The sequence below is a fragment of the Actinomyces sp. oral taxon 849 str. F0330 genome, assembly GCF_000239715.1.
GTDB classification, from domain to species: domain Bacteria; phylum Actinomycetota; class Actinomycetes; order Actinomycetales; family Actinomycetaceae; genus Actinomyces; species Actinomyces johnsonii.
The window spans coordinates 297821-338706 of record NZ_JH470348.1; the positions used below are offsets into that span (position 1 = coordinate 297821).

At 61.8% G+C, this 40886-nt stretch carries 38 protein-coding genes, 2 tRNA genes and 3 pseudogenes; 14 read left to right on the forward strand and 29 right to left on the reverse strand.

Annotation, left to right across the window (positions count from 1 at the left end; genetic code table 11):
• Together HMPREF0975_RS16510 and HMPREF0975_RS17240 are read left to right on the forward strand one after the other, a co-directional pair.
• A pseudogene (locus tag HMPREF0975_RS16510) lies at window positions 1–277 on the forward strand (transposase); the annotation flags it as partial.
• A 212-nt stretch (window positions 278–489) separates the two neighbouring features.
• Window positions 490–714 (forward strand): annotated as a pseudogene (locus HMPREF0975_RS17240) (IS1634 family transposase); the annotation flags it as partial.
• Window positions 715–799: 85 nt separating this feature from the next.
• Here HMPREF0975_RS17240 and HMPREF0975_RS01235 read toward each other — a convergent pair.
• From HMPREF0975_RS01235 to HMPREF0975_RS14520, 8 genes are all read right to left on the reverse strand, one after another.
• A complete protein-coding gene (locus HMPREF0975_RS01235) occupies window positions 800–1123 on the reverse strand; it encodes a hypothetical protein (protein ID WP_198009124.1) in 324 nt (107 codons plus the stop codon).
• A gap of 117 nt (window positions 1124–1240) precedes the next feature.
• Entirely contained in the window at window positions 1241–2173 is a 933-nt protein-coding gene (locus HMPREF0975_RS14490; RefSeq protein WP_009232273.1) for an NAD-dependent epimerase/dehydratase family protein, read from the reverse strand.
• Between the two features lie 373 nt (window positions 2174–2546).
• On the reverse strand, window positions 2547–3779 hold the full coding sequence (locus tag HMPREF0975_RS14495) for a glycosyltransferase family 4 protein (protein ID WP_009232274.1): 1233 nt from the start codon (window positions 3777–3779) through the stop codon (window positions 2547–2549).
• Between the two features lie 142 nt (window positions 3780–3921).
• Window positions 3922–5151 (reverse strand): glycosyltransferase family 4 protein, encoded by a 1230-nt coding sequence (locus HMPREF0975_RS14500; RefSeq protein WP_009232275.1) that lies wholly within the window; start codon window positions 5149–5151, stop codon window positions 3922–3924.
• A 93-nt stretch (window positions 5152–5244) separates the two neighbouring features.
• Window positions 5245–5979 (reverse strand): NTP transferase domain-containing protein, encoded by a 735-nt coding sequence (locus HMPREF0975_RS17245; protein ID WP_083840659.1) that lies wholly within the window; start codon window positions 5977–5979, stop codon window positions 5245–5247.
• A gap of 3 nt (window positions 5980–5982) precedes the next feature.
• Entirely contained in the window at window positions 5983–6615 is a 633-nt protein-coding gene (locus tag HMPREF0975_RS14510) for an HAD family hydrolase (protein WP_009232277.1), read from the reverse strand.
• A 16-nt stretch (window positions 6616–6631) separates the two neighbouring features.
• Window positions 6632–7792 (reverse strand): 2-phospho-L-lactate transferase CofD family protein, encoded by a 1161-nt coding sequence (locus HMPREF0975_RS14515; RefSeq protein WP_009232278.1) that lies wholly within the window; start codon window positions 7790–7792, stop codon window positions 6632–6634.
• Window positions 7793–7809: 17 nt separating this feature from the next.
• Window positions 7810–8547 carry a glycosyltransferase family 2 protein gene (locus tag HMPREF0975_RS14520; protein ID WP_009232279.1) on the reverse strand — a complete coding sequence of 246 codons (738 nt, stop codon included), beginning with the start codon at window positions 8545–8547 and terminating at the stop codon, window positions 7810–7812.
• A 1070-nt stretch (window positions 8548–9617) separates the two neighbouring features.
• Between HMPREF0975_RS14520 and HMPREF0975_RS17250 the strand changes: the two are divergent.
• A pseudogene (locus HMPREF0975_RS17250) lies at window positions 9618–9863 on the forward strand (hypothetical protein); the annotation flags it as partial.
• Between the two features lie 4 nt (window positions 9864–9867).
• On the opposite strand, the gene HMPREF0975_RS01245 reads toward HMPREF0975_RS17250, so the two are convergent.
• The 6 genes from HMPREF0975_RS01245 to HMPREF0975_RS01270 all read right to left on the reverse strand — a co-directional run bounded on the left by HMPREF0975_RS01245 (window position 9868) and on the right by HMPREF0975_RS01270 (window position 17180).
• The gene (locus tag HMPREF0975_RS01245; RefSeq protein ID WP_232212426.1) at window positions 9868–10833 is read right to left on the reverse strand and encodes a hypothetical protein; all 966 of its coding nucleotides are present in this window, start codon (window positions 10831–10833) and stop codon (window positions 9868–9870) included.
• Between the two features lie 101 nt (window positions 10834–10934).
• Window positions 10935–11948, reverse strand: a complete 1014-nt coding sequence (locus tag HMPREF0975_RS01250) for a LacI family DNA-binding transcriptional regulator (protein ID WP_009232283.1) — start codon at window positions 11946–11948, stop codon at window positions 10935–10937.
• Window positions 11929–13695, reverse strand: coding sequence for a glycoside hydrolase family 13 protein (locus HMPREF0975_RS01255; RefSeq protein ID WP_009232284.1), 1767 nt, complete (start codon window positions 13693–13695; stop codon window positions 11929–11931). Before HMPREF0975_RS01255 ends, HMPREF0975_RS01250 begins: the two co-directional genes overlap by 20 nt.
• A 201-nt stretch (window positions 13696–13896) precedes the next feature.
• Window positions 13897–14760: a carbohydrate ABC transporter permease gene (locus HMPREF0975_RS01260; RefSeq protein WP_009232285.1), complete on the reverse strand. Its 864-nt coding sequence runs from the start codon at window positions 14758–14760 to the stop codon at window positions 13897–13899.
• Window positions 14757–15794, reverse strand: a complete 1038-nt coding sequence (locus HMPREF0975_RS01265) for a carbohydrate ABC transporter permease (protein WP_009232286.1) — start codon at window positions 15792–15794, stop codon at window positions 14757–14759. The genes HMPREF0975_RS01260 and HMPREF0975_RS01265 overlap by 4 nt, the downstream gene beginning before the upstream one ends.
• 93 nt (window positions 15795–15887) lie before the next feature.
• Entirely contained in the window at window positions 15888–17180 is a 1293-nt protein-coding gene (locus HMPREF0975_RS01270) for an ABC transporter substrate-binding protein (protein WP_009232287.1), read from the reverse strand.
• 308 nt (window positions 17181–17488) lie between these two features.
• On the opposite strand from HMPREF0975_RS01270, the gene HMPREF0975_RS01275 reads away from it, so the two are divergent.
• Window positions 17489–19381 carry an AMP-dependent synthetase/ligase gene (locus tag HMPREF0975_RS01275; protein WP_049939309.1) on the forward strand — a complete coding sequence of 631 codons (1893 nt, stop codon included), beginning with the start codon at window positions 17489–17491 and terminating at the stop codon, window positions 19379–19381.
• A gap of 37 nt (window positions 19382–19418) precedes the next feature.
• The gene (locus HMPREF0975_RS01280; protein ID WP_009232289.1) at window positions 19419–21320 is read left to right on the forward strand and encodes an AMP-dependent synthetase/ligase; all 1902 of its coding nucleotides are present in this window, start codon (window positions 19419–19421) and stop codon (window positions 21318–21320) included.
• Window positions 21321–21824: 504 nt separating this feature from the next.
• On the opposite strand, the gene HMPREF0975_RS01285 is transcribed toward HMPREF0975_RS01280, so the two are convergent.
• From HMPREF0975_RS01285 to HMPREF0975_RS01320, 8 genes are all read right to left on the reverse strand, one after another.
• Entirely contained in the window at window positions 21825–22181 is a 357-nt protein-coding gene (locus HMPREF0975_RS01285) for a chorismate mutase (protein ID WP_009232290.1), read from the reverse strand.
• On the reverse strand, window positions 22178–23479 hold the full coding sequence (gene clpX, locus HMPREF0975_RS01290; protein ID WP_034474470.1) for an ATP-dependent Clp protease ATP-binding subunit ClpX: 1302 nt from the start codon (window positions 23477–23479) through the stop codon (window positions 22178–22180). Before clpX ends, HMPREF0975_RS01285 begins: the two co-directional genes overlap by 4 nt.
• 219 nt (window positions 23480–23698) lie before the next feature.
• Window positions 23699–24373, reverse strand: a complete 675-nt coding sequence (locus HMPREF0975_RS01295; protein ID WP_009232292.1) for an ATP-dependent Clp protease proteolytic subunit — start codon at window positions 24371–24373, stop codon at window positions 23699–23701.
• Window position 24374: 1 nt separating this feature from the next.
• Window positions 24375–25013, reverse strand: a complete 639-nt coding sequence (locus tag HMPREF0975_RS01300; RefSeq protein WP_009232293.1) for an ATP-dependent Clp protease proteolytic subunit — start codon at window positions 25011–25013, stop codon at window positions 24375–24377.
• A gap of 129 nt (window positions 25014–25142) precedes the next feature.
• Window positions 25143–25865, reverse strand: a complete 723-nt coding sequence (locus HMPREF0975_RS01305) for a hypothetical protein (protein WP_009232294.1) — start codon at window positions 25863–25865, stop codon at window positions 25143–25145.
• Window positions 25862–26593: a fluoroquinolone export ABC transporter permease subunit gene (locus HMPREF0975_RS01310; RefSeq protein WP_009232295.1), complete on the reverse strand. Its 732-nt coding sequence runs from the start codon at window positions 26591–26593 to the stop codon at window positions 25862–25864. The genes HMPREF0975_RS01305 and HMPREF0975_RS01310 overlap by 4 nt, the downstream gene beginning before the upstream one ends.
• On the reverse strand, window positions 26590–27441 hold the full coding sequence (locus tag HMPREF0975_RS01315) for an ABC transporter ATP-binding protein (protein WP_232212427.1): 852 nt from the start codon (window positions 27439–27441) through the stop codon (window positions 26590–26592). The genes HMPREF0975_RS01310 and HMPREF0975_RS01315 overlap by 4 nt, the downstream gene beginning before the upstream one ends.
• Entirely contained in the window at window positions 27434–28123 is a 690-nt protein-coding gene (locus HMPREF0975_RS01320; protein ID WP_009232297.1) for a TetR/AcrR family transcriptional regulator, read from the reverse strand. Before HMPREF0975_RS01320 ends, HMPREF0975_RS01315 begins: the two co-directional genes overlap by 8 nt.
• Before the next feature lie 357 nt (window positions 28124–28480).
• Here HMPREF0975_RS01320 and HMPREF0975_RS17255 point away from each other — a divergent pair, with 357 nt between their 5' ends.
• From HMPREF0975_RS17255 to HMPREF0975_RS01350, 6 genes are all read left to right on the forward strand, one after another.
• On the forward strand, window positions 28481–28804 hold the full coding sequence (locus HMPREF0975_RS17255; RefSeq protein WP_009232298.1) for a hypothetical protein: 324 nt from the start codon (window positions 28481–28483) through the stop codon (window positions 28802–28804).
• On the forward strand, window positions 28801–29475 hold the full coding sequence (locus HMPREF0975_RS01330) for an ATP-binding cassette domain-containing protein (RefSeq protein ID WP_009232299.1): 675 nt from the start codon (window positions 28801–28803) through the stop codon (window positions 29473–29475). The genes HMPREF0975_RS17255 and HMPREF0975_RS01330 overlap by 4 nt, the downstream gene beginning before the upstream one ends.
• Before the next feature lie 303 nt (window positions 29476–29778).
• Complete coding sequence (locus HMPREF0975_RS01335; RefSeq protein ID WP_332248268.1) at window positions 29779–30651, forward strand: ABC transporter substrate-binding protein; 873 nt, start codon at window positions 29779–29781, stop codon at window positions 30649–30651.
• The gene (locus HMPREF0975_RS01340; RefSeq protein ID WP_009232301.1) at window positions 30648–31421 is read left to right on the forward strand and encodes an ABC transporter permease; all 774 of its coding nucleotides are present in this window, start codon (window positions 30648–30650) and stop codon (window positions 31419–31421) included. Before HMPREF0975_RS01335 ends, HMPREF0975_RS01340 begins: the two co-directional genes overlap by 4 nt.
• Before the next feature lie 49 nt (window positions 31422–31470).
• Window positions 31471–31839: a cupin domain-containing protein gene (locus tag HMPREF0975_RS01345; protein WP_009232302.1), complete on the forward strand. Its 369-nt coding sequence runs from the start codon at window positions 31471–31473 to the stop codon at window positions 31837–31839.
• Window positions 31840–32421: 582 nt separating this feature from the next.
• On the forward strand, window positions 32422–33555 hold the full coding sequence (locus tag HMPREF0975_RS01350; protein WP_009232303.1) for a glycosyltransferase family 2 protein: 1134 nt from the start codon (window positions 32422–32424) through the stop codon (window positions 33553–33555).
• A gap of 126 nt (window positions 33556–33681) precedes the next feature.
• Here HMPREF0975_RS01350 and tig read toward each other — a convergent pair whose 3' ends face one another.
• The 5 genes from tig to rpmF all read right to left on the reverse strand — a co-directional run bounded on the left by tig (window position 33682) and on the right by rpmF (window position 35988).
• On the reverse strand, window positions 33682–35058 hold the full coding sequence (gene tig / locus HMPREF0975_RS01355) for a trigger factor (protein ID WP_009232304.1): 1377 nt from the start codon (window positions 35056–35058) through the stop codon (window positions 33682–33684).
• 172 nt (window positions 35059–35230) lie between these two features.
• Window positions 35231–35527 (reverse strand): hypothetical protein, encoded by a 297-nt coding sequence (locus HMPREF0975_RS01360; RefSeq protein WP_009232305.1) that lies wholly within the window; start codon window positions 35525–35527, stop codon window positions 35231–35233.
• Between the two features lie 68 nt (window positions 35528–35595).
• Window positions 35596–35669, reverse strand: a tRNA-Pro gene (locus tag HMPREF0975_RS01365).
• Window positions 35670–35718: 49 nt separating this feature from the next.
• Window positions 35719–35789, reverse strand: a tRNA-Gly gene (locus tag HMPREF0975_RS01370).
• Between the two features lie 34 nt (window positions 35790–35823).
• Window positions 35824–35988 carry a 50S ribosomal protein L32 gene (gene rpmF, locus HMPREF0975_RS01375; RefSeq protein WP_009232306.1) on the reverse strand — a complete coding sequence of 55 codons (165 nt, stop codon included), beginning with the start codon at window positions 35986–35988 and terminating at the stop codon, window positions 35824–35826.
• 155 nt (window positions 35989–36143) lie between these two features.
• Here rpmF and HMPREF0975_RS01380 point away from each other — a divergent pair, with 155 nt between their 5' ends.
• From HMPREF0975_RS01380 to epsC, 3 genes are all read left to right on the forward strand, one after another.
• Window positions 36144–36911 (forward strand): IMPACT family protein, encoded by a 768-nt coding sequence (locus HMPREF0975_RS01380; protein ID WP_009232307.1) that lies wholly within the window; start codon window positions 36144–36146, stop codon window positions 36909–36911.
• A 526-nt stretch (window positions 36912–37437) separates the two neighbouring features.
• Entirely contained in the window at window positions 37438–38367 is a 930-nt protein-coding gene (cysK, locus tag HMPREF0975_RS01385; protein ID WP_009232308.1) for a cysteine synthase A, read from the forward strand.
• A 128-nt stretch (window positions 38368–38495) separates the two neighbouring features.
• Window positions 38496–39071 (forward strand): serine O-acetyltransferase EpsC, encoded by a 576-nt coding sequence (gene epsC, locus HMPREF0975_RS01390; protein WP_009232309.1) that lies wholly within the window; start codon window positions 38496–38498, stop codon window positions 39069–39071.
• Between the two features lie 63 nt (window positions 39072–39134).
• Here epsC and HMPREF0975_RS01395 read toward each other — a convergent pair whose 3' ends face one another.
• Together HMPREF0975_RS01395 and HMPREF0975_RS01400 are read right to left on the reverse strand one after the other, a co-directional pair.
• On the reverse strand, window positions 39135–40433 hold the full coding sequence (locus HMPREF0975_RS01395; protein WP_009232310.1) for an alpha/beta fold hydrolase: 1299 nt from the start codon (window positions 40431–40433) through the stop codon (window positions 39135–39137).
• A gap of 80 nt (window positions 40434–40513) precedes the next feature.
• On the reverse strand, window positions 40514–40886 hold a 373-nt coding region (locus HMPREF0975_RS01400), incomplete at its 5' end, for a zinc finger domain-containing protein (RefSeq protein WP_009232311.1).

Sequence of the window (40886 nt, forward strand, 5' to 3'; positions counted from 1 at the left end):
GCTCGCCGTCACCGCCGGAGGCAACCCCGGACGCATCCACAACGAAGCCGCCTTCGCCCCCATTCCCGCATCCAGCGGTAAAACCACCCGTCATCGCCTCAACCCAGGCGGCGACAGACGAGCCAACGCCGCCCTGCACCGCATCGCCCTGGTACGCCTACGCCACGACCCCACCACCAAGAACTACGCCAACCGACGCACCCAAGAAGGCAAAACCACCAAAGAAATCATCCGCTGCCTCAAACGAGCCATCGCCCGCGAGGTCTACCGCGCCCTGACCCAACCCCCACCAACCGACACCACCAGCACCCTGGCAGCACACCGCAAACGGCACCACCTGACCCAAACCGACGTAGCCCACGCACTGAACACCTACCCCGCCAGAATCTCCGACATCGAAAACCACCGACGCCCACTACCCCAACTCACGCACCGCTACCACCAATACCTCACCACCCTTGACACACAATAGAAGCATCAGGCCTGGCGTCTTTTCGCATGAGCAAGCACGATCTGAGAGCCAGGCCGGCTTTCCACCACACCCGCGACGCCACCTGGGCCCACCTGACCGTGGTCATAACCGCCCTGGTCGTAGTTCGCTACCTCCAGGACGCCACCGGGATCAGCATCGCCAAGATCGTACGCGAGCTATGCGGCCTGCAGGAGGTCACCACCAACCCTAACGGCCACCAAATCACCGCCGCTGGCCCCCTGCCCCCCAAACTGAAGAATTCCTCACCACCCTCAACATCCCAACAGGGCACCAAAAAAGTGCAACTCAGGCCACACCGCAACATCCTCAGGCTAAGCGTCGGTCATGGGCAGCGAGCAGATCAGGTAGGCCACTTTCAACAATCGTGTTCTTGGTGCCACCGTCGCTGTTCTTGCGATTCCTGGTGGTTCGAGTGCGTCGGATCTGAACCACTTGAGCCGCTCCGGGGAAATCCACCCACTCGGAGGCCTCGACAGCCTTAACGGTGCGCCGCACCCGCTGCCCATGAAAGGTAGTCGAGAAGGTGGACAGGACGTTCTTCCTGAACACGGCCTTGAGCGTCTTGCGCAGAGTCTTCTGGGTGCCTTTGACCGTCAGAACGTAGCAGCTGCCCCGACTCATAACGCTCAAATACTTATTCTACTCCAGAACAACATCCCGCTCCTCTGACGTCACATCAAAAATCACACACAATTTATATCGAGTTTCCCAAAAGCCGGACATCGCACCCCAAGAATGCAACTTCTTTTAATGGCGGTCACATGAACAACAAATGTCGAACCACGTTTGCTTGATTCCTTCATGGAGAGAAGTATATGAAAAAGGACCGAACTCACGATTAAGCCGACTTACATCAAGTGCCACATGATCTATATACGTAGGTGGTACAGGAACATGATTAATGGATAGACTTCTTTCGGTTACTACTGCAATAGAATCACATATTGCATTAATTGAAGTCTGTTGCCCGGACCCAATGTTATAAATCTCCTGAGTTGCGTTTTGCGTTATCATGCAAGCAATGATATCCGCAAGATCATTAACAAAGATATAGTCTCGAGTCATACTCCCATCCCCCATAATATTCAGAGGAAGTCTATCATACACACGTCGCAAAAAAATTGGGATGACGCCTTGAGTCTTAAAAGGATTCTGTCTCGCACCATACGGATTAGATATCCGTAAGGCAGTCGACATTAGACTGCTTGTGCGACTAAAATAGCGAAGATAACTCTCAACGGTCAGCTTTCCTATAGCATACGGCGAAATAGGAAAAGTAGGAGAGTTTTCTCTCAAAATGCAGTCCGCCTGATCTCCGTAAATAGTCCCTCCCGAAGACGCGAAATACAGATGTTCCACACCCATCTCAACGCAAATCTCACACAATTTAATCGAAGGTATAACACTATCCCTCAACTCAGACGCCGGATCATCATCTGGTCTAGACGCATCTAAAACAGAGAGTAAAAATACAACAATATCATTCCCATCCACCGCTGCGCGCACATCATTCTCGTCGAAAAAATCACCATTATACACGACAGCGCCCGGCTCAGACCACCGAGGAGGAGATACTGAAAACAAATCAAACGCAGTGACCGTATGTCCTGCGCGAAGAAGAGAATCCACCGTGTGCGTTCCGATGAATCCATTTCCACCAAGAACAAGAACGTTTGCCATAAATTCACCTCAAAACGATCATTGATCACAGTAAACAGGGCGAAATTAATTATACTGTTTATCAAACAAGCCAAATGATTCTATTTGATTCAACTATCTCAAACTCGACAAACAAAATTAATCCCCACACGTCAAGTATATCGCAAGCGTGTCAGCTGCAAACGCCTGCGCAGAGCCGCAAACCACCCGCCTCGTCTCATGAAGTAAGCCTCACAATTCAGTAGAAGCCTCCTTTCGAGCATTATCTCTATAAAAACATAACAAATCGTTACATACGCTGAGGCACATTCTCATAATCAGAAAAGTCGTCCACACCACAGCCAGACACCGGTTTACCAACCCACCGATAGACTACGATAACAACATCGTAACTTTACTTTTGGCGCGCGAGAGCTGTATACCTGGCGAACAGGCTATTTGCAGTGTTATCCCACGTAAAATGAGCAGCATGTCGTTCTGCAGCGATACCCATCTGCGATCTAAGTCTATCATCATTCAAAAGACTTAGAACGTTGTCTGCAATTGCCTCCGCGGTAACGCTGGTCGTCACCGCTACTGGAGCACCGCTATCGCTTGAGCGAATAGCTTCACAAAATCCATCGCCAAGAATAACCGCTTTACCTAAAGACATCGCTTCGACAGCCACCAAGCCAAACGGTTCAAATTTTGATGGAAAAACACAAATATCTGACTCGCTATACACATCTCTCAAAACAGATTCGCTCATAAAAGAATCAATAATTCTTACGCGATTGCGAGCAACCGATCTCGATATAATTTCGGCTACATTCTTTATATCTCCCTCGCCAATCATGACAAGATAAACCATTGTGTTACGCCTAGCAACAATATCGAACGCTTCTGCCAGCTCAAATACACCCTTAGCGGCTTCGATTCTGCCAGCAAATACAATTAACGGCGACTTCTGCGGTATTCCCAATAACTGTCGAATTTGATATGATCTATCAGCACTATTATCCGTAATGTCCGGCAAATCATCGAAGGGGTTTCCTAATTCCAATACTTCCAATCGATCTGCTGGCCATCCTCTTCGACAGACGCGACGTTCAAGTTCCTTGCTAGGCAAAAAAATACAAGAACATCGACGAACAAATAGACGTTCTAAAATCGAGAGCAATCGAAGTTTATCATGCGCTGTACCTTCCGTCTCCATCGTGTACTCTACCGTCATGACATGAAGAACCATCGGAACGTCCATCACCCAACTGACGATAACACCGGCTAATGCGTTCGTCGTGTCATGAACAGCAATTATATCGACTGGATCTTTACGATGCAAAGAGATGAGTCTAATTGCATGAACAAAATTGCTAATTACTGCATTTAATGCGAGAAAGAAAAAGCCAACCAACGTGGTGCGCTTAAAACGTCTACGACCGAAAATAAATCGTTGTATTTTATTCGTGGGGCGCAGCACCTTAATTCCCGCCGAGGATGTTTCCTTCGGCAGATCACCAGGATTAAGTGAGAACACGGAAAGTCGACATCCTAGTTTGACTAGTCTGGATGATACGGCTTCTACATATCTACCGAGGCCTGATGTTATGTACGGAGGAAACTGATTTACTATATATGCAACGTGCATGATTACTCGTTTCGTTCTAACACAGTACGACTAGCGACTAAACGCAGCCGCAACTAAGAGGGTAGATTGATCGCCTACATCGTTACATCGAAATTGTCATATTCGGATAGGCGTAGGTTCCTCACCTAACAATTTTGCCATTCTAATCATCAATCTTGCCTGCATTCCCAACCTTATGATATAAACCAAGTGTCTGAACTCCGGTAAGTTTCCAGTTTCTTTTATCGGCAACGAACTCTTTTGCCTTCTGCGACATTTCCGGCATATAGTTCTTATCCAAAGCTAACTCAAGCCCCTCCGCCAAGTGACGAGGGACGCTATCGGTGACTCGAATACATGTACCGGCATCCGAGGCTACTACGTCTGGGGAATAACCCGGACCAACAAGCACTCTACAACCAACAGCCATCGCTTCAAGAGCGCCAAATCCGAATCCCTCGTGCTTCGAAGGAAACGCACAAACGTCTGCCACCGCCATATACTGAATCATGACGTCCGTTTGTAAAAAACATCCCGTAAAATGGACCGTATCGCCGAGGTCCAAACTAACTGCATGCTTCTTCAATTTAGAATCCATCGACGCGTCCGGCAGCCCGCATCCTACGATAATTAGATACAAATCAAGACTATTGTCGCGCAGTATTCGTATCGCTTCTAATAACTCCAGTATTCCCTTATGATGCGCCAATCTACCAATATAAAGAACGATCGGACGATTTTCCTTAAGAAAGCACTCACTATACACCCTATTTTTCGAGCTCATATAGTCCACTGCAGCAGAGTCGATAATCATTCCGGCCTTTCCCGCCCCGTGAGGAATTACATGCACTCCTCTCCGTTTTCTTATCGGAGGTACCAGAGATACCGTCCTTGTAGTCGGAACCACTATGGCAGATGCTGCCCAACACATTATTCGGTTAAGACCTCTACCGATTAGAGACACAATGCCTTGTCGTCCACCTTCAAGGTATATTTCCGCAGAGTGAATATGATACACGGTTGGCTTGCCGAGCAAGCGCAGCATAAACCCCGCTGGCGAACACATCCAGTCATGCACCGCGACAACATCCGCCTGCCGACCGGGCTTCAGAGCCTCGCGCATACCTGCACCATTCAAGCGCAAATACTCCCAAGCCAAGCCAACTAATCGGCGAACTGTTCCCGCATTATTCCACGGACGCGAAGAGAGAACTCGATGAATCTTTACGTTTCCAATAAGCGACATGGAAGGAAGTTTTCTATCACGAGATGTGCCGACTACGTGAATATCCGCGTCCACGTCGGACAAAGCGTCAATCAGTCCTTCCAGGTACGTACCTAACCCACCATTTGGGTTCGGTGGAACATCAGGACAAACAATCACAATCTTCACTGCTACTCCTTCCTATGCAGTCATCAAACAGACTACTCTAAAAATGAGATGAATGATTTAAATTCTCAGCAAGCGTGCAAGATGTCATGCGACTCAATAAACCTCCAAGTTTTGTCGGACAAAGGCGAGGTCTGCACTAGTATTGATTCCTCGAGCTTCTTTACTGTTCGGTACTTTGAAACTCTGGAATCGCCATCCGTTCTTGGTCAAGTACAACAGGAACGGCAGAAAGTTAAGTTCGCCGGTTAAGTTCCCACGGCAACAGACCTTGTTGAAATTATTCCATGCGTCATATAAACCATTCGTACTGACGATGAAAAGACCTACATCAGAAATTCCCGACTTTCTACATTTGTCCCCTTCTCTAGACTGCCTAATGGATTGGAGGTTCCCACTGTTTGGCGAAATAATGTAATCTACATATGGCGATACTACACGAGTAAGAGGGACAGTAGCTTGCCGCGATAAAGAACTCTGATGCATTCTGATCGCGTGCTGCACTGTTTGCTCTGATAGTAGGGCCTGATCGCCCCATACTATGGCTATCGCGTCAGCAGCGTTCATCCATCCTTCCCGTGCGCAGAACACGGCATCACCCATGCCCTGCGCTCTTCTTTGCACATAGATGGACTCATTGCTACGAAGATCAAGTAGTGATCGAGCTTCTGGAGCAGTTATGAGATGGGTATGAGTAACGTACGGTTCGAATCGTCGTCTTAGTAAATCTAAAGTTGTGATGTTCCTCTTTATCGGTACTAGAAACTTCGGTATACCCATGCCCAGTCTGCTCCCCTTGCCAGCCGCAGGTATTACACCATGTATAATCATTCGCTATAGCACCTCTATGATAGAGTCAAAGCTGTCTATCGGAATAGTTCCTGGAAGAAAAGAATCATAATGTACATGCACAACAGGAAGTTGTGCATTTTGAGCCGCATATACTCCCGCGAGCGAGTCTTCTACCGCCACAACGGGCTGAGTTATTCTTTTTGATAGTGCATACCGATAAAGATCCGGAGCAGGCTTGCCTTGTTTGACATCGTCCGTTGTAACCAAATCAGTTATCATAGGGCGGATTCCGAGGTAATCCAAAGCTAGTGTCGCAGACGCACGACTAGAACCAGTTACGATAGAAACCGTACGTCCAGTGTTGACAAGTGTTTCGAGAAGTTCTGTAGCACCTGGAAATATCGAAATTTTACCTAACGTGACGTATTTTCTATAATATTCTTGCTTTATTTTAATCATTGTTTCCAATGTGTAATCACGAAAACCTAAACTTATAAACACCTCTTCCGTAGACCATCCTTTATAGTCATCATATCGGAAATCGCTTATGATTTGTCGTGTGCGATTGTTAAGCGTTTCGTGATATGCTAGCCTATGTGCGTAGCTTGAATCTACGAGAGTTCCATCTAAGTCAAATAGCCAAGTTTTGTACTTATTAAAGTCATGACATGTCATTGGCGTTCCTCTTGATTTAGAATTGCGAGTCTAATATAGAGCGGAGAGTTGTCACTATTTTTGTCCCATCGTGAGTTCCAGGTGTCTGAATGCTATCGAAGTCATCTTGAATGAGTTCTGAACTCTCGGTCCATATATCGCTAGATGTTAAATTGCTTGAGCATCTAACTCCTTTGTCAACAAGAACGTGTGAAGGTGCCGACGAGCTATCTAAATACATGGCTAAACGACGGGTTATGTTTTCCGCCGTCCATCCTTGGATGTCAAAGTCCTGGCGTAGGTTGATAATTTGAACAATCGGTACATTCACTTCGCCCATTGTATGTCTAAGTGTTCCATCGCAAATAAAAGAAGGAAGTATTGAACTATTCTGTGTACCTGGACCAACGACAATTAAGTCCGATTGTTTTATCGCATCGATGACTTTTTTGTTAGTTTCCGGTAGAACGGCAAGTTTTTTTAGAAACGTGCGCTTATATTCAATTTTTTTATTTTCTAGATTGTTCTTTAAAAGTGCTAAAGATTTCGGCTTTATTAGAAATAGATCAGTTATAGGCGCTCTAGATTGAGGGGCAACTATACTAGCTTCATCGGCAATAATTTCACCATTTTTCTTCAGTGCAATGAGAAATAGATTTGTTCCATCGTTGACGTTATACAGATCGAATTTGGGCTTGAAAACATCTGAGTATTTGTCAATCATATCGTTGAAATTGTTAGCTAGTCGAATATATCCGCCTGCCATAAACAAATTCCCAATTGAGCATTCAGAAAGTACCTCAGAAGTAATTATTTCACTGCTATTAATAATTTCTAGATCCTTTATGACATTTTGTAGTTCATTAACGCTAGAATGAGAGCATTTTTCTAGTTGTTCAAGCTTAGCAAAGACTGCTGCAAGTTGACTCTCTGGACTACTTGAACAAAGACGCTTCCCAAATAATTTTAGTAACTCTTTACGTGTTGTATTGTTAGGTTCCGTATGTGTTACATAATTTTTCCGGAAATCTGAGGGTCCCAGTAGACCGGGAATACTACTTCTAAGCTTACCAGTCGATAGACCATTATCATACCCGTTGACGACAAGAGTTAAAGAAATTTCGGGATAGCAAAGGCATGCATTTATTATGCTAGCCGCTCCCCGTCCTCCGCAGAATATAACCACAGACAACTTCATTTGAAATATTCGCCTTTCTATGATATAGGTCGAAGGATTTGTTTGTTAAAAAGAAGTTTTCGTAACGCCATGTAACCAACAAATGCGGCGCGTTTTGTTGCCTCCGATTTAAACTGCCAACTAGGCTTACCGAAACTACGGGAATGGTGCAGAATAGGGACTTCAATCCAATTTTTGTCTGCTTCGATTACCCTAAGTGAAAGTTCGACGGAAAAGTTCAGTCCAGTGGATTCCAGTATCAGCGCGCGGGCAAGATCACCGTTAACTAGTTTGAAAATTGAACTTACATCTCGATAGCAAGTTTTGTAACTCCAGTTCACTACTTTTGTAGTGACCACCGCACCAACTCTGCGCATAAACTTGTCTTTTTTATGTTGTCGAACTCCACTAAACGCATATGCTGACTTGTAGGTACATGCAGCCGAGATAAGTGCCCTTATGTTAATCGCAGGAAATTGATCGTCGGCGTCTGTAAACATTATCCAACTATATTTGGTTCTTTGGAGCGCACGGCGAATCGAAATGCTGGCGCCTAGATTACTTTTGTTGTGAAATGCCATTATTCTGGCATCCTGAGATGCCAAATTGTCTATTATGGATCCAGTATCATCTCGGCTGCCGTCATCACAAACTACTATCTCCCACTTCTTTATGCTTTCATCCTCTTCTAGTACCGCAACCCATTCTTTAATAACTTTTCCAACTCCTTCTTCTTCGTTATATGCCGACATTACGACAGATACTTCTTCGATCATTATTTCCTCACTTCCATTTGCTATTTTTCTTGTCCGACTAGTCGATCTATCCAACGATCGATAGGAAGGTAGATTATTATAAGCAATAATGGAATATGCGCCACGGTAAACCATATCATTTCGGCGAAGGTCACGGGCCTCCCGACAATGGCGACGATGTGAGAAGGTTCGAATGTTGTCGCTCTCGACTGAACTGGATTAATAGTGTGCCACATAACATCCAAGTATCCAGAAAATAGAATGATTATTCCAGACCACATTATTTTTAATGCCCGACCGCTGCTTCCGCCACCAAGTCTCCAAGTGAATCCGATCGTAGACACTATGGCGGGATATGTAAATAAATATAGATGCGTGTAGAATGATTCGGCGTCGACTCGACTAGTATCCATATAATAGAACCAACTGATTCGCGGAAAAATGAATCCGGCATAAACTAGATAACAAGCAATAATCGTAATCCATGGTATTTTACGCGGTAATGTTGCAATAGCTATTGTCACAAATAGGTAAGCCGTCAATCGAATAACATAATGCAACAGTACAGGATCATTTTTTTGCGACATTACAAAAATCACGAAGACGGAGGCGACGGCGCCAAGTAACGCAGATATCAAACTCAGACACGTTCGTGTAACCTTCAACGGTGCAGCATGTTGTTCGGTCATGCAACTAGTTTACTCGATGAGTCGCTCCGACGGAGCTGATTTAGCCTCGGGTTTTCAATGTTGGGGTGCTGGAGTGCCTTTCTGCCGGAATAATGCGGGTTACTGAGCTCCAAGAATGTTAAAGGAAGGGCACTCTCGTGGACGGGAGAGACACCAGGTCGTGCCCGACTGTGGGTTTGGAGTGCCCCTTGGTTCTCCACACCACCCGCAGCCTCATCCGCACCGGACGTCTCAAAAACCTCCTCGCAGCAATCACCTAAACCCGCCAATCGTCCCCACTTATCACATCCCCAGACGCCAAACCCACATTGCCGCTGAAACAGTTCATCAGCAGACTGCGTCGCCCGGGAGGCGCGCCGTGGAACCACGATTGCTCAGCACTGCGGCATGAGCGTGCGGTACGCGGCAGGGGCCGACGCCGAGCTGGTCGCCCGCGCCGGAGCCGCCTTGGCGGCGCTGCGCAAGGTGAAGTCGGAGGCCAAGACGAGCCAGAAGACGCCGATCCTCTCGGTGACGCTGGCCGTCGCCGCAGACCGGCCCGAGTAGGCCCAGGCAGTTGACTCTGAGTCGGCCGACGGAGCCGCATCGGTGACTGTCACGGCCGCCGAGCTCGGTGAGGCCCCGGCCAAGCCGGCCAAGAAGAAGTGAGCCGCTAGCAGCCTGCCTTCTGACGAACGGTGGCGCCGCCCCGTCCTGGGGTGGGGCCACCGTCGTCGTTCTGGAACGCACTGGGTAGGCTCACGCGATTGGTTCTCGCCTCGAGGCTCAGCAGGATCCGGTACTCGATGAGGACGATGACGATCGCGGTCAGCAATGCTGCAAGGACGTCGATCCGGCTCTGCACGACGCAGTCGTGGGAGAAGTACCCGAACTCAAGCGTGGCGAAGCGCTCCCGCATGCACAACACCGATCCGGCGCCGAACTCGTCCTCGACCTCGGCGTTGTCGACGGTGAACATCCAGGCGAGCCCGATCGCCAACGCGAACGCGCAACCGAACCTGAACCAGGGGAACACGCGGGGTATCAAGGACATGTGGGGTGTGCGGCCGCGCTTCCACCAGGACAGGGCCATCGCCGCCAGGGCGATCGCACCGAACGCAGCGGTGACCGCCCGCGCGACGTGCGCCCTGTCCGGAGGGCTCCCCGTCAGCTCGGGCTCGATGATGACATCCTGTACCACCTTGTAGCCGGCTCCGTCACTACCGGTGAGAGTCAGAACATGCGGGACCACCTCTGTAGTCACGACATCGGAGGAGTCTCCATAGATCATGCTCGTCGTGACCTTCGTAGTAGCGCGCACAGTCCCATTGTCATGGAATGCCGCCTTGACGAGTCTCACTTCGCTCTTGACGTCCCTCCACCGAATTCCCATCTGGGCGAGCCGATCACGCTCGGTACGGATGGTCTCTTCGGCTCGCATCGGTGGGGAGGCCCCGGTGGAGGCTTCGGGATCGGTCCGCTCGGCGTCGATCACCGCCTGATGCTCTTTGACCGCCGCCAGAACCCGGTCGGAGTTGGGTTTGTCCCGCACCGCCTCCTGAATCCTGGGGACCAGCCACGGAAGGACGGTCAGACCGACCACGGCCACGGTCAGGAGGCCGATCAGAGTGTTGACCACGCGGGTTCTACTCGGCGCCATCCCATCATCCCTCAGCAACATCGACTCACCGCTGAGTCTGGCACATCGTGCAACTATGCGGGTGGTTTCGTGTCTGCTCCTCAGCTCCGGCAGCGCACCGTGGATCCGCGGTTCCTGAGGAAGACGGGCATGAGCGTGCGATGCTCTGCCGGCTCTGGTTCTCCCCTCAAGCGGGCTATCAGGAGCGAGCCCGCGGCGGCTCCCATCGCCTCGCGGTCCACGCTGAACTCGCTGAAGGCCTCTCCCTGCCGCCCGTGGCACTCCGTGATCCCGAGGGTGAGTACGGACAGGTCGGCGGGAATGGACAGCCCGTGGGCCTGCGCCGCACAGGCGAGCCCCACCAGGGCGGCAGGGTTGTTGGAGACGACGGCGCTGCGCCCCTCCACCAGTCCGTCCGCTCCCACAATCGCGCTTCCGGCCAGCGCCAGCTCCGGAACCTGGCGCACCAGGACATCCACCCCCAGGTCGACCGCGGCACGCAGAAGCTCCTGGGCCTGGTCCTGGCGCGCATGGGCGTCGTCGGCGCTGGTCTCCCGCATGAGTGCGACGATGCGCCGGTGCCCGAGCCCGGCCAGGTGCTTCACGGCTTCGTGCGCCATCTGGGCGAAGTCGGTGTCGACGCCCGGCGCCCCGACGGTGCAGCCAGAGGATCCGATGAGAACAGTGGGGATCTTCTCCTCCAGGAGCATCGCCTCACGCTCATCGTCCTGAGACACATCCATGAGGATGGCACCGCCCAGCGATCCCGAGCGCACGAGTGAGCGCAGCTCGATCAGCGGCGCCGAGGATGTCATGACCGGGATGACGACCTGGAGTCCGCTGGGTTCCAAGGCCCGGCGAATGCCGTCGACGTAGTCGAGGTCATTGGCTTCAATGGTCGAGCGCTGACGTCGGAACAGTACCCCCACGGTGCGCAGCACCGGCGAGGCCAGAGAACGGGCGGCGGTGTTGGGGTGGTAGTCGAGCTCGCGCACGGCCCGCATGACCCGCTCCCGGGTGCTCGAGCGCGTCGAGCGCTGTCCGGACAGGACATAGGTGACGGTCGAGGGCGACACCCCCGCCGCTCGGGCTACGTCAGCGCGGGTCGCCGCCATCAGGTCCTCCTTGCGGAAGATCCAGCCAACAGGCGCCATTGGGCGGCAGGACGACGGTTTCCGTAGCATCTGCCCCGCCCCGATCGGCAGAATGCCAAGAGATGATGAGAGGCCTGCCGGTGTCCTCGATCGTCACCGGATGCTCAGTGGTGTTGAGGACGACGCCGGTTACTCCGTTGCGCAGGAAAAGGACTCCGGGCTCTGACGCCAGCCACTCCACAGCCCCGCGCCCAAGCCGGCGCTCGCGCCGCAGAGCGATGGCCCGCCGGTACAGGGCGAGGGTGGAGTCCTCGAGCCCCTCCTGGGCCTCAGGCGAGTAGTCGCCCCACCTTTCGGGCTGGGGCAGCCAGGTACGACCGGTGGTGTTGTACCCGTAGGAAACCCCGTCCCGAGTCCAGGGCAGGGGGACGCGGCAGCCGTCGCGCCCCGGCACGAGGTGGTTGGTGCGCTCCCACAAGGGGTCCTGGCGGACCTCGTCCTCCATGGTGGTGTGCTCGGGCAGTCCCAGCTCCTCGCCCTGGTAGAGGTAGGCGCTGCCGGGCAGCCCCAGCATGAACAGGGTCGCGGCGCGCGCCCGGGCCAGGCCGAGCTCGGCGTCGGGCTGGGGGTCGTTCGATCCGATCCCGGGGTTGGTGTCCATGTCGGCGGGGTAGGCCAGGCGGGAGGCGTGGCGTACGACGTCGTGGTTGGACAGCACCCAGGTGGCCGGAGCCCCGACGGCACCGTACTCGGCCAGGGAGACGTCGATGACGCGGCGCAGCTCAGCGGCGTCCCACCCGGCGGTCAGGAAGGGGAAGTTGAAGGCCTGGCTCATCTCGTCTGCGCGCACGTACAGGGCGGCATCCGCCTCGGTGGGTACCCAGGCTTCGGCGACCATGAGAATGTCCGTGCCGACCTCGTTCAGGACACTGCGCCACTCGCGGTAGATGTCGTGGACCCCGGGCTGGTTGAAGGCGGGGCCGACGTCGGGCAGCTTCTCACGGGCGGCGGCAGCATCCTCGTCTTCTGCGGCGACGACGTTCCACCGATCCGGGCCGAGGTCGTCATCGGGCAGACCCTCGGCCTTGACCAGTCCGTGAGCGACGTCGACACGGAACCCGTCGATGCCCCGCTCCACCCAGAAGCGCAGGAAGGTGCGGAAGTGCTCGTGGACGTCCTCGTTGGACCAGTTGAAGTCGGGCTGCTCGGCGGCGAACAGGTGGAGGTAGTACCAACCGCGGTCCCGGCTGCGGCCGGTGAGCGGCTCGACCGGCTGCCAGGCGGAGCCCCCGAACAGCGAGCCCCAGTTGTTCGGGGTGCTGTCGTCGCTGTGGCGGAAGATGTAGCGGTCGCGCTCGGGGGAGCCCGGGCCTGCGGCCAGGGCGGAGCGGAACCATTCGTGCTGGTCGGAGGAGTGGTTGGGCACCAGGTCGATGACCACGCGGATGCTGGCTTCGTGGAGATCGGCGATGAGGGCGTCGAGGTCTTCCAGGGATCCGTACTCGGGGGCCAGGTCGAAGTAGTCGGAGACGTCGTAGCCGGCGTCGACCTGGGGCGAGGGGTAGAACGGCGAAAGCCACACGGCATCGATACCGAGCGCGGCCAGGTGGTCGACGTGCTTCCGGATGCCCTGGATGTCGCCAATCCCGTCACCATTGGCATCGGCAAAGGAACGGGGATAGATCTGGTAGATGACGGCGTCGCGCCACCAGGCATCGGTGTCTGTGCGCGGCGCGAGGCCCTGAGAGCAGGAGCTGGTCGAGGTCATGGGCGGGTCCTGGTCGGGCCGCAGCACTGCGGCGAGGTGAGAGATAAGGAGAAGAGAGACATGGAGACAAGGAAGTAGCTGGCAAGAGTCAGCGAGAGTCATAGACGTCCTCTGCGGGACGGCGGCGCGGTGCTGCCGCCCCGCAGAGAGAGCCTGTGACGGACGGACCCTACAGCGATCCGGGTTCTGGGAACGCTGGCACTACTGCTTAAGTCCGCCTGCGGCCAGACCCGCCACGATGCGGCGCTGGAAGAAGAGCACCATGAGCACCAGCGGCAGCGTCATGATGACGCCGGCCGCCATCTGGGACCCGAAGGGCGTGTTGAACTGGGAGTCCCCGGTGAACTTCGACAGCAGCACCGTGGCCGGCTGCATCGAAGGGTTGATGATCATCGTGACGGCCACGAGGAACTCGTTCCAAGCACCGATGAAGATGATGATGGCGGTGGTGAAGATGCCCGGAGCGGCCAACGGGAGGATGACCTTGCGGAAGGCTTGACCGGGGGTGCATCCATCGACCATGGCGGACTGCTCGAGCTCCTGGGGCATCTGCCGGAAGAAGCTCGTCAGGTTCCACACGGCCAAGGGCAGGGAGAAGGACAAGTCCGGGACAATCATCGCCTGGTAGGTGTCCGTCCAGCCCCAGGCGGCGAAGTTCTTCAGCAGGGGCACAATGATGGCCACGAGCGGGAACATCGAGGTGGCGATGATGAGGAGCATCAGCAGGCCCTTGCCCCGGAAGTCGAGGCGCGCCAGGGCGTAGGCGGTGAAGGTCGCCACAGCCAGTGCCACAATCGTCACGACGATGGAGACGATGAGGGAGTTGATGAGACCGTTGGCGAAGTCGTTCTTCGAGGAGAAGACCGCCTTGTAGTTCTCGAAGGAGACATGCCGCGGCCACCAGCTGTTCTCGAAGATCTCGCTGTCGGGGCGCAGCGATGAGACCAGCATCCAGTAGAAGGGCGCCAGGCAGTATATGACGATGAGGACGATACCGGCGTAGGAGAAGAGGCTTCCCCAGTCCCTCTTGGTCTTGCGAACCGGTGCAGCGGTGGAGGTACTCATGCCTGCTGGCTCCTTTCAGTAGCCGTCTGGGAGGCCGGGGTCGAGGAGCCGGAGCGCTTGAAGAAGGCGCTGACCGGCAGCTTGCGCTCATTGCGCTTGCGCCGAGCCTCGTCGTTACCGCTGAGGTCGGTGTTGGTGATCTTCAGGAAGGCGATGGCGAAGACGAAGACGTAAAGGAACAGGATGAGGGCGTATGCCGCTGCGCTGCCAAAGCGGGAGTTGGAGCTCTCGTCCTGGACCAGCATGGAGAGGGTCTCCACGCTGCTCTTCCTAGGACCGATGAGAATATAGGGCAGGTCGAACATGCGCAGGGCGTCCAGGGCCCGGAAGACCACGGCCACAACGAGCGCAGGCTTGACCAGCGGCAGGGTGATGGAGGTGAAACGCTTCCAGGCGCTCGCACCGTCGATCTTGGCAGCCTCATAGACCTCGTCGGGGATGAGCTGGAGCCCAGCCAGGGTGAGCAACCCGATGTAAGGGGCCGTCTTCCACACGTCGGCGATGATGATGGCCATCTTGGCGCTCAGATCCCCCGAGGCCCACATGACGTGCTGGCCCAGGATCGCGTTGGCGACACCGTTCTGGTTGAAGATCCAGCCCCACAGGATGGCGGAAACGGCGGTGGGGATCGCCCAGGGAACGAGGATGGAGGCACGCACGATGCCGCGCCCCTTCATCGCCTTGTGCATGATCAGCGCCATGGCCACACCGAGGATGGTCTCCAGGACCACGGTGACCACACCGAAGAGGGTGGTGTTGTAGAAGGCCACCCAGAACCGTTCGCCTGCACTGGAGAAGATGTCGGTGTAGTTCTTCAGGCCCACGAAGGGCTCAGTGGTGGAGAAGAAACCGTCATCCTCCAGCCGAGGCCGCCCGAAGAGCGACTGGTAGAGGGACTGGGCGATGGGAATAAGAATGACGATAGTCAGCACCAGCACCGTGGGTGAGATGAGCAACCAGGCCAGACGGGCCTGGGCCTTGGAGCTCTTGGACTGGTGATTGACGACTTGTTCGGAGTGCGTCGTTGTACTCATGACTGTCCTTTGACCGTCCTTATTGACTGTCCTAGCTGACATGACCGGTTTGTCTCAGGGGCGCCACTCGCGGCGGCGGCCGTTGCCGTGGCCTTACCCCTCCAGCTTCTTCAGGTCGTTGCTCAGGCTGGTGATGACGTCCTTGGCCGCCTTACTCCCCGGCTGCTGGATCGCGGGGTAGGTGTTGTCCTGGATCTTCGCGGTAACGTCGCCGTAGTAGACGGCCTGAGGACGGCTCTTGGCGTTCTCAAGACTCTTCCTGAGGATCGGCAGGTAGGGGAACTTCTGCAGCAGATCGGCGTCCTCGTAGAGCGACCCGAGAATCGGTGCGAGTGTCTGAGTTTCCAGTTGATAGCGTTCGGAGTCCTCGCTGATCCACCACTTGACGAACTTCAAGGCGGTGGCCTTGTTCTTCGATCCCTTGGTAATGGCGCAGTTGTGCCCGCCCAGGGTCGGCACGAAGTCCTTGCCGTCGATACTCGGAAGGGCGGCGACGTCAAACTTCTCCGTCCCCAGTGCCTCAAGGTTGTTGGCGTACTGGTAGGGCCACTGGCGGTAGAAGAGAAGGTTGCCCGCCTCAAAGGCATTGCGGCCGTCCTCCTCCTTCCACTCCAGGGACTCCTTGGGGATGTAGTTCTGGGAGAAGCCGTCGATGAGCCACTGCAAACCGGTGACCGATTCGGCGGAGTCGACGATCACTTGGTTGTCCGAGTCGTAGAAGCCCCCGCCGGCAGTGTGGATGAACTCCGAGGCGCAGCAGGTCAGGCCCTCGTACTTGGCGAACTGACCTCCGAAGCCGCCGATGTTCTCGTGACCGGGCAGGGCCCGCACCGCGTCGATGGCGGCCTTGACCTCGTCCCAGGTCGTGGGAACCGCGACGCCGGCCTCAGCCAGGAAGTCCTTGCGGTAGAACATCACCGGAGCATCCGTGTGGAACGGAACGGCGAAGAACTTGTCCTTATAGACGCCCGTCTGCCAGACGGGCTCAAGGATGTCGTCGTTCTTGAGTTCGTCCTCGGGCAGCTCGACCACCCACCGGTTGGCGGCAAACTCGGAGACCCAGACGTTGTCCAGGGAGACGACGTCGTAGGCGTTGGAGTTGATCCTGGCGGCATTGACCAATGCCGTGCGCTGCTGGTCGGCCTCCGCGGAGAGCTCGATGAGCTTGACCTCCTCGCCGGGGTTGGTCTTGTTCCACTCATCGATCCTGGCCTGCACCTTGCCGGCGGAGTTGTCCTTGCCCTGGACCCAGGTGATCGGTCCGGTGCCTTCAAAGGTGACGGGGCCGTCGTCGTTCCCGCTGGAGGTGGAGCAGGCCGCCATTGAGGCCAGCGCCGCCGCCAAGGCAGAGCCCTGGATGAACTGACGACGGGGTAGGGGTGTCATGCGTGTTTCCTCCTTGAAACTGTTCCGGAGCCCACCGGCTCCGTTCCGGAAGGACCCACAGTGTCGACGCGCGTCGACTTGGGCATGAGACTCACGTTACACATATGTGACCGGCCGGTCAATCCGTTTCATCTTCGTTCCCTCCGCGCTTCAGAGGAACTCTCATCCCGAAGCACCCCACCGGACGTCACCGCCCCACGATCCCCGCAAGGCCGTCAGGCCTCGCCTGTGAAAACCTCCACAGCCGCCCCCTCCTTCTCTCACCTCAACGAAACGCCGCCTCTCAACCGGCCTGACACAATGAGCACGTGAGCTCTCGTGCCCCTTCGTCCCACAGCAACAGCACCAGGTCCCCGAGATACCCCGGCCACATGGCCGGCGGGGTCTCCGGTACCGAGATCCCCTTTCAGCCCGAGGCGCATTGGTCGGTTCCGTGGCTGCTGGCCGATCGCATCGCCCGCAGCGGCGACAAGCCGCTCGTGGCCCGCAAGTCGCCTCTGTCAGGCGACTGGCAGGAGGTCTCGGCCCGTACCTTCGGCGAGGAGGTGGCCCATGTGGCCGCCGGCCTCATCGGCATGGGGCTGGAAGCGGGCAGCGCCGTCGGCATCATGGCGCATACCTCCTACGACTGGTTCCTACTGGACATGGCCATCGCCCGCGCCGGCCTGATCTCGGTCCCCATCTACGAGACGAGCTCGGCCGAGCAGGTCGAGTGGATCGTCTCCGACTCCGACGTGTGCCTGGTCATCACCGAGAGCGGCACCCTGGCCGAGCTCGTGCGCGGCGCCGTCGCCGGCATCGGGCACACGGTGGAGGTCCTCGCCCTGGATTCCGACGCCATCACGACGATCGTCCAGGCCGGCTCGGGCGTCAGCCCCTCGCAGGTGGACCAGCGCTCCAACGCCCTCAGGGTCGACGACGTCTACTCCATCATCTACACCTCCGGCACGACCGGCCGCCCCAAGGGCGTGGAGCTCACCCACCGCAACGCCGTCGGCATTCCCTACCACGGGGTGCGCTACCTACCCGGCGTCCTGTGGGGCACCCATGTGCGCCTCCTGCTGTTCCTGCCGCTGGCCCACGTCTACGCGCGCTGCCTCCAACTGCTGTCCCTGGCCGGGGAGGGGGTGCTGGGGCACACCCCCGATGTCAAGACCCTTCTGCCGGACTTGCAGTCCTTCGCCCCCTCCTACGTCCTGGCCGTCCCTCGCGTCCTGGAGAAGATCTACAACGCCGCGGACGCCAAGGCCGGCAGCGGCGCCAGGCTCAAACTGTTCCGCTGGGCCGCCAAGGTCGCCATCTCTTACTCCCGCGCCCTGGACACCCCCACCGGGCCCTCCCCCGCGCTACGCCGGGCCCACGCGGTCGCCGACCGCCTGGTTTTCCGCAAGATCCGAGCCCTCATGGGCCCCAACGCCCGTTTCATCATCTCCGGTGGAGGACCACTGGGTCAGCGCCTGGGGCACTTCTACCGCGGACTGGGGCTGGTCATCCTGGAGGGCTACGGCCTGACCGAGACGATCGGTCCGGTCAGTGTCAACACCGACTGGCTCAACAAAATCGGCACTGTCGGCCCACCCGTGTGCGGCAATGAGATCCGCATCGGCGAGGACGACGAGATCCAGGTACGGGGCCTGGGCGTCTTCTCCACCTACCACAACAACCCCAAGGCGACTGCCGAGTCCTTCACGGCCGACGGATGGTTCCGCACCGGCGACATCGGCGCTCTCGACGAAGACGGCTACCTGCGCATCACCGGGCGCAAGAAGGAGCTCATCGTCACCGCCGGTGGTAAGAACGTCGCCCCCGCCCAGCTGGAGGACCGGCTGCGCGGTCATCCGCTCATCAGCCAGGTGCTCGTCGTCGGGGACGAGGAGCCCTTCATCGCCGCGCTCATCACGCTGGACAAGGAGATGCTCCCCCAGTGGCTACGCAACCACGGACTGCCGGCCATGGACGTCGTCGAGGCCTCCACTCACCCGCAGGTGCTCGCCGCCCTGGACCGGGCCGTGGCGCGCACGAACCGCGCGGTCTCCCGGGCCGAGTCGATTCGCGCCTTCAGGGTGCTGACGACCGACTTCACCGAGGCCAATGGCCTGCTCACGCCGTCGCTGAAGGTCAAGCGCGGTCCGGTGATGGAAGCTCACGCCGAAGTCATCGCGGACATCTACAGCTCCACGCGCAAAGGACCGCAGGAGTAGACGCCTCCGGCTGTCCGGGCCGGGCATACTTGCCACCATGACCGACGCCTCCACCTCCCCGGCCGATGCCGTCTCCTCCGACCCGTCCGGCGAGCACGCCACCGAGCTGCTGATCCCGGTCCACGACGGCATGACGACGCCCTGGGCACTGGCCGAGCGTGTGCGCCGCAATCCCGACGGCGGGCTCATCGCCCGCAAATCCCCGTTAGGGCGGCGCTGGCGCGAGATGAGTGCCAGCGCCTTCCGCACCCAAGTGCGCGAGGTCGCCGCGGGATTGGTGGCCGAGGGGCTCAAACCAGGCGACGCCGTGGGCATCATGTCTCACACCTCGTACGAGTGGACGCTGCTGGACTTCGCCGCCTGGGAGGCGGGGCTCGTCGTGGTCCCCGTCTACGAGACCTCATCGGCCGATCAGGCCCAGTGGATCCTCACCGACGCCGGGGTGAAGCTCATGGTCGTGGAGAACGAGGCCATGGCCGCGATGATCGGCGCTCTGACCTCCACCGTGCCCGAGCTGGCGGACCTGCGCGTCCTGTGCGTGGAGCGCCAAGACGTCCTGGGGCTCATCGAGGCCGGTCGGGGTATGGAGCCCGCCGAGCTCGACCAGCGCAGCGCGGCCCTGACCTCGCAGTCCCTGGCGACGATCGTCTACACGTCGGGCACCACGGGCCGTCCCAAGGGCGTCGAGCTCAGCCACGGCAACCTGGTGCACCTGTGCGTCAACGTCTGCCCCCATGTGCCCGAGGTCCTGGGCGGGGCGGAGGTCCGATTCCTGCTGTTCCTGCCACTGGCCCATGTGCTCGGCCGGTTCGTAGAAATCGCGATCGTCTGCTCGCGCTCGGGTGTCCTGGGCCATGTGCCCGATGTGCGCAACCTGGTGGCGGACCTGGGCTCTTTCCAACCCACCGCGGTTCTAGCCGTGCCTCGCGTCTTCGAGAAAATCTACAACGCCGCGGACGCCAAGGCGACCGGCGCCAGGCAGAAGGTCTTCCGTCTGGCGGCTAAGACCGCGATCGCCTACTCACGGGCCCTGGACACCCCCGAGGGACCGTCGCGCAGGCTGAAGGCCCAGCGCGCGGCTTTCGACCGGATCGTCTTCTCCACCCTGCGCTCCGTCCTGGGCGGGCAGGTCACCCATGTGATCTCAGGGGGCGGGCCGCTGGGCGAGCGCCTGGGGCACTTCTACCGCGGCGCGGGGGTCACCGTCCTAGAGGGCTACGGCCTGACCGAGACCATGGGGCCCTGCGCCGTGAACCTGCCAGGCGCCACCCGGATCGGTACCGTCGGCACGCCGCTTCCCGGCTGTGCGGTCCGCCTCGACGGGGACGGGGAGATCCTGGTTCGGGGCATCGGCACCTTCACCGGCTACCACAACAATCCCGAGGCCACGGCCGAAGCCTTCACCGCCGACGGCTGGCTACGCACCGGTGACATCGGGTCCTTCGAGGGCGCCGAGGGGTTCCTGCGGATCACGGGGCGCAAGAAGGAGCTCATCGTGACCGCCGGGGGTAAGAACGTCGCCCCGGCTCCCCTGGAGGACCGGCTGCGGGGCCACCCGCTGGTCAGTCAGGTGCTCGTCGTGGGTGAGAACCGGCCGTGCGTCGGGGCTCTCGTCACGCTGGACGCGGAGATGCTGCCGCTGTGGCTGTCGTCCCACGGCCTGGAGGAGATGACCGTGGTCGACGCCGCCCAGGACCCGAGGGTGCGCGCCGCGCTGGAGCGGGCAGTGGCCAGAGCCAATGAGGCGGTCTCACGGGCAGAGTCGATTCGAACCTTCAAGGTGCTTCCCACGGACTTCACGGTGGCCAACGGCCTGCTCACGCCCTCTCTCAAAGTGCGCCGTGCCGAGGCGGAGAAGCGTTTCGCGGCGGAGATCGACGCGCTCTACACGCGCACGCCACTCGTCCCCAGCGCCGCTGCCTCGCCGTCGCAGGAATAGGGGCAGTTGTGCGAGTCTGTTGGGCTCGGCTGCCCCGGGTCGCCCCGGGGCTTGCGGACGCTTCCGCGACGCCGCGTCGGTAGGCGGCGCGAGACGACGGACACCGCACCAGCCCCGACCCCCACTAGTCGGCACTGGCCCGCCTCAACAGCGGCCCGGAACGGGCGGCCGCCCATCGAGAACTGCGTTTCCCATCCAGAACGTACCCATCCCGCAAACCACTGGCATCCGCCCCCAGTCGTCTGCGGGACAACGCAGTCCCCGATCACGAAGCACGTTCCCGATCAAGGCCCGCGCAGCACAGGCGGCTCCCCGGCCTGCCCCTCCCGACACCCACAAGCCGCAACCCCGCGCAAAGGGACGCCTCCCCAACCGCCCATTTACGACCGAACCGCCCAGCGGCATCGACATCCACTGGTATAGAGCCTGCTAAGCGACCCACCGCCCCTCCTTCCGCAACCCGCTCCCAATGGCGGGCGTCGAGGCGAGTTACCGGGAGCGCGCCTAGACGGCTGCGTCCGTCGGTGCCTCCAGTCCCGCCTGCCGGGCGCGCTCGGCCCCACGGCCGTCGCGGATCTCCTCGTGGTGCTGGATGACTTCGGCGACGATGAAGGCGAAGAACTTCTCAGCGAAGACCGGGTCGAGGCCGGCCTCCTCGGCCAGCGCCCGCAAGCGCGCCACCTGCTGGCGCTCGCGTCCGGGGTCGGCCGGCGGCAGGTCCAGGCGGGCCTTGAGCAGGCCCACCTGCTGAGTGCAGCGGAAGCGCTCAGCCAGGAGATGAACGAGGGCGGCGTCGAGGTTGTCGATGGTGGCGCGGTAGACGGCCAGCTGCGGGGGAACGCCGTCCTGTCCCCTGCTCATGCGGTTCGGCTCCGCTCCCCCGCTTTGGCAGCCGATCGAAGTGTGCCCGATCCTGCCTGGTAGCTGGGCTTTCCTGTTCCCCGCACGGCATCGGCGTCGACGACGACGCGCCCGACCTCGGGCAGGGAGGGGACCTCGAACATGGCCTGCCCCAGAACTTCCTCCACGATGGAGGTCAGTCCTCGGGCGCCGGTCTTGCGCTCCAGGGCGAGGGAGGCCACCGCTTCGATGGCGGCGTCGGTCAGCTCTAGCTCGACGCCGTCGAGGCTGAAGAGATACTGGTACTGGGAGACCAGGGCGTTCTTGGGCTCGGTCATGACGCGCACGAGCTCGCGCACACCCAGGTCCTGAACGGTGGCGATAACGGGCAGACGGCCGATGAACTCCGGGATGAGGCCGAACTTGTGAAGATCCTCAGGGCGCACCGGGGAGGTGAAGACGTCCTTGGACCCCGTGCCACCGACCAGCTGGGCGCCGAAGCCCACCATCTGGGCGCCGGACTCCTTGCGCTGGCGTTGGCGCACGATCTCCTCGATCCCGGCGAAGGCTCCGGCGGCGATGAAGAGGATGTTGGTGGTATCGATCTCCAGGAACTCCTGGTGAGGGTGTTTGCGCCCGCCCCCCGGGGGCACCGACGCCGTAGTGCCCTCGATGATCTTGAGCAGCGCCTGCTGGACGCCCTCGCCGGAGACGTCTCGAGTGATGGAGGGGTTCTCCGCCTTACGACCGATCTTGTCGATCTCGTCGATGTAGATGATGCCCTTCTCGGCGCGCTTGACGTCGCCGTCGGCGGCCTGGATGAGCTTGAGAAGGATGTTTTCAACGTCCTCGCCCACGTAACCCGCTTCGGTCAGCGCCGTGGCGTCAACGATGGCGAAGGGGACGTCGAGGAGGCGGGCCAGGGTGCGGGCCAGGTGGGTCTTGCCGGTTCCGGTGGGCCCTAGCAGGAGGATGTTGGACTTGCCCAGTTCCAGGCCGTCCCCCTCGGCCACGGAGCGCTCCTTGACCTGGACGCGCTTGTAGTGGTTGTAGACCGCCACGCTCATCGCGCGTTTGGCGGATTCCTGCCCGATGACGTACTGATTGAGGAAGTCGAAGATCTCCTGGGGCTTGGGCAGCTCGAGGGGGACGCCAGCACCGGACTCGCCCAGCTCCTCATCGACGATCTCGTTGCACAACTCGATGCATTCGTCGCAGATGTAGACACCAGGCCCGGCGATGAGCTTCTTGACCTGCTTCTGGCTCTTGCCGCAGAAGGAGCACTTCAGCAGATCCACACTCTCAGCGTTACGTGCCACAGTTTCCTCCAGATTCGTCATCGGTCCCCCTGCCCGGGTGACCCTGCGTCAGCCTACGGGCTGAGCCGGCAGGTGCATCGAGGACATGGCGGCGTGTCCAGTCCGCAATATGCCACGTTGGGCACCATGCTGCCAGCGTTTGCGCGTTTCATTTTCACCGGCTGCTCGGTCGGTGCTCCCGCCAGGGCCGGCGGGAGCACCGTACGCAGCGACGACGCCTCAGGAGGAATGCGGGGAGGCGGGCGCCTTGCGGGAGGTGAGCACCTGGTCCACGATCCCGTAGTCCTTGGCGGCCGTGGCCGTAAGGATCTTGTCCCGTTCAAGATCGGTGTGGATCTTCTCGCGGTCCTGGCCGGTGTGCGCGGCCAGGGTGTCCTCGAGCCAGGAGCGCATGCGGTCGATCTCGTCGGCGACGATCTCGATGTCGCTGGCCTGGCCCTGCATCCCCTCCATGGCGGGCTGGTGGATGAGGACGCGCGCGTTGGGTAGGGCAAGGCGCTTGCCCGGGCTCCCGGCGGCCAACAGGACGGCGGCGGCGGAGGCGGCCTGTCCCAGGCAGACGGTCTGCACCTGCGGCTTGATGTACTGCATGGTGTCGTAGATGGCCGTCAGTGCCGTGAAGGATCCGCCGGGGCTGTTGATGTACATGGTGATGAGGCCGTCGGGGTCCTGAGACTCCAGGACCAGCAGCTGGGCCATGATGTCGTCGGCCGAGGCGTCGTCGACCTGAACACCCATGAAGACGATGCGGTCCTCGAAGAGCTTGGCGTAGGGGTCCTGACGCTTGAAGCCGTAGGCGGTGCGCTCCTCGAACTGGGGCAGTACGTAGCGGGCCTGCGGCATGGCGCCGGCCTGGCAGGCGACGGCCTCGAAGTAGGGACGGGTCGAGGACATGTCAGTTGTCTCCGTTCTGCTTGCCGATCTCCCGGCTGGAGCGCACGATGTGGTCGACGAAGCCGTACTCGAGGGCCTCCTGGGCCGAGAACCAATGATCCCGGTCAGAGTCGGCGATGATCTCCTCCACCGTATGCCCGGTGTTGGCCGCCGTGATCTCCGCGAGCTCCTGCTTCATCTTGATGATGAGGTCGGCGTTGATGCGGATGTCCGTGGCCGAACCCCCGGCGCCGCCCGAGGGCTGGTGCATGAGCACGCGGGCGTGCGGGGTGAGGTAGCGCTTGCCCTTGGCGCCTGCCGACAGCAGGTGCTGCCCCATGGAGGCGGCCAGGCCCGTGGCCACGGTGGCGACGTCGGGCTGGACGTACTGCATCGTGTCGTAGATGGCCATACCGGCGGTGACCGAGCCGCCGGGGCTGTTGATGTAGAGGTAGATGTCCCGCTCAGGATCCTCGGCGGCCAGCAGCAGCATCTGGGCGCAAATGGCGTTGGCGTTGTCGTCACGCACCTCGGAGCCGAGCCAGATAATGCGCTCCTTGAGGAGGCGGTTGTAGATGGAGTCGGTCAGCCCCAAGCCTGCACCGTTGACGTCGGCTGCCTGGGGCGGGGCGACCGCAGCGGGTGTATAGAGCTCGCTCACGTCAGTCCTCTCATGTTCGGTATCGCCAACGCTAACGCGACGCCCCCGTCCGCTATGCCCGCCATGACGCCCTTTTCGCCCACGGCGCAGGCTCCCGCCCGCAGGTCGACGGCCCGGCCGCGCCGCAGCTCACGGCGCGACCCGGCGCCACCCGAGCGCCACGACCGCAAGGTTGACCGCGATGGCCCCCAACAACCATGCCGGCCACCAGGTCCCCTTGTCGATCAGATCCCAGTAAGCCCGCACCGGCCACCAGCTCGGGATCGCGGCGAGCGGCCACTGCCACGCCCCTGCACCGCGGGGCGCTACGGCGGGCAGAACGAGGACGATCAGGGTCAGTTTGACAGCGGCGAATCCCTGGATCGTGTCCGTCGCCCAGGCGGCCAGCCCCAGGGCGACGGCGCCAGCCAGGGGAGCGCCGGTGGCGGCGAGGATAGCGGTGCGCGCCGCCCCCAGATCGTCCAGGTCGGCGAGCCGCACGCATACCCCGCAAGCGACTGCCGCGACGATCACCGCGCCGGTGGCTCTCCAGATCAGGTAGCCGCGCAGGGACGCCGGCGTGACAGCGAGGACCGACCAGACCCCGTCCTCCTTTTCCCCCAGCAGCATGAAGCCCACGACCGTCCCGACCAGCACCGGTACGACGATGGCGAAGGCGGTCACGTCGATGCGGGCGGTCCACTCCCGGGCTCCTGCCCCGCCCGGACCGACGGACCCCAGGAGCGCTGGCACACCGAGCCGCGCGGCCAGGGCCATGGCGAGGGGCACAGCGGGCATCCATACCAGCAGTTCGTCACGGGCCAGACGGCGCAGATCGGCGGGCAACAGCCCCAGCACGGCGCGGAATCTCATGACGTCGCGCCCCTCGGGATGACGGCGCGCACCAGCCTCGCCCGGGCGGCCAGGGCGAGGAGTGCGCACCAGATGGTCCCGAGCAGCGCGCAGGGCGCGGCGGCCCAGACCGGGCGCATCCCGAAGGAGATCTCGATGAGGACGACGGCGGGCTGGAGCGGGTGGCACCACAGCCACCACCCGTCCGGGACTCCGAGGAGGGGCAGTAGGGGGACGCCCAGGACGAGGGTCCACAACCCCGAGGGCAGCAGAAAGGCCCCTATGGTCTCGTAATCGGCAACGACGATGACGCCGTAGAGGACGTAGAGGCAGGAGACGAGGGCCACGCCGATGGCCAGGACCGGCCAGAGCACCGCCGCGCCGTGGGCCGCGAGAACCAACGCACCGACCTCGGCGAGGGCGAGCAGGCACAGGGAGCCGGCGAGCGCAACCAGGTACTCCCCCGGCCCGATCGGGGTGACGGCCTGGGCGGCGAGGATGCCCTCACCCCGCTCGCGCAGGATCTGCACGGCGGCGAAGTAGAACGAGGTGATGGACAGCTCGGACAGGACCACGAGCGGCCACCAGCGGAGCGGGTCCCCGACGAGCGCGAGTAGGACGGCGCCGACCGTCAGCCCCGCGAGCAGGGCTACGAACCAATACCCCGCCGCGGCCTGCCGCCGCAAGTCGAGTACAAGAGTGGCGGCAGTGCGCCTCGCGGTGGCACGCCTCGCCCCGGTCCCGGTCATGACAGCTCCCGACCGGTGACGGACGCGAAGACCTCGGCCAGGTCGGCCTCTTGCGAGTGGAGCGTGCGCACCGTCCGGGTGCGCAGCACCTCGTAGAAGGAGGCATCATCGGCGAGACCGTCCAGGGGGTAGACGCCACCACCCCCGTCCCAGGTGACGCGGACCTCCCGCTTGCCGTGGTGCCGGCACAGCTCCCCCGGGATGCCGATCTCGACGAGATGCCCGTCGACGACGAATCCGACCCGGTCGCAGACACGATGAGCGAGGGTCATATCGTGGGTGGTGACGACGATGGTGCGCCCCCTGTCACGTTCAACGGCGATGAGCTTCTCCATCCTCTGCACCCCCACCGGGTCGAGGCCGGCGGTGGGCTCGTCGAGGAATACCAGCTCGGGTTCGTGCAGGAGGGCACGGGCAACGTTGAAGCGCACGCCCATGCCCTTGCTCATGTGCGCAGCGAGCAGATCCGCGTCGTCGGCGAGGCCGACGGCGGCCAGTACCCCCTCCGGATCCCGGACGGATCCGCGATATAGGCGGGCGACGTAGGCGAGGTTCTCGCGCAGGGTGAGGTGTCTGAAGGAGACGGGCGTCTCGAAGGCGACCCCGATGCGCTCGTAGACCTCGCGCCCCCAGTCACGGATCTCGCGGCCGAGCACTCGCACCGAGCCCCGGTACCCGGTGAGCAGACCGGTCAGGATCCTCTGAAGGGTGGACTTGCCCGCACCGCTGGGCCCCAGTAGCCCGAGAATCTCGCCCTCGGCGACGCACAGACCGACGCCGTCCAGCGCGGGATGAGCCGAGCCCTGGTAGGTGAAGGAGAGCCCGCGGACCGCAATCGTCTCAGGCACGGTCCTCGCCCCCGTAGCCGCCATTCCGGTCCTCGCGGACGCACGGCGCCTTGAGGGCGGAGACCAGCAAAGCGACGACGTCATCGGCCACCCGGTCGATCTCGGGCCGGTCGAAGGCGCTGCTGTCGGCGGCGACGCGCTCGGGGTCCACGTTGAAACGGCTCATGACGTAGTGGGGCGTTCCAAGCAGCACGCGCTCGATCATCCAGGCGGCGGTCTCGGCATCAATGTCCTCGCGCAGCTCACCGGACGTCTGCCCGGCGGCGATGGCGGCGACCGCCCATCGGTGGACGCTGCCGGAGACGGACTGGTCGGACTCGAGCATCGGCGGAGCGTCGTCGGCCAGGGTGCGCGCGAGCACGGCCCATCCCAGCGGGTCGCGCAGGTGGAAGTCGCGGCTGTCCCGCACGATGCCGGCGAGCACCTCCTCGAAGGGGGCCTCGGACACGGCGGCCCCCGCCAGATCGACGCTCGCGCTCACGAGTTCGCGCACCAGGTGGGCGTAGGCGTCCTCCTTGTTGTCGAAGTACTGGTAGAAGCTGCCCTTGGACACGCCGGCGGCACCGATGACGCGGTCGACCGACGCCCGGACGTAGGGGCGGGCGGCGAATTCGACCTTGAGGGCCTCGACGACGCGGGCGCGCTTGTCCTCGGGAAGGTTGAAGAAGGTGGAACGGGGCACGAGAACCTCCTATGACTCTCCAGTCATATGACTACTGAGTCACAGATTAAGCACCTCCATCCGCGCCGTCAACGGCGTCCCGACCCGCACCCGCGGCAGCGCGTCCCGATCGACGGAGCAGGCCAAGACGGTCAAGACGGCAAGGACAAGGGCCGGGAAGACCCCAGAACCACGGCACCCCGCAACGACCGGCCACCGCCGCGCCAAGCGCCCCTTCCAAACAGTCCGGATACCGCAGCGACGCGACTCACGACACACGAACTCGTCAGGATGAACAAATAGGATAAGGTGTCATTACGTATTTACGTGGATGTGATCCGCACGCCCCGAAGGCAGCCGGACCGAGGAGGACGAACCGTGAGCGCGCACCAGCCCTCGAAATCCGAGACCACGCCTCCCACCGGGCCGACGTCGGCCGACCACGTCGTCGGCGAGGCGACACTGACGATCCAGTCCGACAACCACAAGCGCGAAATCCTCGTAGAAGCGGCACGCGTCCTGACCCCGGGCGGGCGCTACGCGATGCGGCAGAGCTTCCGGCTTCAGAGCGAGGCTCTTCATGGCATTGGCACGGTCGCACGAAAACCGGACTCCCCCGCCGAGAACGCCAGAGCGGTTCAGGAGCCTGATGCCGCCGAAGATGCCGGCGGCGCCTCTGACCGAGAGGCTCCGGCCTCATGACGGATGTTGCGACCAGTTCCTCGAACGTGACGGGCCAGCCGACTCAACGGCATGGGGACCGCGGCGAGCTCAGGCTGGATCAAGTCACGATGATCCGCCGGGGCCTGACCCTGGTGGAGGATCTGTCCGTAACGGTTATTCCTGGACGGACCCTGGCGGTCACCGGGGCCTCCGGAGCCGGCAAGACCACACTGCTGCGGGCGATCTCGGGCCTGTCGGACACCGACGCCGGCTCCGTCTCCCGCCCGACAGGGCGCCTGGCCCAGGTGTTCCAGGAGCCGCGGCTCATGCCCTGGTACTCGGCCCACCGCAACATCTCCCTGGTGGTCGGCGGCCCGATGCCGGATCTGACGGCCGCCCAATGGCTGGAAAGGGTGGGGCTCGCCTCTGCCGGACACCTCCCGCCGGCCCGGCTCTCCGGAGGTATGCGTCAGCGGGTGTCCATCGCCCGGGCGCTGTCGACCGGGCCGAGTCTGCTCCTGGTCGATGAGCCCTTCTCCGCCCTGGACCGTCCCCTGGCCAAGGCGCTGAGGGCCGATCTCACCGACCTGCTCGCCGACCAGGACGTCATCACCGTCTGGGTCACGCACGACCCCGACGAGGCCGAGGAGGTCTCTCACCTCCACCTCCACCTCGATGGCCCTCCGGGAACCTGGCACTTGTCCGGCTGAGGAGCGGAGCCGACGGCACCCCCACACTCCACGCCCTCCTTTCATACCTCTGCATTCCCCGACGACGAAGGACAACGAAGCACCATGGGCAACCACACGAACTCACACACTTCACGCGCAGGCACCCCTCGTAGGCCAGGAGCACCGATCAGGCGCCGCTCACTCATCACCCTGGCCGGTCTCGGCGCCCTTTCCCCGGCGATCCTGTCAGCCTGTTCATCGCGTTCGAGCAAGGCCTCATCCAGCGGGACCGGCGGTCACATCGACACCCTGCGCGTCCACGTTCCCACAACTCTAGCCTACATGGCGCCGATGACGCTCTTCGGCGGCCAGGGCAAGCTGGCCCCGACGATTGGCAAGGCCACGGTGGAGAACTGGTCGAGCATCGACGCGATGAAGACGCTGCTCATGCAGAAGCAGACCGACCTGGCCGCCACGCCCTCCTACGCGGCAGCGAACCTGTTCAACAAGGGCGTCCCACTGCGCCTGGTCGCGATGCAGGTGTGGGGCATGCTCTACATCATCGGTCCCGAGGGAACCTCGGAGCAGGGCCTTGAGGCCCTGCGCGGCAAGACGGTGGCCGTGCCCATGCCGAACAACATGCCGGACCTCGTCTTCCGCTACCTGCTGGGCCAGAAGGGCTGGGACACGAGCAAGGACCTGACGATCCAGAGCTACACCGATGGCCAGGAGGCGTTGTCCAACCTCCTGGCGGGCAACGCCGAGTTCGCAGTCCTTCCCGAGCACCCCGCCAGCGTCAGCCTGACCAAGGCCAAGCAGCAGGGCAAAATCCTGGAGCGCACGGCCGACCTCCAGCAGATCTGGGCGGAGGTGACCGGCGGGGAGGCGAAGTTCCCCATGGCCGGACTGGTCATGCCGCAGGAGATCGCGGACTCCAACCCTCAGGCGGTCGGGGCAGTCCTCAATGAGGTGGAGGCCTGCATCGCGGCCACCAAAGCGAAATCCGAGGATACTATCAATGCCATCTCCCAGAAGACCGAGGTCCCCGCACCGATCGTCACCGAGGTGATCCCCCGCCTCCAGCTGAACTTGGTCCCGGCGGCCCGGGCCAAGGACCAGCTGGTCGACTTCTATACCCGTCTGTCCACCATCAGCCCGGACATCGTCGGCGGCAAGATGCCCGCCGACGACTTCTACCTGAAAGACCCCCGGTGACCCCGGACCTGCCATCGCCCCTCGTTCGCTGGCGCGCACGTCTTCTGTGGTGGGCCGGTATCGGCTTGGCCATCCTCATCTGGTACTGGGCCGCACTGGACCAGCCCGAGTACGCCCTTCCCGGTCCGGCGGCGACCTGGAGCGCCTTCCTAGGGCTGATCGACGACAGAGCGCTGGGATGGACCCTGTGGCTCACTTTGTCCAGAGCCGTCGTCGGCCTGGGGCTGTCCTGTCTCATCGGCATCCCGACGGGCTGGGCCCTGGGCACCTGGACCTGGCTGCGTGAGCTGCTGGACTCCTGGGTCCAGATCCTCATGGCGGTACCGCCGATCGTGCTCGTCGTGGTCGGGATGATATGGCTCGGACCGACGACGGGCGTCGTCATCCTGGTGGTCGCTCTGGTCACGCTGCCTCTGCTCGTCGCCTCCATGCGCGACGCGGTCCTCAACGTCGACGGCGACCTGCTGGAAATGGCGACGGTCTTCTCCAAGTCCCGCCCGTGGACGATCCGCAGGATCATTCTGCCAGCGGTAGCGCCACCGGTACTGTCTGCTCTGACAGTCGCCGTCGGCCAGTCCGTGAGGGTCACGGTCATGGCCGAGCTTCTGAGCACCCCGACGGGCCTTGGCGCAGAGGTCCAGCAGGCCCGCACAAATCTGGAAACCGCCGACGTCTTCGCCCTATCCGTCATCATGGCCGCGCTGACGCTGGTGCTCGAGCTGTGCGTCCTGCGCCCGTTTCGACGCCGCCTGACGACCTGGTCCTCGTAGTCCTCGTTCATTCTTGCAGTCCTCATCACTCAACACCGAAGGAGCACACATGTCACCCTCAGCCAGCACCCCGTCCACCGAATCCCTGTTCCGGCTCGGACTCAACGAGGCCCTGCCCATCTCCGATGAGGCCACCACCTCACGAGTCGTCGTCAACAATGACATCCTGCGCACCGTCATCTTCACCTTCGACACCGGTCAGCTCCTGACCGAACACACCTCCCCTCGCGCCGTGGTCGTCACGCTCCTGGAGGGCGAGATGGACTTCTCCATCGGCGAGCGCGTTGAACGGATGAGCGCCGGAGACGTCATCTACCTGGCCCCCGGAGACCGTCACGCTCTGACAGCCGTGTCACCATGCCGCATGCAACTGGTGATGGTCGACGTCGACAAGATCGACACGACAGCAGCGGAGTAGCGCGGGACAGGACGACACAACCGTCGACGGAGCCGCCGACCGGCGAACCGGCGGCAAGCGTCGCGTAGGGGCGGGGCGCGGAGCGCAGAGGGCTCCGCGCCCCGCCCCGCTTTCTTGTGACATCCGCAAAAACAGGCGCCTCATCCGGAGGCTTCGTAGCACCGGGCGATTCCGCGTAACCCGGAGCATCACGCTTGGTGTTGCGCCTCACGCAGTTCCCGTGACAACTCGGAACGGTAAGCCAACTCACGCACCCTTGTAGGAAAACTAAACCTTCCATAGAATAGATTGTGGATGCCCGAGATCTTGACGTGACTCGCTTCCCACACCGTGGCATAGGGAAGACGGGCGTGGCACCATCGCTTTTATCCACCCAGAAAACGCAGGGAACAGTAAGGGAGCGTGTATGTCTACCGACTCCAAACCCTAGTTCTCCCCTCAACTACCCTACCACGTTCTTTTACTTTTCAATAACCCCATCCCCGCCCGGTCTCCACGTCTTCCGCCTGCCGCACCACCCAGTAAGGGGTTACCAGTGTTCAGCAAGCCCGCACAATTCCATGCACCAGAGAGGAACGCCGCATGATTGTCATCACCCTTCTGGTGGGAATCCTATTCTGGATCGGGATTGACATATGGGCCGGCATCACCTCGAAGTGGTACAAGGCGGTAGAACTCGACCCCGGCGTTATCTCTGAAGACTTCAGCATCCTCGTGCCGATCTACGGCAACGTCAAGTATCTCCAGAACGCGGACTATCTGCACCCCTACGGCGATCGGGTGGTCCTGTGCACAACCTCCGGCGAGTCCGAGGAATTCTACCGCGACCTCGAGGACATTGCCATCCGCTACGGATTCAGGATCTTCCGCAGCGAGTACGTTCCGCGCAAAGTGGGGCGCAAACGGAGCACCTCGGGGATCACTCGAGACACGGTCGTTCGAGACGCGCTGCTGGCCGCACCGCTCAACTCCTACACGGTCTGCCTTGACGCCGACACCACGGCACAGGAGTCACTGACCCACATCGTCGGCGCCCTGGTGGCCAACAAGGCGGACTTCGCCTCGGTCACCATCGTCCCGCAGAAGAAGGGGCCCTTCATTGTCCAGATGCAGCGTCACGAGTACGTTGTCTCCATGCGCGCCCGTCGAATCATGCCGTGGCTTCTCAGCGGAGCCCTTCATATCGGCAAGACCGACGTCATGCGCCAGATCATGGCTCGTCACTCGCTGTTCTTCCAGGGCAATGACATTGAGTCCGGGATCATCGGGGACGCCCTTGGATACAAGGCCGTTCATATTCTTGCCCACGTCAACACCAACGCGCCGGACACGCTGTACGCCTGGTGGCGTCAACGGATTGCGTGGAGTGGTGGCTCTTTCAGACTGTTCATCATCAACTTCAGATTCGTCTTCCAGCACCCATTCCTGTGGATGTACAGCGGTATCGTCGTGATCAGCATGTTCGTCCTCAGATGGATCGCCGTCATCTCTCCTGGCTGGACTCTGCTGCTCGCGCTGTTCATCTACTACGCGGCTATCGTATGGCTTCACTGGGACCACGGGAACAAGTGGCTCATCTTCCAACCCTTCTACTGCCTCTTCGTCAGTCTCATCGTCGTGCCCATTGGTGTGGCCTACTACTTCAAGATGGCGATTCCGGAGCGCAATTTCGGAGTCATCCGTCCCAAGCGCAAAGAGCTGGTGCCTGCGAGCTGATCCTCCTCGCAGCAACCCGGGAATAACATCCGGAAGACGCGAACAAGCGAACCAAATTGGCGGGCCCACCTTCTCAGAAGAAGGTGGGCCCGCTAATGGTTTGCCGAACCCGGGAACGGAATCAGCTCACTCCTCGCCACTCTCGGCGGAGTCGGCGCTGTCATCGTCAGCGGCCTCAGCGACAGCCGCCGCAGCGGCCTCGGCGGCCGCAGCAGCGTCGTCTTCATCGGAGCCGATGTAGGCCGACAGGTCCACGACCTCTCCCTTGGAGTCGACGACCCTGGCCTGTCGCAGGGCCATGGCCAAGGATTTGTTGCGGGCAACCTCGGAGACGAAGGCAGGAATCTGCCCGGCCTGCTGGGCTCCCTGGAGGAACTGGGCGGGCTCCATGCCGTACTGCTGAGCGGTCTGGAAGAGGAACTCGAGGAGCTCGTCCTGGGCCACGCCGACCTTGAGGTCTTCGGCCAGGACATCGAGGATGATCTGGTCGCGCACGCCGGTGACGATGTCGTCCCGGATCTCCTTGGCGTGCTCCTCGTCGCCCTCCTTGCCCTCAGCCTGGAGGTGCTGGGCGATCTCGGCCTCGACAACGGCCTCGGGAACGTCGAAGGACACCTCACCGCGCAGATGCTCGAGCAGAGCGTCACGGGCAGCGACGGCCTGCTCACCGGTCTTGCGCTCGGAGACCTGCTTGACGAGGTCCTCACGCAGCTCCTCAACGGTGTCGAACTCGGAGGCGAGCTGGGCGAACTCATCGTCGACCTTGGGCAGCTCGCGCTGCTTGACGGCGGTGGCGGTCACGGTGACCTCGGCCTCCTCGCCCGCGTGCTCGCCGCCAGCCAGCTCGGTGGTGAAGGTGGCAGACTCATCGGTCTTGAGACCGCGCAGAGCGGTATCCAGCCCCTTGAGCATGTTGCCCTTGCCGATCTCGTAGGAGACGCCGGAGATGGAGTCGACCTCCTCGCCGTCAATGACCGCCTTGAGGTCGATGGTGACAAAGTCACCGGTCTTGGCCTTGCGGCCCACGGACTTCAGGGAGCCGAAACGAGCGCGCAGGTTGTCCAGCTCGGTGTCGACGTCCTCGTCGGTGACCTCGACGGCATCGACGGTCAGTTCGGTCTTGCTCAGGTCGGGCAGCTCGATGACGGGGCGGACGGTGACCTCGGCGGTGAAGGCGAGCTGGCCGCCGTTCTCACCGGTGGCGTTGGGCAGTTCGACAACGTCGACCTCAGGCTGGAGCATGGGGACCCGCTCGGCCTCGGTGATGGCGTCCCGGTAGAAGTCAGAGAGCTTGTTGTTGACGGCCTCTTGGATGACGGCCCCACGGCCGACCCTCTGGTCGATGACCCGGTTGGGGACATGGCCGCGGCGGAAGCCGGGAACCTGGATCTGAGAGCCGATCTCCTTGTAGGCGGCATCGAGGCTGGGCTTGAGCTCCTCATAGGGGACCTCGACGGTCAGCTTGATGCGACTGGGGTCGAGATTCTCGACAGTGGTCTTCACGGGGGTTGCTCCCAAGGTCTGAGTTCTGCGGTAACACCGAAGCGTTCTGAACGCGTTCGGCGGACGCGCGTCTGTGGCGTCAATCCGTGCCATCTTAGGGCAAACGGCCAGTGGGATCGATGATGCGTCCCCACCTGGCGCATGACTCTGGACACAAGGGCAAGACCTGCCATCACCTCGGGCTCAGTGGCACGCTCCGGCCTCCGACAACGACGGCTTGCCAAGCCCGCTCAACCCGGGCGACCCGCCCGACCGCATCAACGACGTCGGCGTGAACGTCGCGGGCCTCAGCATCGTCAGAACCGGTGAAGCGGACCGTCACCCGGGGCTCTGCGCGCACGACGTCGATCTGAAACGACTCCAGAACAGTGGTTTGCTTGACAGCGCTGCGGGCGGCGGACTCGACATCCTTGGGACTGTGACCCGCTTTGAGCGCGTTCACCGTAAGAATCGATCGGTATGAGGGCATGACTCCAGCGTAGTGCTCACCGCGACAGCACTTGAATCGCACGACGCTATCGCCCGTAGGGCGAACGGTCGGGCTGGCGGGATTTGAACCCGCGGCCCCCTGCTCCCAAAGCAGGTGCGCTACCAAACTGCGCCACAGCCCGTGACGTGGCGAAAGGGACCGCCGAGGAAGCGGCCCCTTTCTGCTCACAGAGCGGGTGACGGGAATCGAACCCGCGCAATCTGCTTGGAAGGCAGAGGCTCTACCATTGAGCTACACCCGCATGGATGAAGGGCTCTCACCCTCCACCGGCAGCCTCACTGCTCGATGAGGCCCTCCTTGTAGGCCCGCACAAGACGGCGGGGCACGGCGATCTCGCGGCCCTGAACGCGGATGGTGTTGAGCTCGGTGAGCTTGGCCTTCCACTGTGAGCGGCGGTTGCGGGTGTTGCTGCGGGACATCTTCCGCTTCGGCACTGCCATGGGCCCGCTCCTCTCTCATGAACCAAAGGGATCAGGCGACCCCTCGAAACTGGACCGAGGGACACCATAACGACATTCGCCCGACCGCTTCCAGTCCAAGACCGTCTCCACCCGTGTGACATCGATCCCGCGCCCGCCCGTGCGAAGATCATTCCATGGCCTCACACGCCCCCGGCACATCCTCCCGCCGCCCTGCTCGCAACGATGGCCCCCGCGGGCTGGTCACGCTGGCTCATGGCGAGCAACCCGAGATCGACCTGGAGATCAAGAGGTCGCACTTCCTGGCGAGAGCCCACCGCACGGACACCATGGACGAGGCCCGCGAGTTCATCGCACGAGTGCGTTCCGCTTACCCCGATGCGCGTCATCACTGCTCGGCGATGACTGTCACCGTGCTCTCCGAGTCCAACGCCCCGACCGCGTCGCACCATCCTACTGAGCGCTCCAACGACGACGGCGAGCCCTCGGGCACAGCGGGCCAGCCCATGCTCGAGACGCTACGGGGAACGGGATTGGCCAACACGACCATCGTCGTCGCCCGCTACTTCGGTGGGACGCTTCTGGGGACTGGAGGCCTGGTGCGCGCCTACTCGGAGGCCACTGCCCGGGCACTGGCCCGCGCCTCGCGCGTCGAGCTGATCCGGCGTCACCTGTGGGACCTGCGGGTGCCGGTCGCCCAGGCCGGCAGGATCGAGGCCGAACTGCGTTCCCGCGATGTCGCCGGCGGCGACCATGACGGTCATCATTCGATCCAGGTGGAGGAGACGATCTGGGGGCCGACCCACGCCGTTCTCATTCTGGCAACGCCCTTCGCCGACCCAGCTCTCCTACAGGAGCCGCTGGCCGCTCTCACGCGCGGCGAGGGGATTGCCGAGCCCGCCGGAAGCCGTCTGGTCGAGGTCCCGTTGCCATCGTCTGCATGACACGGCCGACCGATCCGCACGCCTCCAGAGCTTCAGGGCCCACCGCGATGTGACACAGTCGACCCCAGAATGCGGTCATCGCTGCGGGACACGGGGTAGTGTTTCAGCGATGGCCGGGCCGGAACGGTCCCGGATCAGTTCACGAGCAGCTCAGACACGGGCAGGCGCAGTCAGCCGCCCCGAGGGACAGGAGGACCATGATGGCCATGACCGCCATGTGCGCCATGTCCCCCATGTCCATGTGTCGATGCTGCCGGTGTAGGTAGAGCGCCAGGCCACGACATCCGTGCGCGTACCGCTGCGCGCATGCCCGGCGCTCCCGGAGCAGGCGGTCTCTACCTGCTGTTTCACCCACTCGACGCAGTATGGCTGCCCATTGACGGACGCGGACCGTCTCCCCCACCTTCTTTCACCTCTTTTGTCATTCTCACGGGCTCTCCCGCGGGCCCGGCGCCGCCCCGTCTCGGAAAGGCGCCGGTATCGGCACCGAGGGCTCATTCAACCCGCAACCCCAAAGGACATCACTATGACCTACGCACTCGACGCAACCGCCCTGGTCGGCAACACTCCGCTGGTTCGTATCAACCGCGTGACCGATGGCGCGCCCGCCACCGTCCTGGCCAAGGTCGAGGCCTTCGAGCCGGCCTCCTCCGTCAAGGACCGCATCGCCCTGTCCATCGTCCGCGCCGCGGAGGAGTCCGGCGCTCTCAAGCCCGGTGGCACCATCGTGGAGGCGACCTCCGGCAATACCGGCGTCGGCCTGGCCATGGTGGGAGCGGCCCTGGGCTACAAGGTCATCATCACCATGCCTGAGACCATGTCCAAGGAGCGACGGGCCATTATGCGGGCCTTCGGCGCCGAGCTGATGCTGACCTCCGAGGGCGGCGTGGCCGGTGCGGTCAAACGCGCCGAGGAGATCCAGGCGGCCACCCCCAACTCGATCCTGGCCTCCCAGTTCACGAATCCCGCCAACCCCAAGGTCCACCGAGAGACCACGGCCCGGGAGATCCTGGAGCAGACCGGAGGCGACATCGACGTCTTCGTGGCCGGAATCGGCACAGGGGGCACGCTGACCGGCGTGGGCCAGGTCCTGCGTCAGGAGAAGCCCGGGGTGAGGATCTACGGCGTCGAGCCCTCCGAGTCCCCGCTGCTGAGCGAGGGGAAGGCCGCTCCCCACAAGATCCAGGGCCTCGGACCCAACGTGGTTCCCGAGATCCTCGACCAGGAAATCTGGGACGAGCTCCTCCACATCGAGTCCGACGTCGCCATCACCTACGCACGCCGCGCCGCCGCGGAGGAGGGCCTCCTCGTAGGCATCTCCTCAGGCGCTGCCCTGGCCGCCGCGAGCGAGCTGGCCAGGCGCCCCGAGCTGGCGGGTAAGACCATCGTCACCGTCCTGCCGGACACCGGTGAGCGCTACCTGAGCACGCCCTTGTACAAGGACTTCCTCGACTGACGACTCCGACGGCGGTAAGCCCGGAACAGGCAAGCCGCCGTCGGTGTTGTCACCGGCGCAGCGGGTGCGGTGCGGACTCATGAGTAGACCGGGACCGCACTGTCACCCCCCAACTGAGGAGCACAACCATGCACAACTCCAAACGGTCCCTGCTGGACCTGGCCCGCGAGGACCTGGCCGCGGCCCGCAGACGCGACCCCGCCGCCCGGTCCAACCTGGAGGTTGCCCTCCTCTATCCCGGCGTTCACGCTCTGTGGGCGCACCGAGCCGCCCACAAGCTGTGGCACAAAGGGCACCGCTTCGCCGCACGCGCCCTGTCCCAGGCCGCCCGAAACTTCACCGGCATCGAGATCCACCCAGCCGCAGTCATCGGCGAGCGCTTCTTCATCGACCACGGTATGGGAGTGGTCATCGGTGAGACGGCCGAAGTTGGCGACGACGTCCTGCTGTTCCACGGAGTGACTCTTGGCGGAGTGTCCATGAGTCCCGGCAAGCGTCATCCCACCATCGGCAACAACGTGCAGATCGGCGCCGGCGCCAAGGTTCTGGGGCCGGTCGTCGTCGAGGATGGCGCCAAGGTCGGAGCCAACGCGGTACTGGTGAAGAACCTGCCGCAGGGGCACGTCGCAGTGGGTGTCCCCAGCCGGGCCCGAGACCCTCGCACCGACCCCGAGCTCATGATGGACCCGACCATCTACATCTGAGACACCTCTTCTGACGGTTTCAAACCACCCGGATCTCCCGCTGACCGCGCCTGCTGCGCACGGTCAGCGGGAGATCATTCCCGCGGCCAAGTCGCGCAGACGGTTGAAGACCTTGCCGCCGGAGGCGCGCGAGCCGTCGTGCTCGTACTCGCTGGTGATCCAAGTGCGCAGACCGGGGATAAGCGCAGCCGTCTCCAGTGAGGTGGTTATCGGCACGAACACGTCACGGGCGTAGACGGCGGCGGCACCAGGAGTCGTGGTGGCCTTGAGTCGGGTCGGGTCGTAGAGCGCAGGCCACTCATACGCGGCCAGAAGATCGGCCACCGCCAGCCAGGGGCGAAGGCCGGTGTCCTCTGCGAAGCTCTCGCGGCGCACGTGCTCACCGGTCAGCAGCGTGGGGTCGTCCTCGAAAACCGCGGGCCGGGCCCTCTGGGCGGCCCAGTCGGTGGTACCGGCATCGGCCCAGCAGGACTCGTGGATGACGGCGTAGAGCGGGGACCGCCCGCCGAAGGCCAATGAGTGCCCCAGGTCGTAGCGGAAGGTCCAGGAGTCGGGATCGCGTTCCAGAAGGTGGTGGAGGGTGTCCGCACCCCCGGCCCCTCCCAACAGGGCGCCGAGCGAGCGCAGGCGCTCGGGCCCGACGATGTCCCCGCCCGCCGTCGTCAGCTCGCCGCGGCCGGCCAGCTCGGACAGATGGGACATCCGGTCGCGGTCCTTGGGGTAACGGTCGTAGTACTCCTCGCTCTTGGCGCGCATTGCCTCATAGCTGAGGGCGTAGACCTCATCGATGCCGTGTCCGACGGCGGGCAGGCCTCCGGTGATGTAGACGGTCTCCAGACTCTCGGCGTGCTCGGACAGATAACGGGTGACGCAGAATCCTCCGAAGGATTGTCCCAGCAGGCTCCACCGCTCCAGACCTAAGGCGCTGCGCAGCTCCTCGCAGTCCTCGACGATCTCGTCGGCGCGCAGGTGGGTGAGCAATCGGGCGGTGGCCGCGGGACTACCGGCGGCATCGGGCCGGTCCACCGGGCTGGAGGCACCGGTGCCGCGCTGGTCTATGAGGATGACCCGGTAGTGCTCCAGGATCGCGCCGAGCCAGCTGAGGCCGGCATCGGCACTGGGGCGGGGCGCCTCGCAGCCGGGCCCGCCCTGGAGGAAGACGAGTGGTGGCCGGGAGAGCGGGTCGATGCCCGCAGCCGAGACCTCGCGGGCGTAGACGGTGATGGAGACCGAGCCATCGGGGGCGAGGTCCCCCTGGCCGCTGCGGTCCAAGGGCACGCTCAGGTGGTGGTGCCGGATCAGCAGCCCAGTGGTCGAGGAGGACCAGTTCGAGGAGCGCAGGAGGGGCGAGGCGTTCGACATGCCGCAACCCTAGGCCCCCCATACTTGTGTCCGGCGACCATATTGGTATCCGGGCGTCCTGGAAACGGACTGCCCGAATCTCAGCGGGCCTGGCAGGAGGGGCACCAGAAGAGGCGGCGGGCTGCCATCTCCCGCTCCGCCACCGGGGTTCCGCAACGCAGACAGGGCCGCCCGGCGCGGTGGTATACGTACCACCGTCCGGCTTCGAGGTCGTCCGGCGGCAGGGGGTAGGGAACATCGTCGAGGTCGACGGTGGTGATGAACCCGGTGGCCACACCGTATTCCATGAGGGGGCGCAGGTCCTCCCAGATGGCCCGTAGTCGCTCCTCGCTGATGCGGTTGCCGGCTCGGAAGGGTGAGACCCCCACCCGGAAGAGCGTCTCGGCCCGGTAGATGTTGCCGGCCCCAGAGATGACGGCCTGGTCCATGAGCAGCTCGCCGATGCTCTTGCGC

Bases quoted from the DNA above. Each gene is read 5' to 3' on its own strand.
- HMPREF0975_RS01255 (WP_009232284.1), bottom strand. From the start codon at position 13,695: ATGACCTCGACCAGCTCCTGCTCTCAGGGCCTCGCGCCGCGCACAGAC.
- HMPREF0975_RS01310 (WP_009232295.1), bottom strand. From the start codon at position 26,593: ATGACCGGGACCGGGGCGAGGCGTGCCACCGCGAGGCGCACTGCCGCC.
- HMPREF0975_RS01350 (WP_009232303.1), top strand. From the start codon at position 32,422: ATGATTGTCATCACCCTTCTGGTGGGAATCCTATTCTGGATCGGGATT.
- HMPREF0975_RS14520 (WP_009232279.1), bottom strand. From the start codon at position 8,547: ATGATCGAAGAAGTATCTGTCGTAATGTCGGCATATAACGAAGAAGAA.
- HMPREF0975_RS01335 (WP_332248268.1), top strand. From the start codon at position 29,779: ATGGCGCCGATGACGCTCTTCGGCGGCCAGGGCAAGCTGGCCCCGACG.
- HMPREF0975_RS14515 (WP_009232278.1), bottom strand. From the start codon at position 7,792: ATGAAGTTGTCTGTGGTTATATTCTGCGGAGGACGGGGAGCGGCTAGC.
- HMPREF0975_RS01265 (WP_009232286.1), bottom strand. From the start codon at position 15,794: ATGAGTACAACGACGCACTCCGAACAAGTCGTCAATCACCAGTCCAAG.
- HMPREF0975_RS14510 (WP_009232277.1), bottom strand. From the start codon at position 6,615: ATGACATGTCATGACTTTAATAAGTACAAAACTTGGCTATTTGACTTA.
- HMPREF0975_RS01250 (WP_009232283.1), bottom strand. From the start codon at position 11,948: ATGGCGGCGACCCGCGCTGACGTAGCCCGAGCGGCGGGGGTGTCGCCC.
- HMPREF0975_RS01285 (WP_009232290.1), bottom strand. From the start codon at position 22,181: ATGAGCAGGGGACAGGACGGCGTTCCCCCGCAGCTGGCCGTCTACCGC.
- HMPREF0975_RS01295 (WP_009232292.1), bottom strand. From the start codon at position 24,373: ATGTCCTCGACCCGTCCCTACTTCGAGGCCGTCGCCTGCCAGGCCGGC.
- HMPREF0975_RS01330 (WP_009232299.1), top strand. From the start codon at position 28,801: ATGACGGATGTTGCGACCAGTTCCTCGAACGTGACGGGCCAGCCGACT.
- HMPREF0975_RS01380 (WP_009232307.1), top strand. From the start codon at position 36,144: ATGGCCTCACACGCCCCCGGCACATCCTCCCGCCGCCCTGCTCGCAAC.
- HMPREF0975_RS14495 (WP_009232274.1), bottom strand. From the start codon at position 3,779: ATGCACGTTGCATATATAGTAAATCAGTTTCCTCCGTACATAACATCA.
- rpmF (WP_009232306.1), bottom strand. From the start codon at position 35,988: ATGGCAGTGCCGAAGCGGAAGATGTCCCGCAGCAACACCCGCAACCGC.
- HMPREF0975_RS14490 (WP_009232273.1), bottom strand. From the start codon at position 2,173: ATGGCAAACGTTCTTGTTCTTGGTGGAAATGGATTCATCGGAACGCAC.
- HMPREF0975_RS01345 (WP_009232302.1), top strand. From the start codon at position 31,471: ATGTCACCCTCAGCCAGCACCCCGTCCACCGAATCCCTGTTCCGGCTC.
- HMPREF0975_RS01305 (WP_009232294.1), bottom strand. From the start codon at position 25,865: ATGAGATTCCGCGCCGTGCTGGGGCTGTTGCCCGCCGATCTGCGCCGT.
- HMPREF0975_RS17245 (WP_083840659.1), bottom strand. From the start codon at position 5,979: ATGATTATACATGGTGTAATACCTGCGGCTGGCAAGGGGAGCAGACTG.
- HMPREF0975_RS01395 (WP_009232310.1), bottom strand. From the start codon at position 40,433: ATGTCGAACGCCTCGCCCCTCCTGCGCTCCTCGAACTGGTCCTCCTCG.
- cysK (WP_009232308.1), top strand. From the start codon at position 37,438: ATGACCTACGCACTCGACGCAACCGCCCTGGTCGGCAACACTCCGCTG.
- HMPREF0975_RS01280 (WP_009232289.1), top strand. From the start codon at position 19,419: ATGACCGACGCCTCCACCTCCCCGGCCGATGCCGTCTCCTCCGACCCG.
- HMPREF0975_RS01270 (WP_009232287.1), bottom strand. From the start codon at position 17,180: ATGACACCCCTACCCCGTCGTCAGTTCATCCAGGGCTCTGCCTTGGCG.
- HMPREF0975_RS01260 (WP_009232285.1), bottom strand. From the start codon at position 14,760: ATGAGTACCTCCACCGCTGCACCGGTTCGCAAGACCAAGAGGGACTGG.
- HMPREF0975_RS01360 (WP_009232305.1), bottom strand. From the start codon at position 35,527: ATGCCCTCATACCGATCGATTCTTACGGTGAACGCGCTCAAAGCGGGT.
- epsC (WP_009232309.1), top strand. From the start codon at position 38,496: ATGCACAACTCCAAACGGTCCCTGCTGGACCTGGCCCGCGAGGACCTG.